Source organism: Legionella birminghamensis, assembly GCF_900452515.1.
GTDB lineage: Bacteria > Pseudomonadota > Gammaproteobacteria > Legionellales > Legionellaceae > Legionella_C > Legionella_C birminghamensis.
Genome location: NZ_UGNW01000001.1, coordinates 2076169 through 2133839, shown reverse-complemented (window position 1 = coordinate 2133839; position 57671 = coordinate 2076169). Strand labels below are relative to the sequence as shown.

Sequence of the window (57671 nt, the reverse complement as noted above, 5' to 3'; positions counted from 1 at the left end):
AATTCAATTAAAAAATCACGCAGCGGACTGGTATCATAGAAGCTGCTAAAATTGCCCTGCAGCAGATTGAGAAAACTATTCATCTGCGGTTTAAAAAAGACAGGAATCCCTGAAAGGATTAATTGCTGAAACTGAATCTGCATAAAAAATCGTCTGATCTCCAGAGACATTTCATCGCTGAAATGAAACAAGTCGGGTTGGGTTACGGTCTGCCAGAATTGCTGTAACCTCTTCAGGCGGTTCTCTGGCGGGTTGCCTGCAATGATACTGGCATTGATAGCACCAATGGAGGTGCCGCCAATCCAGTCGGGGATGTAATTATTTTTTTCAAGTGTTTCATAAACGCCCGCTTGAAAAGCGCCCAGGGCTCCGCCTCCCTGTAACACCAGCACAATTCGTCTGTTAACGAGATTATCAAAGTTTGTAATGGCACAACTGCTAGTGATTTCCATATAAATCCTTTTTATTATAACCCCAGCCAGCGAATGAACTGATTACTTGACTTCAAGTTCATCGTTTTATTTTCAAAATGTACTGTATATCCCTTGGTATCGGCATTCACTTCGACATTCTTTATTTTTCCCAAAGGCACAATTCGCATTTCCGTTTCATAATATCCTCTGACCATTTTAATCACAGGAATAACAAAGGATACTTCTTCCAAATCGGGATTGACATTCAAAACCCTGTCATTCCTGGCCAGAATACTATCAAATTCCTGGTTGCTTAGGGCAATATATTCCATATTGTTTATCTGACGACGAAGCATCCGTTCCAGCGGCGCGCTGGTTTTAAAAATACGCATATAGCTATCAGCATCGATCACGGCAATGGGCTCTTCTTCCTGACGTGAACTGTTTTTATTGGAATCCACAAACAGTATGGGTTCGCGCTGCTCTTCAGCTGGTTTTGTTTCAAGCTCCGTTTTGGCTTGTTTAGATAAGGAAAAACGGCTGCAATTAAGAAACTTGGAGCTTACAAACCAGTGATCGCTTGGATAATACATAACGAATAATGATTTATTTTTAATGGTATTAATGATCGGCACCGTCATTTCGATTGGCAGTGCAGGGCAACCCCAGCTTCGGCCTGGACGGCCATATTTTTTGATGAAATTTTCGGCCATATACCAGCCCCCATGCATGACCACGGCGCGGTTGGACGCATTATCATTAAAGCCGCGATCCAGGCCGTCCAGCCTCAGTGATAAACCTTCGCGCCCATAGTAAGCCTGATCGGTTGTATAGATACCAATACTACTGGCCTTGCTATTGTATTTATTGGAAAAAAAGTTGGTATTTAAGCTGCCCGAAGTAATCCCATGCGATACATAAGTATGAAATAATAATTTTTGCTGCGTTAAATCAAAGACCCAAAAGCGTTTTTCACTTGAAGGAAGCGAATAGTCAATCACCCCAAGTATATTCTTATTGTGCTGAAGATTAAATTCCCGGGCACAGCGTAATGTGGTCATCACTTTACTCACAACCTCGGGCCGCAGATCAGGTGCCTGCTTTTTCAGCATATCTTGAACTTCCCCGAGAGAGGGCGGCGGCGGGAAATCAATGGCAGGATTAATTAAGGAAATAACCCCTTCAAATACCGTGGGCTGGTACGGTAAGTTAAAATCAGGAGATGGAAGGGAAAAACTGGAAGACGTTACGGCTAACATGAGTAAGATTATTTTTCTCATGGTAGTATTTCCTTAATTATATTGGTATTTTTATTTCCTTTTTTTAAGCATAGACACAAACAGAAATGTTCACAAATTTAAATTTTTGAACACCCGCCAGGTCATGTCGAAGTGGTGTATCCTCACGAATGTCGTTCCCGCGCAGGCGGGAATCTATTTCTCCGACTTCACCATCCGAATCCCCGCGGCTTGACTATCCGAATCCCCGCGGCTTGACCATCCGAATCCCCGCGGCTTGACCGCCGGGGCCCATGTCTGGTGGCCGAACATGCTCTTCAAATGAATTCCAATGTTGCCGAAATAGCAATTTAAAAGCAGTAAGAAACAAATTTTTTAAAGATTATCCTTAATTATCAAGCCTGATATTTTAAACAGGCTTCGTGTGGGCCCCGCGGTCAAAGCCGCGGGGATTCGGAGCGGGAAAAACATTTGGTAGCTACCTATGGGTCGCAGCGGCGGGGATTCGATAGCTAATGCATTTTGTGTAGATACCTATGCGGCTCTAAATCGTTTACAAAGGGTGAGACCAGGGTTATTATGTGCGCATGATGATTAATAATTAATCTTATTGAGTCGAGATGAAAAGTAAAGATGAAGGGAAGGCCCCAGAATTATTCAAGTTTGCATCGGGGGCCATACAAACTCAGCGCTTTTTAACCGAAGTACAACCAGCCTGGAATGAGTTCTCTAAAACAACAATTGAAGAGTTTGCAGCTAAGATCAATTCTTCATTTGCAGGAGAACTGCAAATTAATAGAGATATCAGGGCACCTGCATGCGCCACTCAGTCGGTAGTTGCCAGGGCCTATGTATATTTATGTAATGCCCGACATTTATTCGCAAAAGAAAAGTCTCAAATGCAAGCTGAGAAAGCTTGTAAATATGGGCGGTTCGCTAAGAGTTATGCTCCTGATACGATTAGTTTTTTTATCCGAAACCCCTGGGAATCGCCTCTTCATAATGCATTTGCAAGGTTTTTGGAAGAATGCCCGGAGCATACAAAAACTTATGAAGACAAGCATAAAGTACGGATAAAACTGGATGGAGAGGATTCTCTTCAGTTCTCATACCTGGTGCGTTGGCTTGATGATACCAGTCGAAATCAAATTGAATATATTGTTGAAGTCATAGTGATACATCCATCTTTCCCTGAAGAGGGTGAAGGCAGAGAAAAATACTTTGAAAGGCAATTTGCCAAAGCGGATTTAATATTTCAAAAATGCATTAATTGGCAGCCGGAAGATGGACATGAGGCGTTCTTGGTTAACATTGCAAGGTTATGTCATTTCTTTGCTGTATTTGAACCCCTGGACAGTGGTAATAGTGCCATCGTTGAGTGGATGATTCGTGGAATAGGCATATATAAGGGATTAGAACTGGGCCCTTTTAATTGGGATGAGCTCGGTTGGGACTTCAAGGCATTTCTTACCCCCAATGTTGATGACTATGTGGAGTGGTTCGTTGAAAACGCGCTCCCGCATTTTGCTCCCATGAGCGAGCCCCTGCAGACAAACGGCAAGGCAAGCCCACAGGAACCTCAGGATAGGAATGCTGTTCAACAGAATGCGGGTATAATGTCACAAGTTGGGGTTTTCAAAACTTCTTCTTTAGTACCCAATTCTGACAAGGAATTAATTCAAATTGCCCCTTAATGGTTCAAACTGTAGCTAACCCCGAATTCTTGCGGCACCGACCCATAACTATCTACACATCCCTGAAAACAGTCTCCTCTCAGCTTCTACTTTCCTCGGCTTGTGTGTCCGAGGGATCCAAAAGACTGATAGAGAATCTGGACCCTGCGGACAACAAGCCGCAGGCGTAGGGGATGTGAAGATAGCTATGGGCTGCGACCGCTGGAATTCGATTTGTGAATATCAGACAGAACAGTAATCGTAATGTCGTGAAGCCGCCAGTGATGTTGCTCAATCTTATTACGCAGCGCCTGAATTTTTTCAGGTGAAATCATTTTTTTGTCGGAGATAATAAAAATATCGCCAAAAAATAAATGGCCTACTACACGAAACCGGATTTCAAACGATTTAACCCAGTCTTCCTGTTTCAGTATTGATTTTACCGCTGAAATGAGGGGGTCTGTTTTGTTTTTTTCAATGGTTTTTGGTACTTCGTCCATGAGATCCAGAATCGCATATTTTAAATTGCTGTAGCCATCATTGAGGATGCTAAGCGATATCAGTATGGCAATACTCGCATCAGCCCACCAGAAGCCTACCCCAATCCCAGCTATCCCTATAATACTGGCAAAACCGCTCATCCAGCTTGCCTTATTCATTTTGGAATCAGCAAACAATATTTTGTCGTATAATTTATGCGCCAGAGGGATTTTGATATGGCCGAGAATTGTAGAAGGTATGCTTGACCATAACAGGGCTATCATCATTATAAATCCCATCCAGATAGAGTAACCTGCAATATGAACGTCTGGAATAGAGGGATGTTCCTGTTTGATTAATACACTTGCCCCGTCAATGAGAAGGAAAATTCCCAGAACGAATAAGGCCATAGAACTGGTGAAATAGGACATTCCGGTTATTTTATGATAGCCATAGGGAAAGTTTTTATTGGCTTTCCAGCGAATAATTCGGCTTGCCAGCAGGAAGGACGCCGGGGGGATTATACCTAGCATATCTTCAAGCCAGACAGTCTTCATAGTTTGCGAGTTTGACATGGCCATAAATGAAAAAAAAGTAGCGCTTATCATGTAAAAGAACGAAATCCACTCGTATTTAATTGCTTTGGCATACAGAGGGTTTAAATGCGCTGGGAACTCCAGGTCTTTTGTAATATGCAGCATAATTTATGATCTCAATGGTTATTCAATCACTGCCTGGCATGAAGCTAATCTTCCACAGTATACTTTTTAGCCCGATGTTGCAATAACTCAAAAAATATCCTATTTGTTAAAGATAAGATCATGGATCAAGTTACTCCATTTTAGTTCCACAGTTAATTTTTATTCCTGTTAAAGATTGTAACTTCCACTGGACTCAGTTGATAAGGAAATTAGAATGAAAGCACTCTGTTGGCATGGAAAAAAGGACGTTCGCGTTGAACAAGTGGCTGATCCCAAGATAATAAACGACCAGGACGCGATAATTCGTGTAACGGCCTCAGCAATCTGCGGCTCTGATCTGCATTTGTATGATGGAATGATGCCAAGCATGGAATCGGGTGATGTGCTGGGGCATGAGTTTATGGGGGAAGTTGTCGAACTAGGTGCTGCAAACAAGAAGCTCAAAATCGGCGACAAGGTGGTTGTTCCCTTCACCATTTCCTGTGGCAAGTGTCAATTCTGCAAAAAAAAGTTATTCGCCTGCTGCGAGCTCTCCAACCCTAATGCTGAAATGGCAAGGCAGCAAATGGGGCAATCTCCCGCTGGTATGTTTGGCTATTCCCATTTATTAGGCGGTTTTCCCGGGGGGCAGGCGCAGTATGTGCGGGTTCCCTTCGCTACAGTAGGTCCTATTAAAGTCCCTGAGGATATTGAAGACGAGAAACTCCTGTTTCTATCGGATATTTTCCCTACCGGTTATATGGCTGCAGAAAATTGCGATATCCAGCCAGGGGATACGGTTGCCGTCTGGGGCTGCGGCCCTGTCGGCCAGTTTGCCATTCAAAGTGCCTGGATGCTTGGGGCAGGGCGCGTTATTGCTATTGATTGTGTTGCTGAACGTTTAACTCTAGCTGAAACACTGGGCAATGCAGAAACAATCAATTTTAAAGAAGAGGATGTGTTTGATGCCTTAATGGTGATGACGAGAGGCCTTGGGCCGGAGCGCTGTATTGATGCTGTTGGCTGCGAGGCGCATGTTGGCCCCAGTTTTGATTCAATCATCGACAGGGTAAAGCAAATGACCTATCTAGCCACTGACAGGGCCCATGTCCTGAGAGAGGCAATCAAATGTTGTGGTAAAGCAGGCACAATTTCCATGCCGGGCGTTTATCTTGATGCTCTGGATAATATCCCTTTCGGTGCAGCCATGAATAAGGGGTTAACATTTAAAATGGGCCAGACCCATGTTCAAAAATACATGCCGCTTCTCCTTAAAAAAATTATGGAAGGAGAAATTGACCCTTCTAAAATCATTACGCATCGCATTCGCTTAAATGAAGCCCCTGATGCTTACAAACACTTTGCCGAAAAATCAGACGGTTGCATTAAAGTAGTGATGACCCCTTAGGAGATTATGATGGATATTTATGATTATTTGAAAATGGATCATGAAAAAGTTAATCATTTGTTCAAATTATTTGAAAAAACAAGTTTATTAAAACGACAGCATGAGATAGTCACTTTAATTTCAAAAGAGTTATTAGTTCATGCCCATTCTGAGCAGGAGACTTTTTATAAAGTTTTAGCGCAGCATCCCTTAACCAGCGATATTGCTTCGCATGGGAAAAAGGAACATCTGGAAATTGAGGAACAGATTAATATTATTGATAACGCCTGGGGCAGTGAGCAATGGCCAGAGGCAGTGTTAAAGTTAAAAGAAATAGTAGAGCATCATGTGAAGGAAGAAGAGGGTGAGATTTTCAGAAAAGCTAAAAAAGTTATTTCAGATAAGGATGCCATCATTATAAAAGAAAAAATGCATTATCTGAAAGGAATGTTTTTGGTTTGGCTGGATAAGAAGGCCCATGAAAAAGAGGCGTCAGTCAAAAATAAAATGGAAAAGCATCCGATTAGGCCTGCCAGTAAAACGTTTATTAGCAATCACAGCAGGACAAATGGGCCGCATTAATATGAAATTACTGATAGTACTATTGCTTTTTCCCATGACCGTTTTTGCTTCAGAGAAAACGCTCAGTTGTTCAATGCCGGGGTTAGCAGGGGGCATCCAATTTACTCTTGACGGCAAGAGCGACAGCTTGCCGGAAGTTGATTTTCCTTATGAGGTTAAAACCACCGCATTTAGCATGCGGGATGACAATCTTCTTCTAATAGCGATGGACAGTGAAGACAAGTCACGCCCGCGATTATTTATTTCAGCACAATGGGAAAAACAATCAAAATCCTGGCAGGGACAATTTTTCGCTGACTTTGGTGGTCATCAGCTGCAGTTTGAGAATGGTAAAATAGAATGTAAGTAGGGCAGGGTCGAATGAGGGTTATTGATTGCAAGGAGCAAGCTTCTATCGCGTCAACTTATGGTAGATGCGGCGAAACCAATTCAAAGCCAGCAGTGTGCCGCAATCAACAATTTTCAAGTGATCCATCCACTCAAACACTTGCTGCCGAGACATAACATGGGTCTTGATCTCCTCATCTGCCTATCCCTCAAATTTTTTTTCCTTTCGGAGGAGCTTTCCATTTGCTTCCATACAGTACTCGGATAAGATGACCTATTATCTAGTATAGGCAGAAGAATTGAGCAGGGAGCTTGCATGGACAGCCAGTCAGTTTACAATAAAGCCAGGGATGCGCTTAAGCAGTGGAATGAGCAGTTAAAATCAAGAATTTTACGCAGTAATTCATGCCTGATGCATTCTTATTCCATACTCTTCGCAGACGACCTACAGTTTATTGAACAGCTCAAACAGTTTGCCAATCGGGTTGCTGCTGAATTAGAACCTGTTGTTGCTGAAAATAACCTCAATGAGAATCTCCCTGAGTTAAGTCAATTTAATTCAATAGGCGAGCGACATGATCGGGTGATCCACCACCCCTCCTATGTGCAGGCTGGTGATATCATTTACAGCACCGGTTTAATGGAGTTCCTGCGTCATCCAGGTCAAATGAAAAAAACACTGGCTCTTTTCATTCTTTCATCGCATGCGGGAGAAGCAGGGCATAATTGCCCGATTGCCTGCTCAGCCGGGATTATTCGTATCTTGACTAAAAGCCCCTTGAAAAATAATGATTTCTACATGGAAAAACTACTCGCGCCCTCATTTACTCATAATTTTACAGGTGCACAGTTTTTAACTGAAATCCAGGGTGGTTCCGATGTAGGTGCCAATGCAACCATTGCTTTTCAGGATGAGAAGAAAAGCTGGCGAATTGTAGGGGAGAAATGGTTCTGTTCAAATGCCAACGCAGATCTTATCCTATTAACGGCCAGGACTAATCCTCAGGCCTCCGGAACTAAGGGCTTGAGTTTATTCATGGTCCCGGCCAAACTGGATGACGATACAGATAATCGATATAAGCTCAGAAGATTGAAGCAAAAAATTGGCACTCGCTCAATGGCTACAGCTGAAATTGATTTTGAAGGCGCTCTCGCTTATTTGATTGGTAATGCCAATGATGGCATTCATCTGGTCATGGAAAATGTACTTCACCTCTCAAGACTATTTAATGCTTTTTCTGTTCTCGGGATGACCCGTCGAGCCTACCAGATTGCCTATTATTATGCTTGCAATCGAGAGGCTTTTGGAAGAAAAATTATTGCCTACCCTCTGGTAAAAGAACACCTGGCCCGCATAAAGGCAGACTTGATGGCCATGCTGGCCAGCTCGTTTCATATGGTGGATCTGCAGGACAGTTTTGACAGTAAATCAGAAAATGCCATCGATGAAAAACAAAAATATTTACTTAGAACCTTGGCTAATCTTAACAAGTATTTTACTGCCAAACATGCCGTGGAACACATTCATCATTGTCTGGATGTTCTGGCAGGAAATGGTACAATTGAAAGCTTCTCTTCGCTGCCTCGTTTGCTCAGAGACTGCATTGTTTGTGAGAACTGGGAGGGTACCCATTTTACACTGTGGATGCAGATTCTGCGTGATATTCTGCGCTTTGAGGTGGATGAAATTTTCCTTGATCATTTGCGAAGTCTGCTGGAAAAAATAAAAAAAACAAGGTATAAGGAACTATTCAATAAGCAAATTATTTCTCTCAAAACACATTTTATTTTTCTAAAATCCCTTTCAAATGAACAGCAAACATTGCATATCAAAGAAATCGTAGAGAAAATGGCTGCGTTAATGGCGGCAATAAGTTTGGCTATTGAAGTGCAGCAAGGAAAGCCACCAATTGCCAAGAAAGCTTGTCTGGATTTATTTATTCAATCCTATTTTTTAGAAAAAGAAAATGGTGAGCAATATTTAAAATTATTAGAGACTATTTTTGCTCAGGAATGAATTGGTTTTCAGATAAACTTTATCATAAATTCAAAGGCTTGCTAGCGTAGATTTTCGCGAATTCCCTAGTTATCTATCACCCAGTTAGTGGTTGTAAAAAATAAAGGCATCTTGCTAAAAATTTTTCAGCGTGATAAGTTAGAAAAGGTTTAAAGCTCAATCATTAAATCTATATTTTGATCAAAAATATAGACTGAAGTTTAGGGAAAATTGCATGAAATTCAACGACATCATCGAACTTGTTGTGCCAAAAAATGGGAAAAAAGCGAAGGAAGAAGATGTTTTAAAGGCCTTTGTTACTGCTTTTACAAAAGATCAAACATTATTATTAGATGCTATACACTATATCTATATGAATAGGGCAGAAGGTGTTGTCAAAGTCAAATTATTAGAAGATTTGTTTGCTCATCCCAGGTTCTGCTGGTCAATTCTACATTCATTAATTGATTCGGATAATATTCCGAATGTCAAACTTCAGGTATCCGATGAGAAAGATGTAAAAGCAGAAATAAAAAGAATCAAACTATTGGAACATTTTTTGTTGTATGATTCGTTTAAAATAAATATCCAGACAACTGTTCCCGGTGATCAAGAAGGCAATACAATACTTCATCTTCTGGCGAAAAAAGAGAGATCCCATTCAGCCATCCTCAGTCTTTTATTAAGCCATCTGCGGGATATTGTTAATTCCGCTAATATTGGAGGTTTTACTCCCTATTTGGTCTCAGTATATTATAAGCAGCTTTGGGCTATCTCTTGTTTCAACTTAACTACCAGTGAAGTAAATAAAGAGGCAAAAAATGCGCAAGGTCAGTCTGCTGAAGACCTGGCTGGTAACGATGAGAAAGTAAAGCATGCAATATCACAGATTAAATTAGAGCCAATTGGTCTACTGCCAGCGAATCGAAAACAGAATTCGGATGCTTTTCATGAAAAGTATCCTACATTATTTTTATCGAGCCGACGCGAGTCTGCAGTATGTTCCTCAGCCTCCTATGATTCGATTAGCAATTCCTTATCCGTATCTTTATCTTTTTCATCGTCATCTTTTTCATCCTCGTTTACATCATCCCCGCTATGCTCAAATCGTAGTAGTGAATTAGAAGATCCTCTCTCGCCCCGAGGAAGCACCCCTTCTCAAAGCTTTTCCGGAGGAAAGGCGGAGTCACCCGCTCAAATACAATTAACACCTCGCTGGCAAATGAGCAAAAGCATTGTTTATCGTGAGTTTGAGCGTATGCTTGAAAATGATAAACAAAGTATCAGTAAAAGTTTGCAGGCATTATTCACTGAGTCTAACTTAAAAGATAAAGGCGAATTACTGGGCGATCTGTTTACTCTGTTTGACGCTCACCACTGCGCAGTTCAGTACTTTGAGGAGCTGAATCAGTATGCACAAAAAAAGTATGAAGAATTACTGACTGTAAATAATGATTTGACCTCACAGCTGATGTACCAGCTCATCACTCCACCCAAGGCGGATGCAGCAATTACGAATTTGAAAATAGATCGTACAAAAATTAAAACAGACCATCCTGCCAGAGAACTGAGTCCTGCAGCGTCCGGGCTCATTCGAAAAAAACTATCTAAGGACGCAAATAATGCTTTAACAGCTAAAGAACTCGATAGCAAGCTACACCTCAGGGAAGCTTTGTTTATTCTGACCAGTAAAGGCCACCTCAGTAAAAATTGGCAGGTAGAATTCGATACGATTCTCTCCAGTATAATTGGTCTCCAGGTGCTTTATTCTCTGGAGGAAATTCTGACTGTATTAAATGAGTTATATAACAAATTTGACAGTCGGCAAATTCTTGCTGGTAACCTGCTAATATTCCAATTGATGCTCTATAACGCGAATGAGTTTTTTACCCAGAGCCATTTAATCGAAAAAGCGAATCAATTTATTCATCGCGGTTTTGAGGAAGGAAGTGAACCTGGTTTTGTACGAAAAAGAGTCAGATCTATCCTTCAGCAATTGATAACCGTCAATCAGAAGTTTTATTCCGAGTCCTTTATTTCAAATTACGATTTGTTAAATCAGTGGTTTTTGAAACGCAGACCGAATATCTCATTTGAATGTCTTATCGATCAAGGGATCAAACAGAAGGAAAAATTATTGCAGGCCAGCATTGGCTTTTCGAAAAAAGAAAAAACTCTGAAAGCTCAGTGCAATGCCACAGCACAATTAATTGCATACGAACTGAGACTTCGAATTATCAGTTTTTATCAAGCAGTCTCATTACAGCAATTATACAAATATGAACTTCCAAAAGAAGGGCAGGCACCACGTTCTGATCTTTTATCTGAAGGTATTGGTCAATTTAACCTGTTAATGCGGTTTTTTATTAGTAAATTGTTTGAGAATCCCGAAAAGTTGGTACCCGCACTAGAGTTATTGGCATCAGTTGGCAAGGAGCTATGTCCGCTTGCAGGGGAGCAATATCCTGATCTAGAGCATTTGATGGTTCTTGCCAGTGTTTTTTCACATTTAACAATCGACAGACTTAAGAGACATTTTAAGGCTCTGAGTCCTGAAAGTTCCAATATTTTAAAAGAAATCAGTAAACTGACCGATGGTACCCATGGCATCAAGGAACGAGCTGACATTGCCAGCCAGTATAAAACGACGTTATTTTTCCTCGGCAGGATGATGACTGAATTAACAAATACCAAGGAGTCTTTACCTCGCAGCGATGGAAGTAAATTGTTAGCCCATTGTGAGTCAAGTGGCAGAGTATTATTTCCAATTTTGAAACTTAAGGCGCTAATCCGCTTTTTTCCCCAAATAAGTCATACCGATTTCAGGCAGTCGATTCTCGAAAATTCCTTTGACATTGATGAAGAAGAACTCTACGCCTTATCACTGAAATTACAGAGACTTCCTAAGGATAACCTACTTGTAGAGACCATTGAGGCCACTGGAGAGCTGCATAGTTTTCTGGATCAAATGAACGAACGTTTGAAATTTAGTTACATTCCTGTAATTATTTCTGGCGGTAAGCGAATTGAGGTCTATGATATTGGCAGTTTTTTATTGACCTGGTTCGATTGTAAGCTGACAGAAGTGGAGAAAAAACTGGAGGGTAACCAGGCTGGTTTAATGAAACAAACCCTTGAAGCAAAAAAACTATACGCACAATTAGGGAAGACACTCGACAGGGTTTGGCAAATTACCCGGCTTTATTATACGGAGCGCTACCCCGCAAACCCGAAGACTATCGTTCGGCATTACATTCCAGTTAACCAATTGGTTAAAGCAAAAAAGAGGTTTGATAACTTCATCAGTCAAGCGAACGAACGTCTTAATCCTGTCGCGAAATCGTCTGCCAGCAGTTTAAATTTAAGTACAGTGCTAAATAAAAGCGATAGTGTGGACAATTCTAGGACCGCTGATTCGACAGGTGAAAAAAACGGTAACGAATCTCAAAGACGTACAAAACGGCATAGCGGATTTTTTAATATAATAAAAGGAGCACCTAAAGTGCTGGCGGCGGATTTGAATAATTCCGGATTTGGTTTTGAACAAAGTTAATTGCCAGCCGGGGTTGGTTCTGGATACACTTCGACATAGCTCATCTGGCCTAGTGTATCCAGTCTTCTAGTGTTGATGTAGCAACTCCTGTAATTTTTTACCAATATCATCACTGCGCATCAGACTTTCACCAATCAGGAAATAATGAACGCCAGCTGACTGCATTTTTAGTATATCTGTATGCGTGTTAATGCCGCTTTCTGTAATAATAAGTTTATCTGCAGGAATATGGCGCGATAACTCAATAGTTGTTTCGATATTGGTTTTAAAATTATGAAGGCTGCGATTATTAATGCCCATTAAGGGTGTTGGCAGGGTGAGGGCACGTTGCAGCTCTGAAAGCGTATGGCTTTCTACCAATACAGCCATGTCCAATGCCTGGGCTTGCTGGCAAAAATCATTTAACTGGATATCATCAAGGATGGCTGCAATCAGGAGAATGCAATCTGCGCCTAAGGCACGGCTTTCATCGATCTGGTAACTGTCAATAATAAAATCCTTGCGCAAAACCGGGCAGGACGCATTGGCTTTCGCGATTTCAAGATTCACCGCTTGACCTTGAAAAAAATGTTCATCGGTGAGCACTGATAAACAGCTGGCGCCATTTTTTTCATAGATTCGAGCTATTTCAGCTACGTCAAAATCTTCCCGAATAACCCCTTTGCTGGGAGAGGCTTTTTTAATCTCGGCAATAATTGAGGGTTTCCGGGATTGCAGCGCCGCTACAAAATCCCGGGTTGGGGCTGACTGCTGTTCTCTTAATGTGGAAAGGGGACGCTCGCGTTTTGCCTGTTCCACTTCACCTCGTTTATATTCTGCAATTTTATCTAATACGCTTAACATATTTTTTTCCTGTTTCACAAATTTTGCGAAAATACCTGTAGCTGCTGCAAGCGCTCTAATGCCGCTCCACTATCAATCGCATTGACCGCCGCGTAAATACCTTCCTGGAAGCTGCCAACAACATCAGCGCAATATAAAGCTGCTGCAGTGTTCAGTAAAATAATATCGCGGGAAGGGCTCACTTCACCATTTAAAACACTATACATATGGCTCATACTTTCTTCAGCTGAGTTTACAGTAATCTCATCTAAACGATTATGTGCGCAATGATATTGTCCAGGAACAATAGTCCATTCTGAATATTCACCCTTATGGTATTCAAGCACGTCAGTAGGGGCGGCGATACTAATTTCATCCAGCCCATCTCTTGAACAGACCACCAGGGCATGTACACAGCCCAAATTCACTAACACATCGAGCAGTGGCTTTTGCCATTTTTTATCAAAAACGCCAACGACCTGGCTTTTAGGTCTTGCTGGATTGACCAGAGGGCCAAGAAGATTGAAAAAAGTTCTGATCCCTAATTCCTGACGTACTTTTCTAGCTTCCTGCATGGCTTTATGAAAGTGCGGGGCATATAAAAAGCACAACTGATATTGCTGCATACACCGTTGCAGATCGCTATCGTCTATCTCCAGGGTAATACCGGCTTTCATGAGCAAATCAGTACTGCCGCTTTTGCTGGACACAGAACGGTTTCCATGTTTGGCCACCCGCGCTCCAGCTGCCGATGCGACAATACTGCTTACAGTGGATACATTGAAAGTATTTTTTCCATCTCCCCCCGTACCGACAATATCTACAAGGTTATCGCCTAAATCAATGGTATGAGCCATTTCCATCATGACTTGCGCTGCTGCAGTCAGCTCCTCAACGGTTTCCCCCTTCATTCTCATGAGGGTCAGAAAAGCGGCAAGCTGGCTGTCAGATAGATCCCCAGCCATACAGGCACGCATAATTTCCATCATCTCAAAAGTAGTTAGATTATTTTTTTTCAACAAATGTTCAAGATAAGGGGTAATGTTCATGATTTAAAAAATTTCTCAGTAGATGAAGCCCATGTTCAGTTAAAATCGATTCAGGATGAAACTGTACTCCAAATAGAGGATACTGGCGATGCGAAATTGCCATAATATCATTATTCGCCCATGCGTCTATTGAAAAACAGGTGGGAAGACTGGCGGTTTCTACAATGAGTGAGTGATAACGGGTAGCCAGAAAGGGATTCGGTACATCTTTAAATAATTGAAGCTTATGATGCAGGATTCGGGAGGTTTTCCCATGCATTACCTGAGGCGCATGAATAATCCTGCCGCCAAAGACCTGGGCCAGGCATTGATGTCCCAGACAGACGCCCAGAATGGGTAGTTTCTGGTGAAAATGGCGGATTGCATCCATTGAAATTCCAGCATCCTCTGGACGGTTAGGGCCCGGTGAAATAACCAGATATTCAGGATTAAGCCTTTCAATCTCAGGAATCGTTATTTCATCGTTGGAAACCACCTTAACAGGCTGTTCCAATATTTGAAAGTATTGAACCAGGTTGTAGGTAAATGAATCATAGTTGTCGATTAGAAGTAACATATTCTACCCATTGGCAAGCAACCAAACCCCGCAGACACTAAGCCGAATCCGCAGTAACGACCATTCGAATCCCCGCGGCTGCGACCGCGGGGCCTACTACGCTGCTTAGGCGCAATCACAAGGAAAATTCCTCTCCCAAATATACCGCCCTAACTTGCTGATTGGCCAGAATAGAATCGGGGGAGCCTTCGCAAAGAATTTTTCCCTGGCTGACGATATACGCTCTCTCACAAATATCGAGGGTTTCCCTCACATTGTGATCCGTAATCAGTATGCCAATATTTTTATCGCATAAATGAGAGATAATCCGTTTGATGTCCAGAACCGAAATGGGATCAACCCCTGCAAAAGGTTCATCCAGAAGAATAAATGTAGGCTCAATTGCCAGGGCTCTGGCTATTTCGACACGCCGTCTTTCACCGCCTGACAAACTCATTCCCAGGCTTTTGCGTAAATGCTCAATATGGAACTCTTCCATTAACTGGGCTAATTTCCTCTGCTGCTCCATTTTATTTAAATCAGTTCTTAACTGCAAAATGGAAAGAATATTATCAGCAACGGTCATTTTGCGAAAAACAGAGGCTTCCTGCGGCAGATATCCAATTCCAAGCCGCGCGCGTTGATGCATGGGCGAACGTGTGACATCCTGGCCATCAAGGATAATCTGGCCTTCGTCACAGGCCTGAAGCCCAACGATCATATAAAAACAGGTTGTTTTTCCTGCACCGTTAGGACCTAATAAACCAACACATTCGCCACTTCGAATCGTAATACTGACATCATTTACGACGGTTCGTGTTTTAAAGCTTTTTTTAAGATGTTTTGCCGATAACTCGGTCATGCTTTCTTCTTCTCTGGATGAATGATAATAGTCGTCCGCTCCTTGCCGTCATGCTCAGAAATCACATGCTGTTTCAGCGTATCATAGCTGATCTTGGGCGCTGAGAAGGAGTTGTCTCCCTGGACTACCCGGGCATTACCGATTAATTCAATCAGATGCCGTTCCGGGTAATAACGGATTGTATTCGCATAGGCATGAAGAAGGGGTTTATCTTTGGCCGTTTGTGTCCAGTAGTGCGCTGGCGCTTTAGGATTGCCCATCGCGATGGCTACGACCAGTTTATTCTGTTGATTTCCCTCAGTAACCGCTTTGGTTGCACGCAAATGGGTGGTTCCCTGGTCCAGTTCAACAGCCCCTGTGTATTCACCCCGGTGTGTTTTTTCATTCAGATCAGCCTGATCGGCTGATAATTGTAGTAATTGCTCACGATCATCGGGCATTGCCTGGGCTATGGGCATATTTAAAAAGAAGAGACCTAGTGTTACAGCGAGTAGTTTATGATTTTTCATGTTGTCGTGGCTCGTAAGTTGCGCGAACCCGGCTGAGCTGTATCCTCTTATCAGCCAGATAAGCATTCATTCCCTGGGATTTTACGGTACTCCCCGGCTGGGCAAAATTAACAAGGGCAAGAGTAGTCGCAAATTTAGTTTTTGGATAATAAGTTAAGTTATCAGTGGTGATTGTTGTTTCCTCATTATTTTGATCTTTTTCATGATGAATAATCACATCATCAATAAAATCTATTTGCTCACCGCCATTGATTGCTTTTGCCTTGGCTGAGCGTATATTCCAACCCGGCTGATCATTCTGTTTGATAATAATATGGGGGGCAGTCAGATAATGCGTATTATTTTCAGGAATATGCCGGAGTTTCGTGGTTTCAAGCAAATTCACCAGCATTCCGTCATTATTAAATTGACGAACAACCAGACCGGAGACAACAGCATCTGGCATGATGGACAGAACATGGTTATCAAGCTTGATTGCAGGTGCAGAAGAGCTGGCGAAATACCAGCCTGAGCAGGCTAATGCAAACAGGGCTATGAATAACCAGGCTGCATGTTTGGCAGCATTCATGACAGGAAATACCTTTCAAGCGCAGCATCAAATTTGTTTTGGGCGTTTAAAATCAGATCGCAGACTTCGCGAACAGCTCCCCGACCGCCTGATTGCAGCGTCTGCCATACGGCAAACTCCTTAACCTGGGGAACGGCGTTGGCAACGGCAATGCCCAGCCCCACTTGTTGGATGATGGGTAAATCGGGTAAATCATCACCAATGTAGGCGATTTCTTCCAACTGGTAACCCAGAGTCTCGCAAAGCCTGGCGAATGCTTTCCGCTTGTCAACCTGGCCTTTAAAATAATGGCTAATTCCTAATTGCTCCATTCGGTGATCGATTACCTTGTTTTTCGATGTAGTTATAACAGCCACATCAATACCGGCAGCCATTAATAGTTTAAGCCCCATTCCATCCTGTACATTAAAGGCTTTGAGTTCATTACCATGATTGTCGAGAAATAAAAGCCCGTCAGTCAGTACCCCATCTACATCAGAGACAAGGCAGCGGATTTTTTTTGCTTTTTCCAATAAATTATTCATTAAACTTCTCTATTATAAAACGCCGGCCCGTAAAAGATCATGCAGGTGAATAACTGCAAAGGGCTGTTGTTTATCATCGATTACTACCAGCGAGGTGATACTGTATTTCTGCATAATGTTCAATGCTTCTGCGGCAAGCATTCCTGGCTTGACTGTCTTGCAGTTTCTGCTCATTACCTGTGACAGAGGCGTTGTATTGATATCAAAATTCTGTGTTAATGTCCGCCGAATATCACCATCGGTATAGACGCCAGCTAATTTTCCCAGGGAATTAACGACGCAGGTCATGCCCAGCTTTTTAGCAGTTACCTCAATCAATGCTTCACTGATAGTGGCATTTTCATGAACCAGCGGTAATTGATCGCCGCGATGACAGAGCTCGTCTATTTTTAACAGCAAACGTCTTCCCAGTGAGCCGCCAGGGTGTGATAAGGCAAAATCTTTTTCACTAAAACCGCGTGCCTGCAGTAGGGCAATGGCTAAAGCATCTCCCATGACGAGTGAAACAGTGGTACTAGTGGTCGGCGCCAATCCAAGCGGGCAGGCTTCCTGGCGGATACTGATATCCAGGTTGACATTAGCGGCTTTCGCAAGGGTTGACTCCTGATTACCGGTTAAAGCGATCAGGGGAACTTCGAGGCGTTTAAGCAAGGGCAGTAAGGTAACAATTTCATTTGTAAAACCTGAATTGGAAATCGCAACCACTACATCCTGCCGGGTAATCATTCCCAGATCCCCATGACTAGCTTCACCAGGATGCATAAAAAATGAGGGGGTGCCGGTGCTTGATAGTGTGGCGGCTATCTTATGGGCAATGTGCCCGGATTTTCCCATTCCGGTTACAACTACCCGGCCAGGACATGCAAGCATTAACCGACAGGCTTGTTCAAACCGTTCATCAATACGTTGAGTTAACTCGAGTACAGCCTGAGCCTCAGTTTCAATCACTGCCAGGCCTAACTTGCAAAAATTCATCATGGCTGAAAAATAGGTGTTAAAGGCTGAAGTCTAACATATAAAAAAGAGGCTTTGTAGACTGAATACCCGCTGCGAATTGCCCATACAGACAACTTAAAGGCGCTTGAATCCATCATCGACTTTATTTATAGTCAGTTTCCTGCTGTTAATTCGGTTAGCGCTTATTTACTAATTTTAGGGATAAAATGACAACAGTTGCTCAAATTTCTCTTGCCGGTCAGGCTGAAAACGATCCGGTATCCAGAGTTTTAAAATGGATTTTATTATTAACAGCAATCCTTTCCTTCGCTTTGCTTTTTTGGGGAACCTATAAAACCTATCAATTAGCGCCGCCCCTTCCGGAAATAATTTATTCCCCAGATCGACATATAGTAATGACCGCTTCAGATATTGTGGCGGGAAAGGCAGGCTTTCAAAAAGCTGATTTAATGGATTATGGAAGCCTATATGGCATGGGTTCTTACTTTGGTGAGGACTATACCGCCAAATATTTAGTCCGGCTTGGCAATATAATTGAAAACGAACTGGCTCTGGAGCGGTTCTCAAAACCCTTTGGCAGTTTATCCGAAGGGGAGCAATACGAAACAAGAATGAAAATGCAAAGGACATTAAAGCAGATTGATTTATCACAACCTGTGTTAGTGCTGCCGCCTGCGCTGAGTAAAGCTATCCGCCAACTGCAACTGGAAATTACAAATAGACTTTTAAACCACGATGCCGCAGCCGGTTGGACCAAAGCCTATAGTTTAAATAGCCAAACCGCCTTACAGACAGCAAATTTTCTCATATATTCCTCTCTTACGACAGTCGCGAACCGGCCCGGGAAGAATTTCTCATACACCAATAACTGGCCTTATGAGCCCAGTGTTGGCAATGTTCCCACTGATGTGACATTTTATTGGACATGGATTTCCTATTGTTTTGTTTTTTTTGGTTTTGGAGTGGTTCTATATATTTATCACCGCTATTTAAGTGCGCCAGATGCGGGAATCAAGACTCCCTTTTTATTGGACTTTAAGCCCTTGACACCAAGCCAGAAAAAGGTGGGCAAATATTTTATATTTGTGGCGCTGGTTCTACTGGTTCAAATTGGCGTTGGGGCGCTGATGGCACATTATTATGCCGAGCGTGAAGGATTTTACGGAATAGCGATTAATACCTTTCTGCCATTCAACTTTTTACGTGATGTACATATCCAGACGCCGATAGTCTGGATTGGGGTGGCATGGATTAGTGCCGCCATTTTTCTAGCGCCCATTATCAGCGGCCAGGAACCTGAGGGTCAGGGATATTTAGTGGATTTTCTTTTCTATGTCACCTTATTCATAGTGGCAGGGGCTATTATTGGAAATTATCTGGGAATAATGGGCTTTATCGATAAGGCCTGGTTCTGGGTTGGAAATCAGGGGTTATCTTACCTGCAGCTAGGCCGTTTTTGGCAAATTGGATTTTGTATCGGCTTGTTTCTTTGGTGCTTTATTGTTTTCAGGGGGATGTGGCCAACCTGGGAGAGCCTGAAAACGGCAACTGTAGAGTTTTGGACAGGACGAATCCGGCTGGAGAACCTTTTCTGGGCGAGCACCATCAATATTGCAGTTTTATACTGTTTCGGCATGATTCCATTAACGGGCATAGAAAAATCATTCACCATTACCGACTTCTGGCGTTGGTGGGTTGTTCATCTCTGGGTAGAACAGTCCTTCGAGTTTTTCACCGTTTGCGCAACCGCGTATCTTTTAATGGGTGTTGGTTTGGCTTCCAGGCGTCTGGTTGAGAGAACTGTCTATTTTGAGGCTATTCTGATTTTCCTGGGCGGGGTGATAGGTACAGGGCATCACTGGTATTGGACTGGTACACCTGATATGTGGGTGCCGCTAGGTACTATGTTTTCGTTTATTGAGGTTCTGCCATTAACCTTATTGATTATTAATTCCATTGAAGAGTTGCAACTAATAAGAAAGCAAAAAGTATTCTCCTATAACCTGGCTTATCTGTATATTCTGGGCGCTGCATCCTGGAATTTTATTGGCGCCGGTGTTTTTGGAGGCGGGACTTTAAATGCGCCATTAATTAATTATTTTGAGCATGGAACTTTTTTAAGTCTAAACCATGCGCACACTGCCTTGTTTGGTGCATTTGGTTTATTGGCACTGGGGCTTATTTATTTCTGTTTACGTTATGCCGCAGGGAACAAACTCCCATGGAGCGACAGGCTTGGGACCTGGGCTTTCTGGCTGTATAACCTGGGGTTGGTTTTATGGATTCTGTTGAATTTCTTCCCTATTGGCTGGGCGCAATTGATGGATGTGTACCGCCATGGCTTTGCCCATTCAAGAAGCCTTGAGTTTTATAATACTACATTGCTCTGGCAGTGGCTGCGTACTCCCGGTGATGTGATTTTTGCATTGGCTGCGCTTTTAATGGCTTGGGATTTTATATTAAAACTCCGTCCTTTTTATCCCGGCTATAGGCTTAATCCAGGTAAAAAAACGCTGCAAACTGAACCGGCTTCCTGATATGGAATATAATACGATTTTTATTCGCAAAATAATTTACTCGCGGTATACTTAACCTTTTGACTGACTGGATCATTGTTAAATGCAAGAAAATCTGGTGACTATCACCAATCTGACATTCTCGAGAGGGACACGTCACATTTTTAATGATGTCAATATGGTGGTCAAACGCGGAAAAATAACGGCGATAATGGGACCTAGCGGCAGTGGTAAAACAACACTGCTCAAATTAATCGGTGCACAATTATTTCCTGATCGAGGTCAAATTACTGTTAACGGTGAAGATATCCATCGTTTGCCGCGGAAAATGCTTTACGAGGCCAGAAAGAAGATGGGCCTGCTGTTCCAGTCAAGTGCTTTGTTTACACATCTGTCTGTATTTGAGAATGTTGCCTTTCCATTGCGCGAACATACTAACCTGAATAATGCCATGATTCGCGACATTGTACTTATGAAACTTGAGGCTGTTGGATTGAGGGGGGCTGCGCAGATGATGCCTGCCGAACTCTCCGGCGGCATGGCGCGACGGGTGGCACTGGCTCGTACTATCGCGCTGGATCCGGAATTAATGATGTATGATGAGCCCTTTACAGGGCAGGATCCGATCTCGATGGGTGTACTTGTTCGTCTAATCAAGCAGCTAAACGAATTATTGCAAACGACAACCATGATTGTTTCCCATGATGTTGCAGAAACTTGTTCCATCGCAGACTATGTCTACCTGATCGCAGGGGGACGGTTGATTGGAGAAGGGACACCGGATGAGTTAAGAGAATCGCAGCAGCCCCAGATAAAACAATTTATGCATGGAGAAGCTGACGGTGTTGTTCCATTCCATTACCCGGCGAGACCTTACACAGAGGAGCTACTAGATGCTTGAGAAGCTGGCACATTTGGGGCAGCGCGGGATAAATATGCTTAACATGGTAGGAAGTTCTGGTGTGTTTCTTGCAAAGACTTTTGCCCGAAATCCAGATTTTCCCAGGTTATGGCCTGCTTTAAGATTGCAAATGTACAATGTAGGCGTGTTATCTTTTCTTATTATTGTTGTCTCTGCCTTATTTATAGGGATGGTGGTTGGATTGCAGGGATATAATACGCTGCAGAAATTTGGTGCGGGAACCCAACTGGGGCAATTACTGGCTTTAAGTATCGCGCGTGAACTGGGCCCTGTGATGAGTGCCTTGCTTTTTGCGGGAAGGGCTGGTTCTGCCCTGACTGCCGAAATAGGGTTAATGAAGGCGACTGAGCAATTAGCCAGCATGGATATGATGGGTGTAGATCCTCTGGGGCGGGTTATATATCCCCGCTTTCTTGCCGGATTAATCTGTTTGCCTGTACTTGCCATCATCTTTTCTGCTACAGCGATTTACGGCGGCTATTTTATCGGGGTGATTTGGTTAGGTATTGATGCAGGCAGTTTCTGGTCAAACATGCAGGCAGCAGTTGACTTCAGAATTGATGTGTTAAGCGGGATAATAAAAAGTATTGTGTTTGCTTTTGCAGTGGTGTGGATTGCTGTTTTTCAAGGGTTTAATTGTACGCCTACTGCTGAAGGGATTAGTCAAGCGACTACAAGAACTGTAGTTTATGCATCGCTGGCAGTATTGGGGCTTGATTTTCTGTTGACAGCGATAATGATTGGAGGTTGGTAATGAATGCAAAGCAGCGATATATAGATATCTGCGTTGGATTATTTATGGTTGTAGGTATGCTGGCTTTGGTGGTTCTGGTCATGAGAGTAAGCGGGCTGACTGATTTTGCCGAGAACAAAGGGTATCATGTCACTGCTGATTTTGCCGATATCGGCGGTTTGAAAGTGCGTGCACCTGTCACTATTGCTGGTGTAAAAGTAGGGGAAGTGAGTAAAATTGAATTGCAACCCGGTGATTTAAATGCGAAAGTGACGATGCTGTTGCGGGGTGATAAAGATATTCCCTATGATGACATTTCTGCCAGAATTTTGACCCAGGGATTATTAGGATCGAATTACATAAGTATTGTTCCGGGATTTGACGATGCCGGCAGCAAACATCCTTACCTCAGGGAAGGGGATGTTATTGCCAAGACCCAGGAGGCTATTATTCTGGAAAATCTCATTGGACAGCTGTTATTTAACATTAATAAGAAATAGGTGACCTCTATGAAGCTGGTAAAATCATTTTTTATATTATTTGCCTTTCTGTTGCCCCAGTGGTTATGGGCACAAGCTTCTCCAATGCCTATGCTGGAGAGTACGGCGAATCAAATCCTGGCTACTTTAAAGCAGAATAAAGCGAACCTTAAGAATAATCGACAACTTATTTTTCAAGCGGTTGAGCAGCATTTACTCCCGAATGTTGATGTTGCCGGCATGTCGCGGTCGGTTTTGGGGCGTCAGGTATGGAACAAGGCATCTGCAGCAGAGCGGGCGCAATTTTCAAAGGCATTTACCCAGCTGGTAATACGTACCTATGCCAGTCCTTTGGCAGAGTACACGGATGAGACGATTAAGTTCTTACCCATAAGAGGGGCTGGCGATGGGCGCTTTATTCGCGTCAATAGCTTGATTATCCGCTCGAACGGCAATAATATTCCGCTCAGCTATAGTCTGGTGGCAAAAAATGGTCAGTGGAAAATCTATGATCTGAGTGTGGAAGGAGTTAGTTTACTGCAAAGTTTCCGTTCGCAATTTGCCCAAGCCCTGCAAAACTCCAATATACAGGATTTGATTAGACAGATGAATGAAAAAAGCAGAGCCAGTTAATGACAGATTTCGTCTTTGAACCTGCCAGCAGAATGACTTTTGCCACGGTAGACGCTGATATTAAGCGCCTTGCCGGTTTCTACCGCAATACCGGTCAAGGTTCTATTATAATTAATTTACAGGCTGTCCAGCATTGCGATAGTGCCGGGCTGGCTTTGCTCATTGAAGCCAAACGCCTTGCCAAACGATTTAACAGGCCATGCAGGTTTACAGGCATGTCCAGGCAATTAGCGGCTCTGGCCGAGTTTTGCCGGGTTAATAACCTGCTGGCTGGAGAATAAGTTATCCATTAAATTCGCCATTCGCATGGGTCATGTGTACGAAAGTCGATGTTCAATAATAATTAGTAAAGAGTGAGAGTTGTATGATTAGTAATGAAGAGCTGGAACAGCGCCTTCGCGACACATCAGAAGTTGAATATGTTAAGGTGGAAGGGGATGGCTATCATTATAGTATGACAGTTGTTTCAGATGCCTTTGTCGGTAAGTCACTGGTTGCTCGTCAGCAATGGGTTTATGCCCAGTTAAAGGAGTTGATTACTTCTGGCACTCTTCATGCTTTAAGCATGAAGACGTGGACCAAAGAAGAATGGGAGAAAAAGCATGGATAAGTTGGTAATCAACGGCAGCAAACCCTTGAATGGGGAAGTTATCATTTCGGGTGCAAAAAACTCCGCTCTGCCCATCCTGGCTGCGACACTACTTGCAAGCGATAATGTAACTATTGCTAACGTACCTCATCTGAAGGACGTGACCACCATGATGGAACTGCTTGGGCAGCTTGGTGCGCAAATGATTGTAGATGAAAAAATGAACGTACAGGTCGATGCCAGTCATGTGAACGAGTTCGTTGCACCTTACGAACTGGTTAAAACCATGCGTGCATCAATTCTCGTATTAGGTCCTTTATTGGCTCGCTTCGGCAAAGCAGATGTCTCACTGCCGGGCGGATGTGCCATTGGAACCAGGCCTGTTGATTTACACTTGAAAGCCTTGAAAAGCATGGGTGCTGAAATTTCAGTCAAAAATGGTTATATCAAGGCGCGCTGTAAAAAAGGACGCCTGCAGGGACGACCCCTGGTATTCGATACGGTAACAGTTACGGGAACTGAAAATGTATTAATGGCTGCAGTGCTCGCAGAGGGCAAAACAATTATCAAAAATGCTGCCCGTGAACCTGAAGTTGTGGATTTGGCCAATTTTCTCAATCAAATGGGAGCTAAAATAACTGGCGCAGGCACTTCGACAATCGAGATTGAAGGCGTTGAGTCTTTAGGTGGCGGTTCTTATACGGTAATGCCTGATCGCATCGAGGCGGGAACTTATCTGACAGCAGGAGCGATTACGCGCGGTAAAGTGACCGTTCGACGCGTCAAGCCTGATAATCTGCTCTCAATGCTTTGCAAGTTTGAAGAAGCCGGTGCTGAAATAAGTCTTGGCGAAGACTGGATTACATTAAATATGCATGGCTTAAGACCACAGGCAATCGATATTTCGACTGCACCTTACCCCGCTTTTCCGACTGATATGCAGGCGCAGTTTATGGCGCTTAACAGTGTTTCTGACGGAACATCTTCAGTCATTGAAACGATTTTTGAAAATCGCTTCATGCATGTGCAGGAATTACAGCGCATGGGTGCCCAGATTCGCCTGAACGGAAATACTGCATTAATCTCCGGGGTCGATCGCCTGACTGGTGCTCCAGTAATGGCTACTGACCTTCGCGCTTCTGCCAGCCTGATTCTTGCAGGCCTGACAGCAGAGGGTGAAACAGTGGTGGAGCGTGTCTATCACGTAGACCGCGGCTATGAGCGCATTGAAGAAAAATTGTCCATGCTGGGGGCTGATATCAAGAGGGTTTCCGCAAGGTGATAGGGCGTAAAGACTTCGTTGACTACCTGAATAATCTGCTGGCCTGTGCTGATTTTAATGATTATGCACCCAATGGCCTGCAGGTTGAAGGACGTCGTGAGATTCGACGTATATGTACTGCAGTGACTGCCTCAGCCGAAAGCATCGAAAAAGCCGTGCAATTTGAAGCGGATGCTCTCCTTGTACATCATGGCTATTTTTGGAAGGGGGAATCACCGCTTATTATCGGCAGTAAATATCAGCGTATTGCCCAATTGATTAATCATCAGATTAATCTCCTTGCCTATCATCTTCCACTCGACTGCCATCCTGAGTTAGGCAATAATGCCTGCCTTGCCAATCTCCTGCAATTGGAAGACATCCATAGGCACAGTGCTTCAGGCACGCCTGGTTTGCTCTGGGCTGGTTCATTCTCACTGCCGAAGACAACGGATGAAGTCACAGTACTGTTAACCGATAAGCTTGGCCGTAAGCCCCTCCTGGTGGAGGGAACAGGCCATTCCATCAGCAAGATTGCCTGGTGTACAGGGGCTGCCCAGGATTATATCGAGCAAGCACATTCACTTGGGGCAGATGCTTACATCAGCGGCGAAATTTCCGAACGTACTTATTACCAGGCCAGAGAGCTTGGCATTCATTATTTTTCTGCAGGACATCATGCTACTGAACGTTTTGGCATACAGGCATTAGGTGAGCATTTAGCCAAAAAATTCGATCTGCAATATCAATTTATTGATAGTTCCAATCCGGTTTAAACAAGAGTTTTCAATATGTCAGACTTAGCTTATGCATTGGGTAAGCCCGCCTCACGCGGAATTTTAAAACAATGTCCTGAAGATTTTATAGTTAATGAAATCCTGGGGTTTGAGTTAACGGGCGAGGGGGAGCATCTTTTTCTTTTCATCGAAAAACGAAATATTAATACTGAAGATGTCGCCAAGGAAATTGCCAGGGCTTTGAAATTATCACCCCGAGCGGTGTCTTATGCAGGACTGAAAGACAAACAGGCGCTAACACGGCAATGGTTCAGTGTTCATTTGCCTGGAAAACAGCATTCGAATATTGAGCTTGGGCAAGGAGGGCAGTGGAAGATTCTCAGGGAGCAGCGGCATAATAAAAAATTAAAAACAGGCGCATTGGCAGGAAACCAGTTTCAACTCATTCTTCGTGATATTGTAAAAGAGGATAATCTGGATGAACGCTTATCAGCTATTGCAGCCCACGGCGTACCTAATTATTTCGGTGCACAGCGTTTTGGTAATAACGGGCAAAACCTATACAAAGCGGAGCAATTGTTATTTGAGGGGATGAAGGTTAAAAATCCCTTTTTAAAAGGAATGTATTATTCTGCAGCGCGTGCCTATCTTTTCAACCGGATACTTGATTTCCGCATCAGTAGACAGAACTGGAATAAGGGCGTACCCGGTGATGTAATGCAATTAGCTGGCACCCATAGCGTTTTTCATTGTGAAACGCCCGATGAGACTATCCAGAAACGCATCAACGCATTCGATATTTCGCCTTCTGGAGTGCTTTGGGGAACAGGGACTAATCGAGTAACCGATTTGGCGCTTAATCTCCAGGAGCAAGCTTTAACAGAGCTGCATAATTGGTGCAGGGCATTGGAGGAACACAAGCTGGAAATAGCCTATCGTGCATTTGTTTTGGAGCCGAAGGAAATGCAATGGAAATGGTTAAGCGAAAACGAGCTGTTTGTGGAGTTTGCGCTGACTTCCGGCAGTTATGCCACGAGCGTTATCCGTGAGCTAATGCTAACAGAGTAATCTGTTCAAGAGGGCTAAGTACCTGCGCCACTCCGAATCTCTGCGCACTCTCCGATTCCACGTATTCCCGAATTCCCGTGCACCCCCGAATCCCCGCGGCTTCGACCGCGGGGCCTACATGATGCCTATTCAAGATATCAGTCTTTTGCCCTTTTCACTCTTTATTTTTTGGCAACAGTGCAAACTCAAGAGCATGTTCGGCCACCAGACATGGACCCCGCGGTCTTTAGCCGCGGGGATTCGGTAATCCCTCTTCCGATACAGGCGCCTCAATCTGGGGGGGCTTTTTATGCCAGGTATTACTTAAAAAAGATTGGGATCTAAGAAACTCTTTCAATGCCCACAAATAATAAGGCTTTGGCAGATTCCGTATATGGTCAGGAATATCCTCTTCCGTCAGAGCCATTTCCTCCTCTGTAAAGCTTACATCTTCATAAACCAATGCTTGCTCGGTTTGAGGGGGAGGTACCGGCTGTCCCATCAGGGGGGTATTTGCAGTATCCTGTGAGAAAAGATCTTCATGATACTCAGGAGCTCGAATGGGCGTCTCGTAATCCTCTTCAACATCAAAGAGTCCTGGTTCTGGAGCGGCCAATTGAGGGGCGGTTTTCTCTAAAAGTTTTGTGATGAAATCTTTGTGAGCAAACTGGTTAAAATCCTTGGGAATGAATACTTCATCATGGCCTACTTTAACAAGGAAGCCATTCTCATGCGGAGTGTATTCAACCGTAAAAGGCTGCATGTCGGAAGGGGCTGACTCTTTTTGTATTAATTGAACTTCAACACCATTCAAAATGCGTTTGCCGTCACAGGTAAAACCGGTCAGTTTTTCATAGGGGCTGTTATCGCTGCCAATGTTCACAATATAGGAGCAGGCATTTTGAAAAGCCAGGCATAAAAGATCTAAACTTAAACCCGCAGAATAACCAACCCCATAACCAACAGCACCCATAATTCCACCGATTAGGCTTGCCATTGTTATCCCGCTGGCATTATCAAGGAACTGTTTGGCAAGTTTGGGTGCAAAGAGCAAAATTCCCTTGCCTGCTACACTCCCGCCAATCCAGCATAAACCGCCGCTAAGCGCTACCAGGGCTGGCATGCCTAAGGAGCTTTCACTGAACATTTTTCCCATCAGCCAGCCACTGGACATGCCTGCAACCTGGCAGGGTTGTTGAAGTAGATAACCTGTTGTGGATGCAATGGGAAAGTAAGCGGGCTTATAATGTCTAAGATAGCTTGACTGCGCAACGACAAAGTCTTTAAATTGCCGCCACTCCAACTCGGTAAATTTTGGCGTGTCCTGACTTAGCCTGGCGTTCCAGCCCTCCAGGGTGGAGGATTCTATAAAACGTAATGCGGTTAGAAAGAAATCGGCGCTTTTTTCTTTACTAAGCTGATTTTTTCCAACAAGCCCAATAACATTGTCTAAAACCTCATCCAGATCAGAGTTAGAAGAGGAGCGTACCCAATATTTTAAACCGATTTGGTGCTTTATATAAAATGCAGTGACAATCAGAATTTTAGATGCGCTGAGATGGTCCATTGGAACCGTATTATTGGAATAAAACGACTCCGGTTGCAACTTATCCCGAAGCACTTCATGCATTTTTTTGGTAAGTGCTACCTGGAAGAAACGTGTTTTAGAATCCTTTGATCCAAACATACGTCCAAAGTAGGTGTTCTGATGATGCGGTTTAAGTATAATTCCAGCTTTTTTCTCATAAGTTGGTCCTATTTGCTCCCACTCCTTCACTAAGGATTCCTTGATAACAAAGTTTTCTTTACCCATATTGACCCTCACATCCCTGGTTAAAAGTCATCCGGCAGCAGATGCCTAATAATCATCTGAACTGCCTTGTAAAAGACGTACTTATTTTATATTACGCATTCATTGGTTAAATGCCAATAAATTTGGTTAATAATTACTATTTTATCTAATGAAATACTGATGGAGTATTTAAGCCATTGAAAAACTGATAATATACTTTGGACTAAGCAAATAATTCTTGAGTAACGGCTGTATAAAATGACCTCAATTAAGCAATTTATCTATCTGTTAAGATTATCACACTGGAGTAAGGCTGCATTCGTTTTATTAGGTGTAGTTTATTCAGGCTCGATGAACTATTTACCGGATGCTTTACTGGCTGCTCTGGCTTTTTGTCTGATTGCAAGCGCTGTATACATTTACAACGACATTCAGGACAGGGAAAAAGATCGCCTTCACCCGCAGAAGTGCCGCAGGCCTTTAGCTAGCGGTGAGGTTTCAATTGATTTTGCCGTTAGTATGCTGGCGCTTTTACTACTGGGCGGCATGCTGCTTGCCTGGTCAATCTCTACTGTGCTGGCGGTCATTCTCGCGGCCTATCTGCTTATTAATCTTGCTTACAATCATCTGTTGAAAAGTGTACCCGTATTAGATGTGGTCTGTATCGCCAGTGGATTTATGCTGCGGGTTCTGGCGGGTACGATTGGTATCGGTCTGCCCATTTCCTGGTGGCTTACTATTACTGCCACTTTAGTGAGTCTGTTAATAGCGCTTTGCAAGAGACGCCTGGAAAAGCAATTGGGCTTAAGATACGAGACACGACTTGTTTTAAAGCGCTACACCTTGCCCACTCTGGACAGGCTCATTGCAGTTACAGCCTGCGGCTGCTTTATCGCCTATCTTTTTTATACGCTGATAGCTCACGAGGAGTCATCCTATTTTCTTCTGACATTACCATTCGCCGCCATTGGGCTGTGGCGTTTTGCCCGCCTTTCAATGAGGGATGGGAATAATGATGATCCGGTTTCACTGTTTTTCAAAGATAATTTATCGCGATTTAACCTGCTATGTTTCCTGGTATTAACTCTGGTTGCCCTGGTGAATGACCTTTAATAAAGCAATATACTGGGCGTTGCTTATTGCAGCGCTTTGCTATCTCTTTATAATGCAGCTTGCGGCAATCTGGCCATTTACCATTGACGATATGTACATCCCATTAAGGTATGCCAGGCATTTGGCCGAAGGGAATGGCTTATTATGGAACCTGAATGAGCCCCCTGTTGAAGGCTACAGCAACTTTAGTTTTGTTTTGCTTGGCGCTGCGGCAATTTATCTTGGATTGGATCCGGTAATCACTTTGAAAATTGCGGGAGTGCTGGGGCTGCTGTTTGCGACGCTAGGACTTTATCAATTATCCCGATTACTTCTACCCAAGAGCCTGGCGCTGTTGCCGGGTATTGGAATGCTTCTCTATAAAGGTGAAATAATATGGGCAGCCAGTGGTTTGGAAACAAGCTGCTATCAGGCTTTGATTATTTATTCCCTCTATTTTCTTTTGAAAGGGAATGGCTATCAGGATTATCCCCTAAGCCGCAAAGAAGAGGCTCTTCCAAATTATTTTATCTGTTTCGCAGTCCTGATGAGTGCAGCCAGCCTGACTCGGCCAGAGGCGCCTTTTTTATTTATTCTGTTTTCAATATTAATACTGATTGATAATCCCAAACCTGTTCGCTTTTTTCTGTCTAATTATTCATTATCGGTACTTATTTATTTAGCTGTCTATTTGCCTTATTTTTATTGGCGCTGGCATTATTTTGGTCGTTTATTGCCAAACTCGGTGTATTGTAAAGGCTTTGATGCCCAGTTCACATTTAAGCAGGATTGGATGTATCTAAAGTTAATATGGCCCTTTCTATTGGCTTCACTACCGGGGATCTTTCTATCAAGAGATAAACTGCATCTCTATTTTTGGATGCCTTCGCTGTTGTATCTGATTTTGTTATTCCAGTCCGATTCTGTGGCGGCATTTTACAATCGATTATTCCTGCCTGTTCTTCCTTTGCTTTTTGTGCTTACGGTAAAGGGGGTTCACAGCCTTCTGCAAATTTATTTTCAGGGAGGTAAATCCGTATATCCCAGCATTTTTTGCAGTGCCTTTTTTGCCCTCTTGTTTATACCGATGAATAGTCTGTCGGGGTATCGTTATTTCAGCCAGATGCCTGTCGCAGGTGAACAATTACGGGACAGGCTTGTGTATTGGCTGGATAAACAGGCTAAACCAGGAAGCACTGTCGTGCTGGGAGATAGTGGACGGGTTCCTTTTAAAAGTCAGTTAAGTTTTATTGATTCCTACTGTTTGAATAACCGTAAAATGACTGAAAACAAAACTGATTTGATGTATCAGCATTTTTGTGTTGCCCTGTTTAAAGACAAACCTGATATCATTATTTTAACCTCGCTTAACCAGCAGGGAAAAGCGATTTATGCGCCAGCAGATTATTGTTTAAAGCAAACACTGACAAACAACCGCTTGTATGAGTTCCGGGACAAGTTGACTACTCCAGAGTCAGCAGAGGTCTATCAATATGAAATTTATTCCTTAAAACACTAAAAATTGTGTAAAATAGTCGCTTCGTTGTATGGTAGATAAACGTTAATATTTCGCCTCGTAGGCTGGGCTGTAAAGCCCAGCGGATAATCTATGTTGGGCTTTACAGCCCAACCTACATTTTGGACAAAGCATGTTGAAAAATGAATTTTTACTTAAACTATATAAACGTCTACCTGCGCTTGCTTTCGATTTAATTTCCATACCGCTTGCCTGGTACTTCGCCTACTGGTTACGCTACAACATGCAGCCCTTTCCCAGTACGTTAATTAGCATGTACTCCCTGGAAGCTTTATTTATTCTCATGACTGCGCAAATTGGCTGCTACTACTATTTCAAAGTATATCGCGGCTTATGGAATTTCTCCTCTATCAATGATCTGCTGCGGATTATTAAAGCAGGGCTGACTGCTACAATAATCGCAATTCCCGCTTTATACTTAAGCTCGCTATTATCCCATGTGCCCCGATCGGTATTGCCCCTGTATTGCCTCAACCTGGTTACATTGCTAGGTGGGGCCCGGTTGGCCATGCGTACGTTTCGCGATAATCAGTCGAATAAAAATCTGCCGGCGGACATCAAAAGGGTATTGATTATAGGGGCTGGCCAGGCAGGAGAGGGCTTGGCCAGGGATTTAAAACGCACGCCCAACTATTGTCCTGCAGGCTTTGTCGACGATAACCCGGTTAAACGCGGCAAAGAAATCCATGGGATCCGCGTGTTAGGGGCCACCCGCGATCTGGCTGATTTGGTTGTCAGCCATCAAATTGACTTGATTTTCATTGCTATACCATCTGCCCGCTCGGCAACGATGCGCCGGATTGTTGATTATTGTGAGAAAACCAATATCCCTTTCCGAACCCTTCCTGACATAAGTGCCTTAGCCTCGGGCAAAATAGAAATCAATGCCTTGCGCGAAGTGAACATTGAGGACTTGCTGGGCCGTGATCAGGTTCAGCTTGAGTGGGAGCGCATCAGCTCATATGTGAAGGGTAAACGAATCCTGATTACCGGAGGCGGCGGCAGTATCGGTGCGGAATTATGCCGTCAGATATTGAGCTTGCAGCCCGAAAAGTTAATGATTATTGATAACTCGGAATTTAACCTGTATCGAATTGAACATGAATTACAGGCTTCTTATCCCGCTTCACAATTAAATCTGATTTTAGCTTCGGTCACTGATTCAATAGCCATAGATGATTATTTCAGGCAGTTCAGCCCGCAGATTGTATTCCATGCAGCCGCCTACAAACATGTTCCCATGTTGGAAGGACAAATCCGAGCTGCCATCCAAAACAATGTCATTGGTACACGGGTGGTTGCTGAAGCCAGTGTGGCAGTAGGCGCTGAGAAATTTATCCTGATTTCCAGTGATAAAGCGGTAAATCCCTCAAATATTATGGGTATGACCAAGCGGGTTGCGGAAATTTATTGTCAGAATCTCAATGAAAGGGTATCAACAGAGTTTATTACAGTCCGCTTCGGAAACGTTCTGGGTTCCGCTGGAAGTGTTGTGCCGCTGTTTCAAAAGCAAATTCAGAGCGGAGGCCCTATCACAGTCACACACCCGGACATCCAACGTTATTTTATGACTATTCCAGAAGCTTGCCAGCTTATTCTGCAGGCAATGGTTAATGGTTTAGGCGGCGAAATTTTTGTGCTGGATATGGGCGAACCGATTAAAATTTCGTATCTGGCAGAGCAAATGATTCGTCTCGCTGGAAAAGAGCCAGTCCGTGATATAGAAATCAAATATACCGGGCTGCGTCCGGGTGAAAAATTATTTGAAGAATTATTCCATGAATCAGAGGAGCTGACACACACTGAGCATGAGAAACTATTCCAGGCCAAATTTCGCAAACTGGAATGGCAGGAACTGACTCAGGCAATGCGTTTGTTGAATACGGCCTGTGAAGAGAATAATATTGATGAGTTAAAAATTTTGGTAAAAAGCCTGGTTCCTGAGTTTAAACCGGGAACTGCATTACTTGACGCTAGCCTGTCATAAACTGAAGCTTTAGATAATCAAGGATGTCTGGTACAAAATGGATGAACTAATGAGCAGGTATTCCTGTCTGAAAAATATTCTGGCGGCATTTTTTTGCCTGCTGTTCCTTTCAGCCTGCAGTGAGCAGAACAAATCTGACCAAACTACACCTACAGTCGATATTACCCGGATTTCTACTTCACAAATTCCCATTAATAAAAAATACATCGGTATAACTCAATCCATTTCGGCTGTAGGGATTAAAGCCCGGGTGGAGGGCTTCCTAACAAAAATGAATTTTATTGAGGGTAAGCCTGTCAAGAAAAATCAGCTACTATTTGTGATTGATCCGCGGCCTTTTGAAGCCAAGTTGGAACTGGCGCAGGGGCAATATGCAAAAAGCGTTGCCGATAAGGAATATCAGGAAGTTCAATATCGCCGCATGAAAGATCTGGTAGTCAAAGGCGATGTCTCCCAATCCCATTTTGATGAAGTAAACGCGAAGTTCAGTGAGGCTGATGCCCAGGTTCAAATTGGGGCGGCCAATGTGGCGGAGGCTAAAATTAATCTCAGCTACTGCTATATGTATGCGCCTTTCGATGGAATTATCGGAAAAAAATACGTGGACGTGGGCAATCTGGTCGGAGGGGGGGAGAACACTTTACTCGCGAATGTTGTTCAGCTCAATCCTATCTATGTTGAATTCAGCCCCAGTATTGAAGATTTCACCTCTTTTTTGAAATACCGAAAAAACATGCCTTTTGATGTGGAGGTCAGCTTGCCCCATGACGGTAACCTGCTGTTTAAAGGCAAACTGGATCTAATTAATAATCAGGCGGATGTCTCTACCTCCACAATTTTGATGCGGGCTGAAATTGAAAACACCAAGCAGTTACTCCTCCCAGGCATCTATGTCAATGTCAAATTAAATCTCAGTTCAAATGAAAAAGTCATTCTCGTGTCTAAGCAGGCCACAATGGTTACGCAGGGACAACGCTCTGTATATATTGTAGGTTCGGATAATATTATTCAATCAAGAAACATTACCACCTCGGGGCAGTATAAAGGCTATTACATTGTGGCCTCCGGGTTGAAAGAGGGTGAGCAAGTAGTAAGCAATGGTTTGCAAAAGCTTCGTGAGGGGATGCAGGTCAAAACAACGATGGCGAAAACTCGGGAACCGTCCGAATGATTAAGTTTTTTATCAATAGGCCTATATTCGCCATTGTAATTGCAATCTTGATGGTGTTGATCGGTGGAATCTGTATTTTTATTTTACCAATCGCGCAATATCCGCAAATCGTGCCGCCCCAGGTGCAGGTGAGCTCTCAATATATTGGTGCCAGTTCCTCGGTTGTTGCCGATACAGTCACTACACCCCTTGAAAGAAATATCAACGGCGTAGAAGGCATGATTTATATGTCTTCAGCCAGTACTAACAACGGAAATTCAGTCATTACCATTACCTTTAATGTGGGATATGACATCGATATTGCCGCGGTTGATGTGCTTAATGATACCAATACAGCCATGTCGGTTTTGCCCCCTGATGTGATCCAGGCCGGATTGGATATCCAAAAGGTATCCAGTGATATGGTGCTGGTGGTAAACCTTATCAACAAAAATGGCAGCATGGACGATGCGTTTCTGAGTAATTATGCAGATATCAATATTACCCCTGTTCTGTACCGGATTTTCGGAGTTGGAAATATCAATAACTTCGGATTGCTGCAATACTCCATTCGGATTTGGCTAAACCCGGATAAATTGGCCAGTATGGGAATATCGCCTCAGGAGGTGATTCAGGCGGTACAGGAACAAAACCAGCAGGCAGCAGCAGGGAGTATCGGGCAGCCGCCAGTTCCCAAAACTATTCCTTTTCAGTATCAGATTAATACTCTGGGCCAGTTAAGTGAAGTAGAGCAATTTGCTGATATTATTGTTCGAACTAAGGAAAACGGGCAGATTGTACGTCTCAAGGATATTGGCCGCGTCGAAATGGGGGCTGATAGTTATGTAACCACGTCCCAGTTTAATGGAAAGCCAAGTGCCAGTCTGGGGATTTATCAGTTACCGGGCGCTAATGCCATTGATATCTCCAATAATGTGCGAAAAGTAATGCATGAGCTGGAAAAAAGTTTTCCTGCCGGAATGGAATGGACAATTGCTTATGATACAACCAATTTCGTAAAAGAATCGCTGCGGGAAGTTGTTATTACATTGTTTGAAGCAATAGGCCTGGTCTTTCTGGTTGTTTTTATTTTTCTGCAAAACTGGCGGACGACTCTAATTCCCTGTATCGCCATTCCAGTATCGCTGATAGGAACATTTATCTTATTCAGTATTTTTGGGTTTTCAATCAATACACTCAGTCTTTTGGGGCTTGTTCTTGCCATTGGGTTGGTGGTGGATGATGCGATCGTTGTAGTTGAAAACGTAGAAAAAAAACTCGAGCAGGGGATTGGTAATATCAAGGAGGCTACCCTTCTTGCTACCGAAGAGGTCAGGGGGCCGATCATTGCGACCACTTTAATTTTAATGGCGGTATTTATTCCAGTAGCCTTTATCCCGGGAATGACTGGGAGTTTATATAACCAGTTCGCATTGGCAATTGCGTTTTCAGTGGCATTATCAGGGATAAACTCCCTGAGTTTAAGCCCTGCGCTTTGCGGTGTGTTATTGAAAAGGAAAAAAGAAAATAAATTCATCCTGTTTCGCTGGTTTGAAAAGGGGTACGAAGCGCTTCTCAAGCGTTATACGATAGCAGTAAGACATGTGCTTCAGTGGCGAAAACTGGTTTTTTTTATATTTGGATTATTAGCGCTTGCTGCATTTCTGGTATTTAAACATCTGCCCGAAGGATTTATTCCGGAAGAAGACCAGGGTTATTTTATTATTGTAGTGAATGGCCCGAATGGCTCTTCACTTTATCGAACAGAAGAGACAGTTAAAAAAGTGGTTGCGCTGATGCAGAAAACCGATGGTGTGGCCCATGTAATCAGTATTAATGGGTTTAATATCATTGATACTATCGATGAACCCAATACAGCTGCCCTTTTTGTTACCCTCAAGCCTTGGTCGGAGAGAACGGCAGCTAATTTGAGTGCGCAGGCGATCATAAAAAAAACGCAGCAACAATTAAACCAGTTCGATGATGCGGTCATTGAGGCCATTAATGCCCCTGCTATTCCCGGGCTTGGTACTGTCGGCGGTTTCCAATTGGAAGTGGAGGATAGAAATAATCTCGGTGTGGAGGCATTGGCAAAAGCGGTCAATCAACTGGTTGATGAAAGTAATAAACGGCCTGAGCTGAAAGGGGTTATTTCTGATTTGAATGTTGATGTCCCGCAGCTTTATCTGGATATTGATCGCACAAAAGCCAAGGCAATGAATGTTTCGATCACTAATTTATTTGTTACCTTGCAGACGTATCTCGGGGCTTATTATGTAAATAATTTTACCAAGTACGGGCAAACTTATCGGGTAATGGTGCAGGCGGAAGGGGATTCGCGTGCAGAGACCACGGATATCAGTAAATTATATGTGAAAAGCGATAGCGGACAAATGGTGCCTTTATCCAGTCTGGTTAAGATAAAATCTATAAATGGCCCTTATAATATTCCGCATTACAATTTATATACCGCAGCCAGTGTTAATGGTGCCGCGGGACCAGGTTATACATCCGGGCAAGCAATGAATGCAATAGAAGAAGTAGCGGCTGAGGTTTTACCCAAGGGTATTGCCTATGAATGGACAGGCATCACGTATCAGCAATTGCAGGCGGGAAATATCGCATCGCTAATCTTTATGCTCTGTCTGGTCTTTGTATTTTTATTCCTGGCAGCCCTTTATGAAAGTTGGACCATGCCCTTCATGATCTTGCTCGCCGTTCCCCTGGCACTGCTCGGAGCAGGTCTTGCCTTGCTGCTTCGCTCGTTGGCTCTGGATGTCTATGCACAGATCGGCTTGATTCTGCTGATTGGCTTAGCTGCTAAAAATGCTATCTTGATAGTTGAATTTGCCAAGGAGAAGCGGGAAGCAGGGGCTAGCGTCTTAGATGCAGCAATACAGGCTGCAACTTTGCGGATGAGGCCGATTTTAATGACCGCTTTTGCCTTTATATTCGGCGTATTGCCCCTCGCAACTGCCACAGGGGCAGGTGCTGCCAGCAGACATTCTATAGGAACTACCGTTCTCGGAGGAATGCTGCTTGCGACTATTTTAAGCTTGTTGGTTGTACCAGTTTTTTATGTATCCATTCAGGGATTGCGTGAGCGTTGGTTAGCGAAGCGGAAAACAGATTAGCCACTTAATTAAGGAAGAACGATGAAAAGGGTTTTAGTTATCGGCGGATCAGGCGTGTTGGGAAGGGCGGTGGTCGAAGAATTATCCATTCGTCATGAGATCATTCAGGCTAACTATTCCAGTGGCGACATAAGGGTCGATATTACTGACAAAGAGTCAATCATCGCTTTGTTCAGGAAGATTAATAAAATTGATGCTGTGGTCTTGACCACCGGAAATGTCCATTTCGGCGATTTTGCGGAGATGAGCGACAAAGAGTATGAAATAGGCCTTCGCAGTAAGTTAATGGGCCAGGTCAACACCGTCCTGATTGGCAGGAACCATTTGAATGAGCAGGGTTCGTTCACGCTGACCAGCGGTATTTTAAGTCAGGATCCGATACGCTATGGCAGCTCAGCCTCCATGGTGAATGGTGCCTTGGAATCGTTCACGATTGCAGCGGCCATTGAGATGCCGAATTGCATACGGATTAATTGTGTCAGTCCAACGGTGATTACCGAATCAATGGATGCTTATGGTCCTTTCTTCCGCGGATATAAATCCGTTAGCAGCGCTGAGGCTGCCCTTGCTTACAGTAAAAGTGTTGAAGGTCTGCAAACGGGGCAAATTTATCGGGTAGGCTAAAAAATAAATCAATTCTAACCGGTGCTTTGCCCGCCCGAATCCCCGCGGCTGCGACTATCCGAATCCCCGCGGCTGCGACCGCGGGGCCCATGTCTGGTAGTCGAAAATGCTCCTCAGATGAATCCAAAGTTGCCGAAAATAGCAATTAAAAGCAGTTAGGAACATTATCATTCAATTAGCAAAACCGATATTCTAAATAGGCTTCGTGTGGGCCCCGCGGTCGTTGCCGCGGGGATTCGGTGGTCGCAGCCGCGGGGATTCGGGACGGTGGAAGCCGGGATTTGGGAGCCGCGTGGAGTCCTAAGCATTATGCGAACATGGACCGGCTTTATTGCCGATCCGGAAAGATATCTTTAAATTGCAGATGGTTATTCACGGCCATTGCAATATGGCGCTTCTTATAAAAGCCGCCTAGCTTATAAATTAGAATAGGGGCTACAAAGCTGACAAAGCCCATGGCAAAGGCAATTTTATAAGTAGGATCTTTATTAAGCAGCAAAAAGATCAGGCAAGCCGCCATCAGGATAATTGCTGCAATGCCGGTATAAGGAGAGCCGGGTGTTTTGTAACCCAAATCGTTTGTGGTATAACCCGCCTGATACAGCCTTCTCCTGAAATTGATCTGCGCCCAACATAAAGAAATCCATGCCAGCGCACCGGTAAAGCCTGAAACCAGCAATAAAGCAATGTACAACATGGACTGGCCGAAGAAATAACCAGCAGCCAGCAAAAGCCATATGGCGGCGAGTGTTACAATTCCGGCATTTTGCGGCACCGCGTTGCGGTTTAACTTGCTGAGGCGATGGGGAGCCATGCCGTTTCTTGCCAGCGCATTCAATGAGCGCACGATGCCATAGACTCCCGAATTGGAGCATGAAAGTGTGGCAGTCAATGTGACAAAACTCGTTGCAGCTCCTGCCCAGTGCAAACCATAAAAGTTTAGGGCATCCGCAAAGACGGAGTTACTCAAACCGGCCTTTTGCCAGGGGAAAATTAAAACCAGGCAGAAAACGGGAATAATATAAATAAAGAGAATGCGGAAGGTTACATTTCGAATAGCCCGCGGAATCATACGTGCTGGGTTAACTGACTCACCGGCAGCCAAACCGATAATTTCCGAACCCTGATAATTCACTAAAAGGAGTACCATTGCGGTCAAAAGCGCCATTCCCCCATTAGGGAACAATCCCCCTTCATCAAATATAAACCGTCCACCTATAATACCTGCTGGCTGAGGGCCGTGGATCAATCCGAAAAATATCAGGAGGGCGAGAATAACAAATCCCATTAAGGCTAAAATCTTAATCAGGGCAAGCCAGAATTCAATTTCTCCAAAAGTACCTACTTTGGCAATATTAATGTAAGTAATAATCAAACCGAAACAAACAGCCCAGATATAGCCATTAATTCCGGTAAAATGCTGCATAATAATCCCTCCCGCAATGCATTCCGCGGGAATATAGGCCACCCAGCTTATCCAATAAGACCAGCCCACGCCGCAAGCTATCGAGGGGGAAATAAAGTCAGCGGTATAAGTGATGAAAGAGCCTGAAATGGGAATTGCGACAGCAAGTTCGCCCATACAAAGCATGGTTAGATAAATTATCAGGCCGCCTAATATGTAAGCGATGAAGACCGAGGGACCAACCTGGTTAACGACTGCGCCAGTGCCTAGAAAATAACCAGAGCCAATAATGCCGCCAAGAGCAATTAATTGAACATGCCTGTCTTTCAAGCCGCGTTTATATCCGCCATCGTTCATTGGCGCATCTTGTTTTTTAATCTCATTAGTCACTGACTGTATGATCTCTCGAATATTAAAAAATTAACGGATTGTACAAGAAAGCTGTACATTGTCTACTTTTTTTTAAATAAAATAGCACAGGAAAGAGATTTTTATAAGAAAAATAAAGAGAAGGCAAGTGTTATTTTTCTCTTTATTTGTCAAAAGCTTTTTCAAGGCTAAAACATACAATTTTAAACTGAGATATTGAGAATAATTTCAGATGCTTAGATGTCTTTTTTTGAAGCCATAATTTCCTGAAGAATTTTCTCAACTTCAGGATTCTTGAAGCTAGCATGTGAGGTTAAACCGGTCGCAATAAGCGCTGGAGCCAGGTCTTTCATCGCGGGGCCATCGGTAAATACACATCTCTGAAAACACAATCTGCACCTGGCTTCTACTTCCCTCGGCTTGTCCGAGGGATCCAGAAAACTCATAGAAAACACTGGACCCTGCGGACAAGCCGCAGGGCGTGGTGGCGGTGTGTAGTAGAATACCTATGGGCCTCCTAACTCGGGACCCAATCTCACAGAGGAATTACAATGTCGCCTGCTGCGCAGGTTTAGGATAAAAAGCGCTTACCAGATCATCTACCGATTTAATAGCTGTTGTCCTGCCCAACTCTGCAGCCAAGGAAGGACCGGCTTCCTTAACAAAGTCCTGTAAGCGCTTTCCAAGGCTGCCTTGCTTGAGTATAGCCAAATCAGGTGCTGATAACTCCGCGTTAGTGTCTATTGTATTAAGGAAATTATGCACACTCGCTAGTTTCTGATCTTTACTGTATTGAGGAAAAAATCTATGGTAATAGTCCTTTCCTTCACTACGCTCTTTCTGGTATGAAGTCAGAATGTGCTTTAAGGTTTCAACAGGATCACGCTTGTTCAGGGTATTAAATAACTCATCGAGTGAGGTTAAGTTCTCAGTTAAGCCTAATTCTTTGGACAGTTTTTCACGCTGCGCCTGGAACACCGTATCCAATTTCGTAAACAAACGGCCATTCTTAAGTGCCTCCCGATCATCGGCAGTAATAAAGCCATTTGTTTTTGTTAATGCATGAATAAAATGTTTGGCAGCAGTTAATTTATCATTTTCCGTAAACTGCCCCCAGGAAATCCAGTGAAGCGTTTTTCCCTTGCCTTGTCTTTCGTTATGGTATGCTCTAGCTGCATTCTTAAGTAGGCGCACAGCAGAGAGTGAGGCAGGTTCCTGATCATTATTATTTGTTTGCTTTAATGGATGATTATCAGTTGCATCTGTCATCAATGGACCGTTTTCTTTTTCCTGTTCTTCACGCTCTTCAATTTCGCGTTGCAGACGTTCACGCTCTTCACGCTCTTGAGTTTCGCGCTGCTGGCGTTCACGCTCTTCACGCTCTTGAGTTTCGCGCTGCTGGCGTTCCTGCTCTTCACGCTGCTGGGTTTCACGTTGCAGGCGTTCACGCTTTTCACGCTCCTGGGTTTCACGTTGCAGGCGTTCACGCTCTTCACGCTGCTGGGTTTCGCGTTGCAGGCGTTCACGCTCTTCACGCTCCTGGGTTTCGCGCTGCTGGCGTTCATGCTCTTCACGCTCCTGGGTTTCGCGCTGCTGGCGTTCCTGCTCTTCACGCTGCTGGGTTTCGCGTTGCAGGCGTTCACGCTCTTCACGCTCTTGAGTTTCGCGCTGTTGGCGTTCCTGTTCTTCACGCTGCTGGGTTTCGCGTTGCAGGCGTTCCTGTTCTTCACGCTGCTGGGTTTCACGTTGCAGGCGTTCACGCTCTTCACGCTGCTGGGTTTCGCGTTGCAGGCGTTCCTGCTCTTCACGCTGCTGGGTTTCACGTTGCAGGCGTTCACGCTCTTCACGCTGCTGGGTTTCGCGTTGCAGGCGTTCACGCTCTTCACGCTGCTGGGTTTCGCGTTGCAGGCGTTCCTGCTCTTCACGCTGCTGGGTTTCACGTTGCAGGCGTTCACGCTCTTCACGCTGCTGGGTTTCGCGTTGCAGGCGTTCCTGCTCTTCACGCTGCTGGGTTTCACGTTGCAGGCGTTCACGCTCTTCACGCTGCTGGGTTTCGCGTTGCAGGCGTTCACGCTCTTCACGCTCTTGAGTTTCGCGCTGTTGGCGTTCCTGTTCTTCACGCTGCTGGGTTTCGCGTTGCAGGCGTTCACGCTCTTCACGCTCTTGAGTTTCGCGCTGCTGGCGTTCCTGCTCTTCACGCTGCTGGGTTTCGTGTTGCAGGCGTTCCTGTTCTTCAAGTGCTTTCTGTTCTTGAGCCAGTCGCTCTTTCTCTGCCTGCTCATTTTTTAGAGCACGCTCGCTAGCGAGTCGAGCATCTTCTTCAGCCTGCAGTTTCTGCTGCTCAGCCTGTGCGTCTTTGCCTTGAAGTGTTTCCTGAGCCTCTTGATTGGCAGAAAACTCTACGCTGATCACTTTATAAAGATCGGTCAGGAAATCCAGAATGGCTGGTTTTGTAATTTTATTTTGCTTGTATGCGTCAAGTTTTCCAAATAGGCTTTCAATCCATTTTTCTTCGGCAAAATAAGCCGGGATAAATCCCTCAATTTTAAATGCCTGGTTGATCCCCTCTAATTGCTGCAAAGCAGTTTCAGCATTAAAACCTTGTTTTTGGAAACCCTCCAGATAGCTCACAAATGTTTGAGACATTCTATCAATTCGTTGTTTGACACCCAGATCGTTTGGATGTGCGAAAAGATAATCCAGAAGGGCGCCATCTGTAATATAGTAACTGGCAAGTTGATCCCTTTCGAATATTGTCTTGAGCTCCGCTAATTCGGCAGAAGCTTCTTTTCGGGAAAAGGAGTTGGTCGACAGGGTTTCTAAAAATTTATTATAACGAATTTGAAAAGAGTCAATGGCTGCCTTAAACTCATTCAATCCCAGAATAATACGGGATACCTTTGCTTTCCCATCTACTGCCGTATCGGCTTCAACCATCTTGCCCTGGATATTTTCCAACAACACATTCATGTCTTCGCGCCGGGTTCGCAAAATGGAGGCGAGAGCCGAATCATTCTTTTTGTCCAAAAGATGCGCCAGTTCAGGACGGATGTCTCTGGGACTTGCTTTGAAGCCGCTAAATAGCTGATCTCGGTACTGGTTGAGTTCTATCTTTAATTCTTTTTCCAGTTGAGCGTAGGAACAGCTTTGCAATAGCCCCACTAAAGTTTCCCACTCGTCTTTGCCTTGTTTCGCTTTTTCCAAGGCTATTTTAATGACGCTATTGGCCTCATAAAAATGGAATAGGTTGGCAATGACCTGTGTTTGACCGGCTTTGGCATATTTCTTAAATAAACCCATTATTTCAGCGGTCAAAGTGGAAGTCGCAGAATTATTGTCTAACACCTCGGCTTTTTCTGGCTTAATTTGCTGCATTAAAGCCAGTAATTTTTCCTGGTCATCCTCATCAAGTGCACGCAGAATTAATTTATTTTCCAGCAGACTGCTTTTTGAGGCTCGTGGCCGCTCGGGATTTTTACCCGAATCAACCAGTTCGCGAAGATTCCTCTGACTGGTTCTTAAGTTCAGGATCATCTTGCCAATATCGCGATGGCTATCCTCAAAAGGCGCATAGCTTGTTTCCTTGATAAAGGAATATAAGCGAGCCAGTTTCTGCTGGTATAAGGAATCGAAAACTGTTCGCCAATGGTGTTTTACCATATCCTCATTTACTTGCGATTCATCTGCCTTTTTTACTGGTGCCTGTGGCAGTGGCCTCTGGACTGGTTGAGGTGAGATTCTTTGCTGTTGAGATAAGGATCGGCGTTGAAACCCTTTCTGCTGCTGGAGAGGAGGGTTATTAACAGAAGCTGCTGCTTCTCTTGCTTTTCTGCGCTCATTAATCATTTGCGGGTTCAGACCGCCTCTCACTGCGGTTGACTTAATAGGGGAGTCAAACAGTAGATCCAGATTGGCAAAAAGCGCCGCTTTTTCTTTCTCATCTTTTATATCAGGTTTATAGGTTTCAAGAAGTGTATTAACAATTGTGAGACAGCGCTGCTTACATGCCTCAGCAAATAATTCATTGATATTATTTACTTCACCAAAAGCGGAAAAATCAAATGCTTTTCCGTGATCTTTCAGGTTATCAAAATTAAGTTGGGGAAACAGGTTTTTGAATTCTTTTAATAATGCAGGGCTTGCTTTTTGATGAATTGTTTCTAAATATCCCATCAGATTGCTTTTATCAAGGAAGCCGCTTCTAAAATGGGAGTCTGCAAATGCCTGATGAAGCAGATGGATATCATTTGATCTGATAATTGCATCTAAAACGTCTGAAGGAGGGATCCCTTTAAGAAGTGCGCCTTGTTTAAGTAGCATAACGGCGCCTTTGCTGTTATGTTTGGTTAAGGCTATGTAAATGGGCATTGCATTGGTTGAATAACCTCGATTGATAAATGGCTTTAAGGCTTCAATCAGATTACTATCCTGGCGTTCAACCGCTTTATTGAGTAGCTGCAAACGATAGGAATCATCGAGTAATTTCCCTGCTTTGATCAGTTTGGTGATTAATGAGTATTGCCCATCTTTCTCCAATTTTTGATAGGTCTTGACGTCGGCCAGCAGTTTTGTCTGGGTATTTAAGAGATAATTAAGGCTCTCCTCATCGCCTTTTCTATTGACCGTCAGAAATAAATTGTAAGCAAAATCAGGATTGTCAGGATTGAAACAGTAAGAGAGTGCATCAGCAAACTCAAATTCCTTATGTAAGATGGCCCATTGGTAAGCATATTGTTCTGCCGGATACTTCTTTGCCCTGAGGGCCTCCTGAAGTGCGTTCTGTTCATCCTGGTCGACATATTGCATGCGGTCCATTTCTGGATTTAAGGCGGGTAAAAGCTGGCTCTGATTAAATAAGGATTGTGTTTCTGCCGAGAGTGATTGCGGAGAAATAATGCTGACGTCACGGAATAGGGCAGCGACTTGTTTTAATAAATTGGGATCTTTATTGAAAGAGGCGCGGCGGATATCCGCGGCTGCATTAAGCATTTGCTCCTTCTTTTTTGCCTCGTCAGGAAATAATTCTTGTAATTGCCTAAGCAGAAACTTGTACATATCATCTGTGCGATTCGGATATTCGGCAATCCTACGTAGTAGCTGAGCGGTTTCTAACTGGATTCCTGGCCCTTTTAATTTTTCGACCATTGCAACGTTACCCGTTTTAACAGCCCAGAGTAATGCTTCCTTTCTAATTGCCTGCGATGGCAACTTTCTAGGCCAATTAGCAAGTATGGCTGCATTATGATGAAAACGCGTTAAAACTTTAAAGGTTGTAAATGGTTTGCTGGCATCGAAAAGGGGGAGTGGTAATAGGGTGTTTGCAGGAAAATCAGGTTTTATTGCCTGTTTCAGAAAGTTATTCCAGGGATTATCTTCCTTTAATGCACCAACGTAAATTGAAAAAATCTCCGGTTCTTTTCTATCCAAAGCGGTCGCAAGCAAGGACTCTGAGACTGGAATGCCGGCATCGACTATTAATTTCAGATTATCGCCAGTGATAGTAGATAGTAAAGTCCTGTTAAGGATTGCGGTTTTACTTGTATCACTTAATTTATTGACCTGTCCCAGGAGTATTTTTAACGATTTACGACTGTTGTTAGCTGCGGCACTCTTCAATAAATCAATAATGACCTTTTCAGTCAGTAAATCGGGGAAATGCGTAACTAAACTTTCCAGGAAACCTGATTTATCTTTTATTATCTTCTCTCTGGATGCAGAGATAATGGTGTCGGCAATAAGTGAGTTATTTCTAACGGTAATTGAACGCTCACGGATAAACCTGGCTAAAACTTCAATGTTTTTATTGTCTTGCCCTGCAATGACATCCCTGAGGAGGTCATTGGCATAGTTGACCTTTAGGGCAGTACTTGCGGTGTTTAAATGGGTGTCGAAGTAATACTTCAGCATTGGTTCCAGAAAGCTGGCTTTACTGTATCTTGCTGTATAAAAAAGACTAACGACCGCCTGGTTAGGGGATAAACGTTTGAAGATATCCATCGCCAGTTCAAAGCGGTTATGGTGTACCGCATTTGAACAGTGTTCGCTTTCCAAGGGCATAGTTTGAACTAAATGTTCAATGGTTTCGGTGTCGTTAGCCCGAATCGCGCATTTTAAGGCGTCATAGACATAGCCTTTGGAAGTCGTAATTTTGCGGGTATAGGCGGCCGTGTTGGGAAAATGCCTTCTGTGCAGATCTGCTTTAACAGGATATACGCCAGGTCTTGTTTCATTAGGATGAGCAAAAACTCTGACTGAGATCCCTAAATTATCTTTGTAAAGACCGGGATCATTACAAACGCCAAACCGTTCTTCGATTTCCTTGATCGCCGCTGCTGCGCTAGTGAAAACTTTAGTATTGTTTCTTGGATCGTTCTCGCTATCCAGATTGTAGTTTGGATCGTAAATGACATATTGATTATTCGAAAATGAAACTGCAATGGCATGATTATTGGATGCTACATAACAGGCGCGTCCTTCATTCTTGATCGAAGCTAAAAGTTCTCCCCATTTGGCTGTTGAATCCATAAGGCCAATGTTGTATTCATTGTTTACGGGTTTACCATCAAATTTGAGAATCTTATCCAGATCACCCTGATAGGTGCCTTCATGATAAACCTGGCTGTTAAATGAAATTTCGACATCGTGAATGAATTGATCAAAAGCGGGATCATCACCAAGGCTATAATTTTTCGGAGGGTTCGCAAGTTTGCGTTCCATCTCGAAAAATTCCTTTTCCCGGCCTTCGAGAAAATATTTCACATAGATGCACGCCAATCCCCCGCACACACCGCCTGTATTCAACTCGAGTTGAAATCCTTTTTTCTTCAATAATTCATTAACTGAGTGGATGATATACGTTTGCGCAGGCATTTACTTCTCCTGAAAAATGACTTCTAAATGGGGATAAAAAAAGAAAAATAGACAGCCTGCAGGGTTTGGATAACGCTCAGAGGATGAACAATGCATTTTAAACCTACAGAACAGCAGGAACTGTATCACTAAATATAGTCCCAAATTGCTTGAAATAAAATTCTGCAGATTATATTAAGGAAAGATTAAGAAAAAATTAAGAAGAGCAGCTAACACAAATCTTTTTTGACCAGTCAGGAGGCAAACTTGAGTAATGAGCATTGCCCCATTGTTCTTCATAAGGGCATTGCAAAAGTTTGAATAAGCGCTCAATTTCCGAATAATTACCCTGTTCATACGCTTCGTCAATCGCTTGCGTGGCTAAATAATTCCGTAATATGTAGATTGGATTTGCGAGTTTCATACGAATTTCACGTTCTTCTTTAGTCGTGGTTTCGATGAGAAGACGCTGTTGATATTCTTGCATCCAGTCGTCAAATTCTTTGCCGCTGGCCGTGGATTGTTTTTTGGCAGAATCATAATCCGAAAGCCATCGGAAAAATAAGCTGTAATCGACTGATTGATTATGAAGAAATGAGAGTAATTGATTAATTAAGAGATAATCGTCTTTTTCTTCCAGAAAGAGTCCTAATTTATTGCGCATTTGCAATAAATAGCAAGTTTGAAATACTGGCTCAAATTCGGCCAGTGAATTCTGTAATTGATTCACTGGGATAAGCGGCGTCAGCGCCTGGGCAAGTGCCTGCAGATTCCAGAAGGCAATCGCCGGTTGCCGATTATAGGCGTAACGACCCGATTCATCAGAGCTGTTACAAATATGGTTAAAATCAAAATGATCAAGAAAACCAAAAGGGCCGTAGTCAATCGTTAATCCAATAATTGACATATTATCCGTATTCATAACCCCATGACAAAAGCCCTGGCTTTGCCACATCGCAATCAGGCCTGCCGTCTTTATTACCGCCTGACGAAATAATTCCTCATAACCGGATTGATCTTTTGACATCTCGGGATAATGTCTATCCAGTACGTAATCAGCCAATTGCTTCAAAGCGTCATGCTGACGGGTGTAATAAAAATACTCGAAATGCCCAAAACGGATAAGCGACTCCGATACCCGGGTGAGTATGGCGCCAGGTTCCGCAGTATATCGATAAACCGGCTCATTCGTCGCAGTAATACAAAGCGCACGCGTTGTGGGAATGCCTAATGCATGCATTGCTTCCGAGCACAGGTATTCTCTGATAGTGGATTGCAGTACTGCCCGCCCATCGCCCATGCGGGAATAGGGGGTTTGTCCCGATCCTTTAAGCTGTAAATCCCAGCGCCTGCCCTGCACATCCAGTATTTCTCCCAAAAGATGCGCGCGTCCATCACCCAGCTGCGGCACATAATAGCCAAATTGATGACCTGAATATACAGTTGCAATCGGTTCACTGCCTGGCAGTTTCTCATTACCGGAAAAATAAAGGGGTAGTTTTTCAGAGGGGATGCCATCCAGTCCAAGCTGCTCAGCCAAAGCATTATTAAAAATAACCAGTTCGGGTTGCCTTACCGGCGTGGGATCCAATCGGCTATAAAAAGGGGAGTTAAGTCTGGCAAAACTGTTGTCAAAACGAATAGGCATTAAGATACAATGAATTCTTATACGGGTATTTGAAAAATTATAGATTTAATCGGTGGATAAAGGAAGGGAGGATTTTCGGAGAGAGAGGGATTCGAACCCTCGATACGTTGCCGTATACACACTTTCCAGGCGTGCGCCTTCGACCGCTCGGCCATCTCTCCAAGCGCGGAAGAATAGCGTTTTCCTAATAAAAGATCAAGCCTAAATGCATCTAAAAGCGGCGTGAACTAATTCTAGACTTATAGCAATGGGATTAAGATCTTTTTTTCTTCTTGCCCTTGCCCCCCCTGTATCCAGGAGATGGTGCCGGTTTGAATGTCGGGCCCATGTCTTCATTTATAATAAGATTAACAGGTTGACCTGGAGTATATCCTCCACCTGATATATTTTCTAAATTTTCATCAGAAATTTTTTTGCTCCCACTCTTTCGATCTTTGTTCGCCATGGTAATTACCTCGTAACGTCATCAGGCCATTTTCATTATATAATCTGTTTAATATTTAATCAAATAATGGACCACTGATTGCACATTTATCATTTATGCTATTTCAATCCATAATTTATTTTTAGGTCTAAACTTATAGCATCGGAAGATAAAGGGAAATTTAACATGATTCGCTTATTCTCAATTCTGACTGGGTTGATGGTTTATAGCTATTCCTTTGCATTTACCTGTTTTGCCACTTTGGTTAAAGACAATTGCTGGACCAATTACGATGTGAACGTTGCTATCATGGATGCAAATACCCACCAGCAAATTCTGACTGTAACCGTTCCTAAAGGACAGCAATGGGCAAGACAAGAATTTACCTGCCAGCCAGGGCAGGTCTTCATGTACCAGGCCACCTTCACACCCACCATCTGGGAAGGGGAGGAAGGCAAAGTGTACAAAGCACTCCGCTTCTGGTTCTTACCAGCCACCCCTACCGCAGGTCAATCCGCCTGGGATGTGTCTATCTGCTATTCAAAAGATTTCGCAGAAGTCCCACTGCCACCCACAGCCACAGGAGCCTGTACCTGCGACATGAAAGCACCGCCAGCGATTGCACCGTTGAAGCAACAACCGGCTTCCTGATTGAGCTTGCCAGAAGCTGATCATGGAAAAAAATATTAGCGAATTTTATGCGCATTCGACGCTTAGAGCAGACAAAAGCGATTGGCAATTATTAAGTGATCATTTAATTTCTGTTGGAAAGATTGCAGCTGAAAATGCATCCCATTTTCACGCCAGTGAGTTGGCTGAAGTAGCGGGTTTACTGCATGACCTGGGAAAATATACAGCGGAGTTTCAGCAGCGATTATGCGGTGACTCTCCCAGAGTAGATCATGCTACATGGGGTGCCAAAATTGCCGTTGAGAAGTATGGCAATTTAGGAAAGCTGTTGGCTTATGGCATAGCCGGGCATCATGCGGGACTGGCTAATGGGAGAGATGCAAGGGAGCGTACAAGTCTCAAGGAACGGCTCAAAAAAGAATATCCAATCCTGCCTGTGTTACTAGATGCATGGAAAAATGAGATAACTCTTCCATCCCCATCACAGATTAAACCCCCAGACCAGTTTAAGCCGATGCAAGGACGACAGTTCTTTCAATTTTCCCTATTCGCCAGAATGCTTTTTTCCTGCCTGGTAGATGCCGATTTTATAGATACAGAGCACTTTTACTGCAAAATTAATGAGAAACAAGTTAGCCGGGGAGGGTATCCTGCACTGGGGTTATTGCAGGAACAGTTAAATAACCATTTAAAGCGTTTCAAAGCAGATAGCCCTGTAAACACCATAAGGGCAGATATTCTTTCTCATGTACGCACACAGGCTTCATTATCGCCCGGCCTATTTTCGCTGAATGTACCCACAGGAGGCGGAAAAACCTTGGTTTCTCTGGCATTCGCATTAGATCATGCGATTCAACATGGTCTAAGAAGAATTATCTATGTTATTCCTTACACCAGTATCGTTGAGCAAAATGCAGCGGTATTTCGTGAAGCATTGGGGGAGTGGGGGGAGGCATCCGTATTGGAGCACCATAGCAGTTTTATTGATAATCCTTTAAAAGAACCTCAGGCAAGAGAAAAGTTGAATTACGCAATGGAAAACTGGGATGCACCAGTCATTGTTACTACCGCTGTACAATTCTTTGAAAGCTTGTTTGCTGATAGACCATCACGATGCCGTAAATTACATAACATTAGCAATAGTATTGTTATTTTGGATGAAGCGCAGACGCTGCCCTTGAAAATGCTGCATCCCTGCGTTGCAGTGATTAAAGAATTGGCACTTAACTATCGCAGCAGTCTGATAATGTGCACGGCAACACAACCTGCTTTACAGGATAAAGATGGATTCAGGCATGGGCTTCAAAACGTTCGTGAGCTAGCTCCTGAACCGATGAGATTGCAAGAAAAACTCAAACGTGTCCAATTAAAGCATATAGGCACTCAAACAGACGAAGAACTACTGGATCATTTAGCAACGCATAAGCAAATTCTGTGTATTGTTAATAATCGACGCCATGCAAGGGCTTTGTTTGAAGGGATTGCGGATTTACCAGGCGCTTGCCATCTGACGACATTAATGTGTGCAAAACACAGGGCTAAAGTCCTGACCAAGGTCAGAGCACTTCTCAAAGCTGGTGAGCCTTGCCGGTTAGTATCTACCTCACTGATTGAAGCGGGTGTAGATGTAGACTTTCCGCTGGTACTTCGGGCAGAAGCAGGACTCGATGCGATCGCTCAATCGGCCGGTCGTTGTAATAGAGAAGGAAATTATGCGCCTGAAAAAAGTCATGTTCTTGTTTTTTCTACAGGTAGCAGCTGGCCAATTCCTGTGGAAATAGCACAATTTGCACAGGCTGCACGCAGTGTGTTCAGGAAGTATCCCGGTGATCCTTTGTCTTTGCTGGCATTAGAAAGTTATTTTCGTGAACTATATTGGCAAAAGGGCGATAAAGAATTGGGCGAAGGATTACTTAAGCTCATTGAGGATGGGCAGTTAGATAACCTCCCATTTGAAACTCTGGCAAAAGAGTTTCGTATCATTGACACAATAATGCAGCCAGTCATTATTCCTTATGATGAGGAAGCGAACGGGATTCTGACACAGCTGCATTATAGCGAGCGATGCCGTGGTTTTGGCCGCAAGCTTCAACCGTATATCGTTCAAATTCCGGAGCAGGGTTTAGCCGCACTTCGTCAAACCGGCGCAGTCCAAGCTGTTAACCCCGAAAAATATGATCAGCAATTTATGCAGTTGATTAATCTTGACCTATATAACCCAAATTTTGGTCTAAACTGGAGTAATCCACTGTTTATTAATGCAGAGAATATGGTGATTTAATCTTTAACAGTGGTCATGGAAGTTAAAACGCTTGGGAGAGCAAGAATGGCATGGGGCATTCGTTTAATGGTTTGGGGGGAGCATGCTTGCTTTACTCGCCCTGAAATGAAAGTGGAAAGAGTGAGTTATGATGTTATTACCCCTTCTGCCGCACGAGGGATCCTTGAGGCAATTCACTGGAAGCCTGCTATTCGCTGGATGATTGACCGCATTCATGTCCTTAATCCTATTCAATTCGAATCCATACGCCGCAACGAGGTCGGCAGCAAAATAGCGGCGGGTACCATCAACAAAGCTATCAAAGCGAACTCTACAGCAGGTTTGGCCTGTTATGTAGAGGATGAGCGCCAACAAAGAGCCTCTACCATTTTACGTAAAGTGAGCTACCTGATTGAGGCACATTTTGAACTAACAGAAAAAGCGGGAATGGATGATACAGAAGGCAAGCATATAGACATTTTTCAGCGAAGGGCCAGCCGGGGGCAATTTTTCCATCAACCCTATCTTGGCGTGCGGGAATTCCCTGCATTTTTCCAGCTTATAGAGAAAGATGAAGTGAAGGTTAAAATTCATGAATCATTAAAAGGGGAGCGTGATCTGGGTTATATGCTCTATGATCTTGATTTTGAAAAAGGGGTTACGCCGCTTTTTTTCCGCGCCAGAATGCGCGATGGAATCATTGAGATTCCACCTCTACAGGAGGTGAAATCATGATTTTAACGGCTTTGTGTAATTATTACCAAAGGATGATTGAGAAAGAAAACTCGGACATCGCGGCTTATGGGTTTAGTAAAGAAAAAATAAGCTATGCTCTGGTTATTTCTTCTGAAGGGGAGCTACTAGATGTAGAGGATATTCGGGATATTTCTGGCAAAAAGCCTGTACCTAAACTGCTTTGTGTTCCTCAGCCTGAAAAAAGAACTTCCGGTATCAAACCTTGTTTTTTATGGGATAAAACCTCTTTTGTGCTCGGTGTGAGCGCTAAAATAAAAAACCGCGCTGTTCTGGAGCATCAAGCATTTATTGACTTTCATGAGGGACTGTTTGAAAAAGAAACAGATGTGGGACTGCTAGCCGTATTAAAATTCTTACATCAATGGACTCCTTCACAGTTTTATACATCGGGCAAATTCAAAGAGGAAATGCTGGATAGCAATATGGTGTTCCGATTACAAGGGGAGTATCAATACATTCATTCAAGGCCGGCAGCATCAGCAATATTAAGCCGTTCTGAAGAAGGCGTCGAGGCTCGAGGGAAATGTCTTGTGAGTAATCGAATTGCCTCCATAGCGCGATTACACCCCTATATTAAAGGCGTGGATAATGCACAAACCTCAGGTGCATCAATTGTTTCCTTCAATTTGAAAGCCTTCACCTCTTATGGCAAATTGCAAGGGGATAATGCACCTGTCTCTGAAGAAGCCGCTTTTGCTTACACAACCGCACTAAATGATTTACTTCGACGTGAGAGCGGCAAAAGAATTCAGATCGGCAGCTCCTGTACGATTGTTTTCTGGGCGCAGGCCGATTCGAAGGAAAAAATTATCCAGGCAGAATCGCTATTTGCGAATTTAATGTCCCCGCCAACGGATGATTCTGAAACTGGCAGGTTGCGGTCAGCATTAGAAGTAATTGCTAAGGGATTGCCCTTATGTGATCTGAATCCAAATTTAGATGAGAATACCCTGCTTTATATACTAGGGTTATCGCCAAATAACTCCAGGTTATCAATCCGATTTTGGGAAACAGGCAGTTTGGAAATGTTTGCCAGGCGTTTGGCTACGCATTATTACGATTTGTGGCTCGAGCCGTCACCTTGGCAGCATGCACCGGGGATAGCCAGGCTTTTGCTGGAAACTGTTCCACACAGGAAAGACAGCAAACCCAAGTTTGATGATATCCAACCTCTTTTAAGTGGCGAAATGACTCGCTCCATTCTAACTGGATCAAGGTATCCTCATACTTTGCTTGCGAATGTAATTATGCGTATGCGAGCTGACGGCCATATTTCATCGCTACGCGTTGCGCTGTGTAAAGCCGTTTTGACACGCGACAGGCGTTTAGGGGTTAAGGGAGTTCAACAGGAGATACCAATGAGTCTAGATACGGATAATGTTGATCCCGGCTACTTGCTGGGGAGATTGTTTGCTGAATTGGAAAATGCACAAACAGCTGCTTTGGGAACACAGGTCAATGCCACTATTTGTGATCGCTACTATGGGGCAGCCTCTGCCACTCCGGCAAGTATCTATCCAGTCTTACTCCGTAATACGCAGCATCATCTGTCGAAATTACGCAAAGGCGGATCCAGGGAAAAATCAATTGCCTGGAAAATAGAACATACTATTCAGGAAATTGTAGACAAGCTGGAACCGGCTTTTCCAAAGAATTTGAATATGGAAACCCAGGGACATTTTGCCATTGGTTATTACCACCAGCGTAACGCCCGTTTTAAACAACAGGAATTGCCTAATGCAGAAGGAGCTACAGAATGACTGCCATAATGAATCGATATGAGTTCGTTTATCTTTATGATGTTACGAATGGAAATCCAAATGGAGATCCTGATGCTGGCAATCTACCTCGTCTAGATCCTGAAACCAATCTGGGTATTGCAACGGATGTGTGTAATAAGCGAAAAGTAAGGAACTATGTCAGCTGGGAAAAAGAAGGGCAGCCCGGCTATGCCATCTATATGCAGGAAAAATCGGTATTAAACAACCAACATAAAAAAGCCTATGAAGCATTGAGTATCCAGCCTGAGGCCAAAAAGTTACCCAAAGACGAAGCCAAAGCCCATGAATTAACAGAGTGGATGTGCCGAAATTTTTTTGATGTCCGTGCATTTGGGGCAGTGATGACTACTGAGGTCAATGCGGGTCAGGTCCGTGGCCCGGTGCAGTTTACCTTTGCCCGTTCGATCGATCCGGTCATCCCGATGGAGATTTCCATTACCCGAATGGCAGTTACTAATGAAAAGGATTTGGAAAAAGAGAGAACGATGGGCCGAAAGCATATTATACCTTATGGCTTATACAGAATGCATGGTTTTATTTCTGCAAAACTGGCTGAGCGGACAGGATTTACAGAAGAGGATTTACAGCTGCTGTGGCAAGCCCTTCTGAATATGTATGAGCATGATCATTCTGCTGCGCGCGGGGAGATGTCTGCCCGTAAATTAGTCGTATTCAAACATGAAAGTCCCATGGGTAATGCGCCAGCACATACTTTATTTGATACCGTTCAGGTCATGCGAATGATTGATGATAATAAACCCGCTCGTCGATTTGATGATTATTCAATCAAAGTTGATACCGAAGCGTTACCTAGGGGGGTAAGTGTTACTGAATATTTATAGAAAAAAACATGGACGACTATTTACCCTTGTCTGCTTTGCAGCATTATGCTTTCTGTCCCCGGCAATTTGCCCTGATCCATATTGAGCAAGTATGGTCGGAAAATAAGTTTACCGCCGAGGGGCGCATTCTGCATGAAAGAGTGGACTCTGGGGAAAAGGGGCAGCGAAAGAATTTTCGTACTGAACGAAATGTGGTTCTGGTTTCGAATCATTATAAACTATCAGGAAAAATTGATTTACTGGAAGTTGAGATGGAGCAGGGGCAGGCCATTCATTTTTTTCCAGTAGAATATAAGCGCGGCAAACCAAAAGTTGAAAATTGGGATCGAGTGCAACTTTGTGCGCAGGCCTTGTGCCTGGAGGAAATGCGCGGGATACCTATTAATGAGGGTGCAATCTGGTACTGGAATATTCGCCGACGTGTTTCTGTCCCCATAGACCAGAAACTAAGGGCGGAGACTATTCAAATAATAGCAGACACTCATGCTTTATTACAAAAAGGGAATACACCTGCTCCAACGCCTGACAAGACCCGATGCAAAGCCTGTTCGCTTTTCGATATTTGTCAGCCTGAAATTATGCGCTCGGATCATTCTGCAAATTATCTGAATAAGCTCTTTGTTTGTGACGATTATAAGGATGAATCGTGATATGAAAAAATTACTGAATACCATTTTCATCACGCGTCAGGAAAGCTATCTTCATAAAGAGCGTGAAACGATTGTCATTAAGCAAGGCAATACTAAGTTGGGGCAATTTCCTGCGCTGAGTGTTGGCAATATTATGTGTTTTGGTCAGGTCAGTATTTCTCCATTTCTGATGGGATTTTGTGCAGAACAGGGGATTGGAATTGCATACTATACACAGCAGGGAAGATTTCTGGCACGTATTCAAGGCAGGCAAATGGGCAATGTTCTGCTCCGCCGTACCCAATATCGCTGGGCAGACGATGAGAAGAAAACTGCAGAGATATCCCGCGTCATTGTTGCCGCGAAAATAGCAAATAGCCGCACCGTTTTATTAAGACAACTCCGAAATCATGGTGACAATTTACTTCTTCGACAATCCAGCAAACAGTTAATGCACTGCATACGTCATTGCAAAAATGCGCAAAACCTGGAAGTTATCAGAGGAATTGAAGGGGAGGCTGCAACTGTGTACTTCGGAGTTTTCAACGAGTTGCTAAGAGCTACAGTCTTTCAATTTTCGGGACGGGTAAGACGGCCGCCTACTGATCCTGTTAACGCCTTACTATCATTTATATATTCTCTGATTACTCAGGAGTGTATTGCGGCCTTATATGGTGTGGGACTTGATCCACAGGTAGGTTTTTTGCACCGGGATAGACCGGGAAGGCCAAGCCTCGCTCTTGATCTTCTTGAAGAGTTTCGTGCGGCTTGGGCGGATCGTCTGGTATTAACATTAATTAATCGAAAACAAATCACTGCTAAACATTTCGTCACACAGTCTAGCGGCGCAGTCTACTTAAATGATGATGCACGAAAAATGGTCCTGATAGCTTATCAGGAGCGCAAACAGGAAGAATTAATTCATCCTTATTTGCAAGAAAAAATCCCTGTTGGGCTTTTGCCTCACTGTCAGGCTTTACTTCTTGCCAGACATCTTCGTGGTGATACAGCCTATTATACTCCCTATCTGGTGAAATAATGTTAGTGCTCATAACTTATGATGTAAATGTCACCTCAAAAGACGGACAAAGCCGCTTGCACAAAGTTGCAAAAATTTGTCTGGATTATGGAATGCGGGTACAGAACTCTGTTTTTGAGTGTGAAATTGATCCCGCACAATTTGCCCTGCTAAAAAGCAAATTACTCAGAACAATTAATCCTGAAGTGGATAGTTTGCGATTCTATTTTCTAGGAAAAAAGGGAAGGAAGAGGATTGAGCACGTAGGTGCAAAGCTTGTTCCCGACCCACTTCGGTCGCATCTGATTATATAGTTATCAGGAAGAAAATTTTTTCCGCTAAACTGTAGTAGTCAGAAAAATCCGGTTGGATTAGCGGTTCCTTTAGTAATTGATTTATTTAACTAATGTAAAAAACTCTTTAAAAATTTGACGCTTCTCTAAAAAAATCGCTTCGATTAACGGAATCAACGTGAATTCTACTTATTATTCAATATAATTAAAATGAGACAGTCGCGCCCCATGCGGGCGCGTGGATTGAAACTTTTGTAAATATTGGTATTCGAATCAAAAGAATTTGTCGCGCCCCATGCGGGCGCGTGGATTGAAACCCAGTTTTCAGTATCAAACTCGCTGGCTACACTAATGTCGCGCCCCATGCGGGCGCGTGGAT

At 43.6% G+C, this 57671-nt stretch carries 46 protein-coding genes, 1 tRNA gene and 1 CRISPR repeat array (2 of these 48 only partly in view); of the genes, 30 read left to right on the top strand and 17 right to left on the bottom strand.

All coding sequences use genetic code 11. From position 1 onward, the window contains the following. Positions 1 to 452: the beginning of a patatin-like phospholipase family protein gene (locus tag DYH42_RS09070; protein WP_058525023.1), read on the bottom strand. 673 nt of this gene lie to the left of the window's left edge; the window shows 452 of its 1125 coding nt (coding positions 1-452); its start codon is at positions 450 to 452; its stop codon lies off the left edge, out of view. A 14-nt stretch (positions 453 to 466) separates the two neighbouring features. Next, positions 467 to 1693: a murein L,D-transpeptidase catalytic domain family protein gene (locus tag DYH42_RS09065; protein ID WP_058525022.1), complete on the bottom strand. Its 1227-nt coding sequence runs from the start codon at positions 1691 to 1693 to the stop codon at positions 467 to 469. Between the two features lie 578 nt (positions 1694 to 2271). On the opposite strand from DYH42_RS09065, the gene DYH42_RS09060 reads away from it, so the two are divergent. Continuing rightward, positions 2272 to 3345, top strand: a complete 1074-nt coding sequence (locus DYH42_RS09060; protein WP_058525021.1) for a hypothetical protein — start codon at positions 2272 to 2274, stop codon at positions 3343 to 3345. A gap of 185 nt (positions 3346 to 3530) precedes the next feature. On the opposite strand, the gene DYH42_RS09055 is transcribed toward DYH42_RS09060, so the two are convergent. Continuing rightward, entirely contained in the window at positions 3531 to 4505 is a 975-nt protein-coding gene (locus DYH42_RS09055) for a cation diffusion facilitator family transporter (RefSeq protein ID WP_058525020.1), read from the bottom strand. A gap of 214 nt (positions 4506 to 4719) precedes the next feature. Between DYH42_RS09055 and DYH42_RS09050 the strand changes: the two genes are divergently transcribed. The 5 genes from DYH42_RS09050 to DYH42_RS09025 all read left to right on the top strand — a co-directional run bounded on the left by DYH42_RS09050 (position 4720) and on the right by DYH42_RS09025 (position 12329). Then, entirely contained in the window at positions 4720 to 5892 is a 1173-nt protein-coding gene (locus DYH42_RS09050; RefSeq protein WP_058525019.1) for a zinc-dependent alcohol dehydrogenase, read from the top strand. 6 nt (positions 5893 to 5898) lie between these two features. Continuing rightward, positions 5899 to 6453, top strand: a complete 555-nt coding sequence (locus tag DYH42_RS09045) for a hemerythrin domain-containing protein (RefSeq protein ID WP_115317033.1) — start codon at positions 5899 to 5901, stop codon at positions 6451 to 6453. Then, on the top strand, positions 6440 to 6802 hold the full coding sequence (locus DYH42_RS09040) for a hypothetical protein (protein ID WP_058525017.1): 363 nt from the start codon (positions 6440 to 6442) through the stop codon (positions 6800 to 6802). Before DYH42_RS09045 ends, DYH42_RS09040 begins: the two co-directional genes overlap by 14 nt. Positions 6803 to 7096: 294 nt before the next feature. Continuing rightward, positions 7097 to 8797: an acyl-CoA dehydrogenase family protein gene (locus DYH42_RS09030; RefSeq protein WP_058525015.1), complete on the top strand. Its 1701-nt coding sequence runs from the start codon at positions 7097 to 7099 to the stop codon at positions 8795 to 8797. Between the two features lie 214 nt (positions 8798 to 9011). Next, on the top strand, positions 9012 to 12329 hold the full coding sequence (locus DYH42_RS09025; protein WP_058525014.1) for a RasGEF domain-containing protein: 3318 nt from the start codon (positions 9012 to 9014) through the stop codon (positions 12327 to 12329). Positions 12330 to 12395: 66 nt separating this feature from the next. On the opposite strand, the gene trpC is transcribed toward DYH42_RS09025, so the two are convergent. The 8 genes from trpC to DYH42_RS08985 all read right to left on the bottom strand — a co-directional run bounded on the left by trpC (position 12396) and on the right by DYH42_RS08985 (position 18173). Then, positions 12396 to 13172, bottom strand: a complete 777-nt coding sequence (trpC, locus tag DYH42_RS09020; protein ID WP_058525013.1) for an indole-3-glycerol phosphate synthase TrpC — start codon at positions 13170 to 13172, stop codon at positions 12396 to 12398. 14 nt (positions 13173 to 13186) lie between these two features. Continuing rightward, complete coding sequence (trpD, locus tag DYH42_RS09015) at positions 13187 to 14200, bottom strand: anthranilate phosphoribosyltransferase (protein ID WP_058525012.1); 1014 nt, start codon at positions 14198 to 14200, stop codon at positions 13187 to 13189. Beyond that, a complete protein-coding gene (locus tag DYH42_RS09010; RefSeq protein ID WP_058525011.1) occupies positions 14178 to 14756 on the bottom strand; it encodes an anthranilate synthase component II in 579 nt (192 codons plus the stop codon). Before DYH42_RS09010 ends, trpD begins: the two co-directional genes overlap by 23 nt. 115 nt (positions 14757 to 14871) lie before the next feature. Further along, positions 14872 to 15597, bottom strand: coding sequence for an LPS export ABC transporter ATP-binding protein (gene lptB, locus DYH42_RS09005; protein ID WP_058525010.1), 726 nt, complete (start codon positions 15595 to 15597; stop codon positions 14872 to 14874). Continuing rightward, positions 15594 to 16106 (bottom strand): lipopolysaccharide transport periplasmic protein LptA, encoded by a 513-nt coding sequence (gene lptA, locus DYH42_RS09000; protein ID WP_083503209.1) that lies wholly within the window; start codon positions 16104 to 16106, stop codon positions 15594 to 15596. Before lptA ends, lptB begins: the two co-directional genes overlap by 4 nt. Then, a complete protein-coding gene (gene lptC, locus DYH42_RS08995; protein WP_058525009.1) occupies positions 16093 to 16674 on the bottom strand; it encodes an LPS export ABC transporter periplasmic protein LptC in 582 nt (193 codons plus the stop codon). The genes lptA and lptC overlap by 14 nt, the downstream gene beginning before the upstream one ends. Beyond that, the gene (gene kdsC, locus DYH42_RS08990) at positions 16671 to 17198 is read right to left on the bottom strand and encodes a 3-deoxy-manno-octulosonate-8-phosphatase KdsC (RefSeq protein WP_058525008.1); all 528 of its coding nucleotides are present in this window, start codon (positions 17196 to 17198) and stop codon (positions 16671 to 16673) included. Before kdsC ends, lptC begins: the two co-directional genes overlap by 4 nt. A 12-nt stretch (positions 17199 to 17210) precedes the next feature. Continuing rightward, on the bottom strand, positions 17211 to 18173 hold the full coding sequence (locus tag DYH42_RS08985) for a KpsF/GutQ family sugar-phosphate isomerase (protein WP_058525007.1): 963 nt from the start codon (positions 18171 to 18173) through the stop codon (positions 17211 to 17213). 188 nt (positions 18174 to 18361) lie between these two features. On the opposite strand from DYH42_RS08985, the gene DYH42_RS08980 reads away from it, so the two are divergent. The 10 genes from DYH42_RS08980 (at position 18362) to truD (ending at position 27093) form a co-directional block, all read left to right on the top strand. Next, positions 18362 to 20692 (top strand): nitric-oxide reductase large subunit, encoded by a 2331-nt coding sequence (locus tag DYH42_RS08980; RefSeq protein WP_058525006.1) that lies wholly within the window; start codon positions 18362 to 18364, stop codon positions 20690 to 20692. Between the two features lie 82 nt (positions 20693 to 20774). After that, a complete protein-coding gene (locus DYH42_RS08975; RefSeq protein ID WP_058525005.1) occupies positions 20775 to 21572 on the top strand; it encodes an ATP-binding cassette domain-containing protein in 798 nt (265 codons plus the stop codon). Beyond that, positions 21565 to 22347, top strand: a complete 783-nt coding sequence (mlaE, locus tag DYH42_RS08970) for a lipid asymmetry maintenance ABC transporter permease subunit MlaE (RefSeq protein WP_058525004.1) — start codon at positions 21565 to 21567, stop codon at positions 22345 to 22347. Before DYH42_RS08975 ends, mlaE begins: the two co-directional genes overlap by 8 nt. Further along, positions 22347 to 22826, top strand: coding sequence for an outer membrane lipid asymmetry maintenance protein MlaD (gene mlaD, locus DYH42_RS08965; RefSeq protein ID WP_058525003.1), 480 nt, complete (start codon positions 22347 to 22349; stop codon positions 22824 to 22826). Before mlaE ends, mlaD begins: the two co-directional genes overlap by 1 nt. Positions 22827 to 22835: 9 nt before the next feature. Continuing rightward, entirely contained in the window at positions 22836 to 23438 is a 603-nt protein-coding gene (locus DYH42_RS08960) for an MlaC/ttg2D family ABC transporter substrate-binding protein (protein WP_058525002.1), read from the top strand. Then, positions 23438 to 23719: an STAS domain-containing protein gene (locus DYH42_RS08955; protein WP_058525001.1), complete on the top strand. Its 282-nt coding sequence runs from the start codon at positions 23438 to 23440 to the stop codon at positions 23717 to 23719. The genes DYH42_RS08960 and DYH42_RS08955 overlap by 1 nt, the downstream gene beginning before the upstream one ends. An 83-nt stretch (positions 23720 to 23802) precedes the next feature. Then, positions 23803 to 24048 (top strand): BolA family protein, encoded by a 246-nt coding sequence (locus DYH42_RS08950; RefSeq protein ID WP_058525000.1) that lies wholly within the window; start codon positions 23803 to 23805, stop codon positions 24046 to 24048. Then, a complete protein-coding gene (gene murA / locus DYH42_RS08945) occupies positions 24041 to 25309 on the top strand; it encodes a UDP-N-acetylglucosamine 1-carboxyvinyltransferase (RefSeq protein ID WP_058524999.1) in 1269 nt (422 codons plus the stop codon). The genes DYH42_RS08950 and murA overlap by 8 nt, the downstream gene beginning before the upstream one ends. Beyond that, on the top strand, positions 25306 to 26064 hold the full coding sequence (locus DYH42_RS08940) for a Nif3-like dinuclear metal center hexameric protein (RefSeq protein WP_083503208.1): 759 nt from the start codon (positions 25306 to 25308) through the stop codon (positions 26062 to 26064). Before murA ends, DYH42_RS08940 begins: the two co-directional genes overlap by 4 nt. Positions 26065 to 26079: 15 nt before the next feature. Further along, positions 26080 to 27093, top strand: coding sequence for a tRNA pseudouridine(13) synthase TruD (gene truD, locus DYH42_RS08935; RefSeq protein WP_058524998.1), 1014 nt, complete (start codon positions 26080 to 26082; stop codon positions 27091 to 27093). A 226-nt stretch (positions 27094 to 27319) separates the two neighbouring features. Here truD and DYH42_RS08930 read toward each other — a convergent pair whose 3' ends face one another. Further along, entirely contained in the window at positions 27320 to 28885 is a 1566-nt protein-coding gene (locus DYH42_RS08930) for a hypothetical protein (RefSeq protein ID WP_058524997.1), read from the bottom strand. Between the two features lie 237 nt (positions 28886 to 29122). Between DYH42_RS08930 and DYH42_RS08925 the strand changes: the two genes are divergently transcribed. The 6 genes from DYH42_RS08925 to DYH42_RS08900 all read left to right on the top strand — a co-directional run bounded on the left by DYH42_RS08925 (position 29123) and on the right by DYH42_RS08900 (position 38388). Further along, complete coding sequence (locus tag DYH42_RS08925; protein ID WP_058524996.1) at positions 29123 to 29977, top strand: decaprenyl-phosphate phosphoribosyltransferase; 855 nt, start codon at positions 29123 to 29125, stop codon at positions 29975 to 29977. Beyond that, complete coding sequence (locus tag DYH42_RS08920) at positions 29967 to 31475, top strand: hypothetical protein (RefSeq protein ID WP_058524995.1); 1509 nt, start codon at positions 29967 to 29969, stop codon at positions 31473 to 31475. The genes DYH42_RS08925 and DYH42_RS08920 overlap by 11 nt, the downstream gene beginning before the upstream one ends. A gap of 130 nt (positions 31476 to 31605) precedes the next feature. Further along, the gene (locus tag DYH42_RS08915) at positions 31606 to 33480 is read left to right on the top strand and encodes a polysaccharide biosynthesis protein (RefSeq protein WP_058524994.1); all 1875 of its coding nucleotides are present in this window, start codon (positions 31606 to 31608) and stop codon (positions 33478 to 33480) included. A 49-nt stretch (positions 33481 to 33529) separates the two neighbouring features. Then, positions 33530 to 34651, top strand: coding sequence for an efflux RND transporter periplasmic adaptor subunit (locus tag DYH42_RS08910; RefSeq protein ID WP_058524993.1), 1122 nt, complete (start codon positions 33530 to 33532; stop codon positions 34649 to 34651). Beyond that, on the top strand, positions 34648 to 37764 hold the full coding sequence (locus DYH42_RS08905; protein ID WP_058524992.1) for an efflux RND transporter permease subunit: 3117 nt from the start codon (positions 34648 to 34650) through the stop codon (positions 37762 to 37764). Before DYH42_RS08910 ends, DYH42_RS08905 begins: the two co-directional genes overlap by 4 nt. 21 nt (positions 37765 to 37785) lie before the next feature. Then, on the top strand, positions 37786 to 38388 hold the full coding sequence (locus DYH42_RS08900) for a short chain dehydrogenase (protein ID WP_058524991.1): 603 nt from the start codon (positions 37786 to 37788) through the stop codon (positions 38386 to 38388). A 328-nt stretch (positions 38389 to 38716) separates the two neighbouring features. Here the strand turns inward: DYH42_RS08900 and DYH42_RS08895 are convergent, their stop codons facing one another. The 5 genes from DYH42_RS08895 to DYH42_RS08875 form a co-directional block, all read right to left on the bottom strand. Further along, positions 38717 to 40150, bottom strand: a complete 1434-nt coding sequence (locus DYH42_RS08895) for an amino acid permease (protein WP_058524990.1) — start codon at positions 40148 to 40150, stop codon at positions 38717 to 38719. Positions 40151 to 40708: 558 nt separating this feature from the next. Then, a complete protein-coding gene (locus DYH42_RS08890; protein WP_115317031.1) occupies positions 40709 to 47032 on the bottom strand; it encodes a coiled-coil domain-containing protein in 6324 nt (2107 codons plus the stop codon). Between the two features lie 196 nt (positions 47033 to 47228). Continuing rightward, the gene (locus tag DYH42_RS08885) at positions 47229 to 48659 is read right to left on the bottom strand and encodes a protein adenylyltransferase SelO (RefSeq protein ID WP_058523905.1); all 1431 of its coding nucleotides are present in this window, start codon (positions 48657 to 48659) and stop codon (positions 47229 to 47231) included. A gap of 76 nt (positions 48660 to 48735) precedes the next feature. Further along, positions 48736 to 48820, bottom strand: a tRNA-Ser gene (locus DYH42_RS08880). 92 nt (positions 48821 to 48912) lie between these two features. Then, the gene (locus tag DYH42_RS08875; protein ID WP_058523906.1) at positions 48913 to 49104 is read right to left on the bottom strand and encodes a hypothetical protein; all 192 of its coding nucleotides are present in this window, start codon (positions 49102 to 49104) and stop codon (positions 48913 to 48915) included. Between the two features lie 165 nt (positions 49105 to 49269). Here DYH42_RS08875 and DYH42_RS08870 point away from each other — a divergent pair, with 165 nt between their 5' ends. The 8 genes from DYH42_RS08870 to cas2 are packed head-to-tail and all read left to right on the top strand — an operon-like array spanning position 49270 to position 57313. After that, complete coding sequence (locus tag DYH42_RS08870) at positions 49270 to 49734, top strand: hypothetical protein (protein WP_058523907.1); 465 nt, start codon at positions 49270 to 49272, stop codon at positions 49732 to 49734. Between the two features lie 22 nt (positions 49735 to 49756). Further along, the gene (locus tag DYH42_RS08865; protein ID WP_058523908.1) at positions 49757 to 51994 is read left to right on the top strand and encodes a CRISPR-associated helicase/endonuclease Cas3; all 2238 of its coding nucleotides are present in this window, start codon (positions 49757 to 49759) and stop codon (positions 51992 to 51994) included. 15 nt (positions 51995 to 52009) lie between these two features. Next, positions 52010 to 52708 (top strand): type I-C CRISPR-associated protein Cas5c, encoded by a 699-nt coding sequence (gene cas5c, locus DYH42_RS08860; protein WP_237759026.1) that lies wholly within the window; start codon positions 52010 to 52012, stop codon positions 52706 to 52708. Next, on the top strand, positions 52705 to 54489 hold the full coding sequence (gene cas8c / locus DYH42_RS08855; RefSeq protein WP_058523910.1) for a type I-C CRISPR-associated protein Cas8c/Csd1: 1785 nt from the start codon (positions 52705 to 52707) through the stop codon (positions 54487 to 54489). Before cas5c ends, cas8c begins: the two co-directional genes overlap by 4 nt. Further along, positions 54486 to 55352 carry a type I-C CRISPR-associated protein Cas7/Csd2 gene (gene cas7c, locus DYH42_RS08850; RefSeq protein ID WP_058523911.1) on the top strand — a complete coding sequence of 289 codons (867 nt, stop codon included), beginning with the start codon at positions 54486 to 54488 and terminating at the stop codon, positions 55350 to 55352. The genes cas8c and cas7c overlap by 4 nt, the downstream gene beginning before the upstream one ends. A gap of 8 nt (positions 55353 to 55360) precedes the next feature. Next, the gene (cas4, locus tag DYH42_RS08845) at positions 55361 to 56002 is read left to right on the top strand and encodes a CRISPR-associated protein Cas4 (protein WP_058523912.1); all 642 of its coding nucleotides are present in this window, start codon (positions 55361 to 55363) and stop codon (positions 56000 to 56002) included. 1 nt (position 56003) lies between these two features. Further along, positions 56004 to 57020, top strand: coding sequence for a type I-C CRISPR-associated endonuclease Cas1c (gene cas1c, locus DYH42_RS08840; protein ID WP_058523913.1), 1017 nt, complete (start codon positions 56004 to 56006; stop codon positions 57018 to 57020). Further along, positions 57020 to 57313, top strand: a complete 294-nt coding sequence (gene cas2 / locus DYH42_RS08835; RefSeq protein WP_058523914.1) for a CRISPR-associated endonuclease Cas2 — start codon at positions 57020 to 57022, stop codon at positions 57311 to 57313. The genes cas1c and cas2 overlap by 1 nt, the downstream gene beginning before the upstream one ends. A gap of 197 nt (positions 57314 to 57510) precedes the next feature. Beyond that, positions 57511 to 57671: a CRISPR direct-repeat array (repeat unit 32 nt; unit sequence GTCGCGCCCCATGCGGGCGCGTGGATTGAAAC); it runs 1001 nt beyond the window's last position.

What these genes read in the sequence shown, in the direction of transcription:
- cas7c (WP_058523911.1), top strand. Translation starts at nt 54,486, where the DNA reads ATGACTGCCATAATGAATCGATATGAGTTCGTTTATCTTTATGATGTT.
- DYH42_RS09010 (WP_058525011.1), bottom strand. Translation starts at nt 14,756, where the DNA reads ATGTTACTTCTAATCGACAACTATGATTCATTTACCTACAACCTGGTT.
- DYH42_RS08955 (WP_058525001.1), top strand. Translation starts at nt 23,438, where the DNA reads ATGACAGATTTCGTCTTTGAACCTGCCAGCAGAATGACTTTTGCCACG.
- DYH42_RS08925 (WP_058524996.1), top strand. Translation starts at nt 29,123, where the DNA reads ATGACCTCAATTAAGCAATTTATCTATCTGTTAAGATTATCACACTGG.
- DYH42_RS08950 (WP_058525000.1), top strand. Translation starts at nt 23,803, where the DNA reads ATGATTAGTAATGAAGAGCTGGAACAGCGCCTTCGCGACACATCAGAA.
- cas2 (WP_058523914.1), top strand. Translation starts at nt 57,020, where the DNA reads ATGTTAGTGCTCATAACTTATGATGTAAATGTCACCTCAAAAGACGGA.
- DYH42_RS09030 (WP_058525015.1), top strand. Translation starts at nt 7,097, where the DNA reads ATGGACAGCCAGTCAGTTTACAATAAAGCCAGGGATGCGCTTAAGCAG.
- truD (WP_058524998.1), top strand. Translation starts at nt 26,080, where the DNA reads ATGTCAGACTTAGCTTATGCATTGGGTAAGCCCGCCTCACGCGGAATT.
- DYH42_RS08870 (WP_058523907.1), top strand. Translation starts at nt 49,270, where the DNA reads ATGATTCGCTTATTCTCAATTCTGACTGGGTTGATGGTTTATAGCTAT.
- DYH42_RS09040 (WP_058525017.1), top strand. Translation starts at nt 6,440, where the DNA reads ATGGGCCGCATTAATATGAAATTACTGATAGTACTATTGCTTTTTCCC.
- DYH42_RS08875 (WP_058523906.1), bottom strand. Translation starts at nt 49,104, where the DNA reads ATGGCGAACAAAGATCGAAAGAGTGGGAGCAAAAAAATTTCTGATGAA.
- lptA (WP_083503209.1), bottom strand. Translation starts at nt 16,106, where the DNA reads ATGAAAAATCATAAACTACTCGCTGTAACACTAGGTCTCTTCTTTTTA.
- cas8c (WP_058523910.1), top strand. Translation starts at nt 52,705, where the DNA reads ATGATTTTAACGGCTTTGTGTAATTATTACCAAAGGATGATTGAGAAA.
- DYH42_RS09045 (WP_115317033.1), top strand. Translation starts at nt 5,899, where the DNA reads ATGATGGATATTTATGATTATTTGAAAATGGATCATGAAAAAGTTAAT.
- DYH42_RS08915 (WP_058524994.1), top strand. Translation starts at nt 31,606, where the DNA reads ATGTTGAAAAATGAATTTTTACTTAAACTATATAAACGTCTACCTGCG.
- kdsC (WP_058525008.1), bottom strand. Translation starts at nt 17,198, where the DNA reads ATGAATAATTTATTGGAAAAAGCAAAAAAAATCCGCTGCCTTGTCTCT.
- DYH42_RS08910 (WP_058524993.1), top strand. Translation starts at nt 33,530, where the DNA reads ATGAGCAGGTATTCCTGTCTGAAAAATATTCTGGCGGCATTTTTTTGC.
- cas1c (WP_058523913.1), top strand. Translation starts at nt 56,004, where the DNA reads ATGAAAAAATTACTGAATACCATTTTCATCACGCGTCAGGAAAGCTAT.
- murA (WP_058524999.1), top strand. Translation starts at nt 24,041, where the DNA reads ATGGATAAGTTGGTAATCAACGGCAGCAAACCCTTGAATGGGGAAGTT.
- trpC (WP_058525013.1), bottom strand. Translation starts at nt 13,172, where the DNA reads ATGTTAAGCGTATTAGATAAAATTGCAGAATATAAACGAGGTGAAGTG.
- mlaE (WP_058525004.1), top strand. Translation starts at nt 21,565, where the DNA reads ATGCTTGAGAAGCTGGCACATTTGGGGCAGCGCGGGATAAATATGCTT.
- DYH42_RS08920 (WP_058524995.1), top strand. Translation starts at nt 29,967, where the DNA reads ATGACCTTTAATAAAGCAATATACTGGGCGTTGCTTATTGCAGCGCTT.
- DYH42_RS08885 (WP_058523905.1), bottom strand. Translation starts at nt 48,659, where the DNA reads ATGCCTATTCGTTTTGACAACAGTTTTGCCAGACTTAACTCCCCTTTT.
- lptC (WP_058525009.1), bottom strand. Translation starts at nt 16,674, where the DNA reads ATGAATGCTGCCAAACATGCAGCCTGGTTATTCATAGCCCTGTTTGCA.
- DYH42_RS08975 (WP_058525005.1), top strand. Translation starts at nt 20,775, where the DNA reads ATGCAAGAAAATCTGGTGACTATCACCAATCTGACATTCTCGAGAGGG.
- DYH42_RS09055 (WP_058525020.1), bottom strand. Translation starts at nt 4,505, where the DNA reads ATGCTGCATATTACAAAAGACCTGGAGTTCCCAGCGCATTTAAACCCT.
- trpD (WP_058525012.1), bottom strand. Translation starts at nt 14,200, where the DNA reads ATGAACATTACCCCTTATCTTGAACATTTGTTGAAAAAAAATAATCTA.
- DYH42_RS09050 (WP_058525019.1), top strand. Translation starts at nt 4,720, where the DNA reads ATGAAAGCACTCTGTTGGCATGGAAAAAAGGACGTTCGCGTTGAACAA.
- DYH42_RS08895 (WP_058524990.1), bottom strand. Translation starts at nt 40,150, where the DNA reads ATGAACGATGGCGGATATAAACGCGGCTTGAAAGACAGGCATGTTCAA.
- DYH42_RS08930 (WP_058524997.1), bottom strand. Translation starts at nt 28,885, where the DNA reads ATGGGTAAAGAAAACTTTGTTATCAAGGAATCCTTAGTGAAGGAGTGG.
- DYH42_RS08980 (WP_058525006.1), top strand. Translation starts at nt 18,362, where the DNA reads ATGACAACAGTTGCTCAAATTTCTCTTGCCGGTCAGGCTGAAAACGAT.
- DYH42_RS08900 (WP_058524991.1), top strand. Translation starts at nt 37,786, where the DNA reads ATGAAAAGGGTTTTAGTTATCGGCGGATCAGGCGTGTTGGGAAGGGCG.
- DYH42_RS08890 (WP_115317031.1), bottom strand. Translation starts at nt 47,032, where the DNA reads ATGCCTGCGCAAACGTATATCATCCACTCAGTTAATGAATTATTGAAG.
- lptB (WP_058525010.1), bottom strand. Translation starts at nt 15,597, where the DNA reads ATGACCGAGTTATCGGCAAAACATCTTAAAAAAAGCTTTAAAACACGA.
- DYH42_RS08985 (WP_058525007.1), bottom strand. Translation starts at nt 18,173, where the DNA reads ATGAATTTTTGCAAGTTAGGCCTGGCAGTGATTGAAACTGAGGCTCAG.
- DYH42_RS09025 (WP_058525014.1), top strand. Translation starts at nt 9,012, where the DNA reads ATGAAATTCAACGACATCATCGAACTTGTTGTGCCAAAAAATGGGAAA.
- DYH42_RS09065 (WP_058525022.1), bottom strand. Translation starts at nt 1,693, where the DNA reads ATGAGAAAAATAATCTTACTCATGTTAGCCGTAACGTCTTCCAGTTTT.
- DYH42_RS09060 (WP_058525021.1), top strand. Translation starts at nt 2,272, where the DNA reads ATGAAAAGTAAAGATGAAGGGAAGGCCCCAGAATTATTCAAGTTTGCA.
- cas4 (WP_058523912.1), top strand. Translation starts at nt 55,361, where the DNA reads ATGGACGACTATTTACCCTTGTCTGCTTTGCAGCATTATGCTTTCTGT.
- cas5c (WP_237759026.1), top strand. Translation starts at nt 52,010, where the DNA reads ATGGAAGTTAAAACGCTTGGGAGAGCAAGAATGGCATGGGGCATTCGT.
- DYH42_RS08905 (WP_058524992.1), top strand. Translation starts at nt 34,648, where the DNA reads ATGATTAAGTTTTTTATCAATAGGCCTATATTCGCCATTGTAATTGCA.
- mlaD (WP_058525003.1), top strand. Translation starts at nt 22,347, where the DNA reads ATGAATGCAAAGCAGCGATATATAGATATCTGCGTTGGATTATTTATG.
- DYH42_RS08960 (WP_058525002.1), top strand. Translation starts at nt 22,836, where the DNA reads ATGAAGCTGGTAAAATCATTTTTTATATTATTTGCCTTTCTGTTGCCC.
- DYH42_RS08865 (WP_058523908.1), top strand. Translation starts at nt 49,757, where the DNA reads ATGGAAAAAAATATTAGCGAATTTTATGCGCATTCGACGCTTAGAGCA.